A 44,874-nucleotide genomic window follows, 5' to 3' on the forward strand; every position below is an offset into this window, starting at 1 on the left:
AGTATGCCCATCCAAAATTGGGGGTTCATTCTCCATCAATTCTTAACTATCTTTGAAAACAGATGCCGGCTTTAAATGCAGTTACTTAAATCCGTTTACACAATCTATTTTATACTCTCCGAAAATTGTAATTTTATCAGCTCTTTTAGTTTTATATTGACTAAACAATATGAATAACATTGATTTTCTTTTTTAGTTTTAATAAACTCACTCATCTTCGTTATATCGTCTAATTCCCATGAATAATGCACTCATTTCAACTGTTGTTTCATTCGTGCAAGTTTATTTTTTAATGGCCTCATGGAACGCCCTGATGTACATTCCCCTGTGTGAAAAAAACATTTTGCATGGACGTTTCATTCGTACAAGTTTATTTTTTCAATGGTCTCATGGAACCTCGCTATGTACATTCCCCTGTGTGAGAAAAATTATCATGCTCGGTTTCATTAATCAGCTTCAGTTTTGAAACTCAAAAACACTAAAGGATATTCCGTCATTCATCAATGGCTTGCTTCTAAAAACATGCAGGCTTTCCGTTTCCAGGAAGAAACCTGGCAGCATATCATCAACCATAAAAGCGGTTTGGTAAATGCACCAACCGGATGCGGCAAAACCTTTTCTGTATTTCTTGGCAGCCTCATTCAATTCATCAATAACCATCCTGATACGTATCAGAAAGAGAAAAACAATGGACTGCAATTGTTATGGATAACACCCTTGCGGGCGCTGGCAAAAGATATTGGCCGCGCCATGCAGGAAGTGGTACAGGAACTTGGCATGCAATGGCAGGTTGGCATACGCAACGGCGATACGGATGTGAACGAACGGCAAAAACAAACCCGCAGCATGCCCGAAGTTTTAATTATCACGCCGGAAAGCTTAATGCTGCTGCTGGCGCAAAAAAACTATCCCGATTTCTTTAAATCCCTGCGCATCATAGCCGTTGATGAATGGCATGAACTGCTTGGCAGCAAGCGCGGCGTGCAGGTGGAGCTGGCGGTAAGCCGCATTTTAGCTGTAAGCGGGGAAGCCAATCCTGCAAAGGAAAATGCAAACCTTATAAGCAAAGATGTAAATCCTATAAATGAAGATGTACATCTTATAAAGAAAGATGTAAATCCTTCAAAGAAAGATACCAATCTTATATGGAAAAATGTCAATCCTTTAAATGAAGATGTACATCTTATAAAAGAAGATGCCAATCTTATAAGCAAAGAATCAAATCCTGCAATGGAAGAAAAGAAAGCTATAAGCTATAAACTGCGGGCTGCGGGCAAGAACCCAGGGCCTGCAGCTCATAGCACTCAGCCCACGGTCTCTCTCTGGGGCATCAGCGCTACCATTGGCAATCTTGATGAAGCGCGTGAAGTATTATTATCAGCGCTGTTCTCAAAAGTCAATGTTGTTGCAGGCCCCTCTCCTTTGGAGAACTTGTCCCGACCATTCGGGAGGGGTTGGGGTGAGGTGGTTAAAGCCCGCATGGATAAACGCATCGAAGTAATCTCCGTGCTGCCAGATGAAATTGAAAAATATCCCTGGGCCGGGCATCTGGGCATTAAGCTGGCGGAGAAAGTTGTGCCCATTATAGAACAAAGCAATACCACGCTCATCTTCATCAATACAAGAAGCATGAGTGAGCTCTGGTATCAAACCTTATTAACCATTGCGCCGCAGTTTGCAGGCGTTATTGCTTTGCATCATGGCAGTATTGAACATGAGTTAAGGGTTTGGGTGGAAGAAGCCCTGCATGCACAAAAATTAAAAGCAGTTGTATGTACCGCCAGCCTTGACCTGGGCGTTGATTTTCGCCCTGTTGATACCGTGATACAGGTTGGATCGCCCAAAGGCGTGGCCCGCTTTTTACAGCGCGCCGGCAGAAGCGGCCATGCGCCGGGCGACCTTAGCAAAATGTATTTTCTGCCCACCCATTCGCTCGAGCTGGTGGAAGCGGCCGCATTAAAATCTGCTATTGGCGAACAGGTGATTGAAAGCCGCCAGCCGATGTTGTTATGCTTTGATGTGCTGATGCAATACTTATGCACGCTGGCCATTGGCGAAGGTTTTGAGCAGGAAGAAATTTTTGAAGAGATAAAAAGCACGTATTGTTTTCGCGATATTTCCACGGATGAATGGAACGAGGTATTGCAGCAAATAACCGGCGGCGGCAGGGCTTTGGAAAACTACGATGAATACAAAAAAGCAGAGAAAGATGAAAAAGGCGTTTACCGCATAAGAAACCGCCGCATAGCCATGCGGCATCGCATGCAAATCGGTACGATTGTAAGCGATGCGATGATGAAGGTGCGCATGATGAACGGCAGCTATATCGGCATGATCGAGGAATGGTTTTTAAGCCGCCTTGAGCCTGGCGATGCATTTACGTTTGCAGGCCGCAACCTGGAACTGGTGATGATTAAAGAAATGACAGCGCATGTAAAAATATCCCCCAAAAAGAAATCCATCATTCCAAGCTGGATGGGCGGCCGCATGAGCTTAACGGCTAACCTCGGCATGATACTGCGGCGCACTTTTAATAAAGCATTAAAGCCCGATACAATTGAGCTGAAAGCCCTGCAGCCCTTATTTAACCTGCAAAAAGAATTATCGCATATTCCGCAAAGCAATGAATTACTGATAGAGCAGATTGAGAGCAAAGAAGGCTTTCATTTATTGGTTTATCCTTTTGAAGGCAGGCAGATACACGAAGCCATGAGCTCCATTCTTGCTTACAGGATAAGCCGGGAAACGCCTATCACTTTTTCTATTGCCATGAATGATTATGGCTTTGAACTGCTAAGCGACCAGCCGGTGCCGGTTGACGATGCGAATGTGCGCGGGCTGTTTACAACAGATAATTTAATTGCAGACATTCAGCGCAGTGTAAATTCAGTTGAAATGGCCGCGAGGAAATTTCGCGATATTGCCGTTATTGGTGGGTTGATATTTACAGGCTATCCGGGCGAGCCTAAGAAAGCAAAGCACCTGCAGGCTTCTGCCTCATTATTGTTTAAAGTGTTCAGCGAATATGATCCCAACAATATTTTATTGAGGCAGGCTTACAACGAAGTATTTGAACAGCAAATGGAGGAAGTACGTTTACGCACGGCATTGGAACGCATACAGCAGAACGAGATCATTTTAAAATTTCCTCAACGTTTTACGCCGCTCTCCTTCCCTATTATTGTGGATGGGTTGAGCCGCTACAATCTTTCATCAGAAAAGTTTGAAGACAGGATACGAAAGATGCAAAATCAATTGGAGGAATGAGTGGTGAATTGAAGTAGTCAAAACTTAATCGGACAATTATTAATTTTATAACAATGGGGGTCAGGGTAAGATGATAACAACACAAAAGTTAATTCATCCTAAGATGGGCCTGCTGCAGGCAGGTTTGAATAGCTCCGGATTTTATTCGGACGAAAATGAGGCGCCGGTTTCACCGGCGGCTATTTATATTAAAGCCACTTCGGGCTTATACAGAACCCACGTTTATTTATTTATTTCCAACGTTGCATTAATCAAAACAACCTGTTTGGAACAAGGCTGGAGACTTGGCGCATAGCAACTACGAAGTCCGGAGACTATAGCTGTTCGAAACCATTTTCTTAAAGCCTCATAGAGGCTTAAGGTGTGTACAATGCTGCCCGTAATGCTTCTTTACCGTTCCATTGGAACGGAACGTTTACACGTACCACACCTACGGCGTGGAAATCCCCCTGGCACAATTATTTCTACACACGTGGGCGATCATACGGATCGCGGATCGCTAATGCAGGTTTCGAACACTTCAGGTCTGGAGACTTCGCAGCGCACAAAAATGCAGCACACGTTGCTTTCATTCTCCTTTCGATAAGGAAAACGGAAAACTTTCTTTTTTCGTTCCTCTCTGTTTATCCGGCTCAGCCTGCATACTGAAATTAATGGTCGCACCCTTCATTAAAACAGCATGGTCAAACCAGTTATAGTTATACAATTTTCCGTTTAAGCTAACACGGTTTACATAAATGTTTTTATCGCTGTTGGCAGGGGCACTAATAACAATATCTTTGCCATTTTCAAGGTGCAAGGTTGCTTTCTTAAACAAGGGTGCACCAATAACATACTGCGCACTGGCCGGGCAGACGGGATAAAGGCCCAATGCTGAAAAGATATACCAGGCTGAAGTTTGCCCATTGTCTTCATCACCACAATAACCATCGGGCGTTGCCTTATATAATTTATTCATTGTTTCGCGAACCCAATATTGCGTTTTCCACGGTTCGCCGGCATAATTGTATAAGTAGATCATGTGCTGGATTGGCTGGTTGCCATGTGCATACTGGCCCATGCCTGCAATCTGCATCTCCCGGATTTCATGTATCACACCGCCATAATAACTATCATCAAATACCGGCGGCATTATAAAAACAGAATCGAGCATGGTTATAAAATTTTTTGCGCCGCCCATTAAATTTATCAAACCCTCTACATCATGAAAAACGCCCCACGAGTAATGCCAGCTGTTGCCTTCGGTAAAAGCATCGCCCCATTTAAAAGGATTGAATGGTGACTGAAAATTTCCATCTTTATTTTTGCCGCGCATTAACCTGGTTGAAGCATCGAATAAATTTTTATAGTTCATGCTTCTTTGTTTGTAGAGGTTCACAACAGAATCAGGTTTGTTCAATGCCTTTGCCAAACGGTAAATTGAATAATCATCATACGCATACTCCAGTGTTCTGGCTGCATTCTCATTAATACCAACATCGTAAGGCACATAACCTAAGGTGTTGTAATATTCAACGCCTTTTCTGCCCGTAGCTTTAGGGCCTTCTGCATTGGCGCCATGCACCAGCGCTTCAAACAAGGTTTCAATATCATAACCACGCAGGCCTTTTAAATAAGCTTCCGCCACAACCGATGCAGAGTTATTGCCCACCATTACCGCCGCATAGCCGGGGCTGCTCCATTCAGGCAGCCAGCCGCCTTCTTTATAATCATTAATTAACCCTTCCTGCATTTCTTTTGAAATGGAGGGGAACATTAAATTGAGAAAAGGATATAAAGCACGAAACGTATCCCAAAAGCCGGTGCCCGCAAACATATAGCCATCAAGTGTTTCACCATTGTAAGGACTCCAGTGAACGATCTTGTTGTCTTTATTTATTTCGTATAATTTATTCGGAAAGAAAAGCATGCGGTACAAACAGGAATAGAATGTTCTTGTCTGGTCAACAGTGCCGCCGCTTACCTGTATGCGGCCCAATGTTTTGTTCCAAGTATCTTTTGCTTTTGCTTCAAGCGCATTAAAATCATCATTGCCCTGTTCGCGCTGCAGGTTCAGTTCAGCCTGTTCAAGGCTTATGAATGATGAAGCCTCTTTTAAATGTACCACTTCACCTTTTGCTGTTTTAAAGCCAATCACGCCCAAAGCGTGTTCTGTGGCTGTTTCAAAGCCATTGTTTAAAACACTGTCGTTATACGTTTGGGCAATAGTGATGGGCTTATCAACATAAATAACAAAATAATTTTTAAAGTTTTTCAGCGGGCCTCCTGCATACCATGTGGAATACCCGATAATCTTTTTTTCTTCAGGAATTATTTTGATATAAGAACCTTTATCAAAAGCATCTATTACAATGGTTGAACTGTCATTTGATGGAAATGTAAACCGGAACTGCGCACTGCGCTCTGTTGGCACAATTTCGGCGGTAACATCCGCATCAGCCAGATATACCTTATAATAATAAGGCTTTGTAATCTCTGTTTTATGCGAGAACCAGCTTGCCCGTTTATCCTGGCTGGCTTTTATACTGCCCGTTACAGGCATAATACTGAACATGCCGTAATCATTCATCCAGGGCGAAGGCTGGTGTGTTTGCTTAAAGCCTCTTATCTGGGTAGCTGTATAAGTGTATTGCCAGCCGTCGCCGTTCCTGCCGGTTTGCGGCGTCCAGAAATTCATCCCCCACGGTAATGCCACAGCAGGATACGTATTGCCGTTAGATACGCCATAATCTGATTGCGTGCCCATTAACGGATTCACATAATCAACGGGGCTTGCGGCATTATCAATTGTTTGTGCTGTTATGGCTTTACATGCCAGCAGCACAAAGCCTGTAAAAATTTTCTTCATTGAAATAATTGAGCGTATATAAAATTTTATGAGTTACATGATAGTATGTTTTAATACAGGTTACTCGTAATAAGAAGCCCTAACAACTAATGTTTTGTCACAAAGCCACTAAGGCACGAAAAAAATTAAGTTTTAAAATCAAGGCCTTGTGCCCAATGTCATTGACTTAAGAAAACACTCAATATTCAATACGCAATAATCCCCGCCTGACGGACGGGCAGGAATGTTCAATTGTAATCGCTCCGCAAAATGAATATTGAGCATTGATTATTGAATATTTCAAAGAATCTAAACCTTACATCAACGACATTGGCTTTGTGCCTTTAATCCTTCGTGACATATCTGCTAAACCGGCCTTTTTAGGCAGTCTAAAAAACATGACGCCCTGCAATAAATATCTTTCCTTTCAATAAGATTCATCTAAGTTCCTGAATAGCCGGATTTGCAGCATATTCCAACCATAATTCATCCACTGATTTCCCGGTTGTTTTTTTCCAGAAAGCGTCGTCATACGTATTATCGCGCATGGCTGCATCAAGTTTTTTCACAAAGCCCTTATCATATTTATTTACGATCCACACAAAAAAACGCGCTGTAATACGATAGGAGTTTGTATAAGACTGCCCGGCATTAAACGGCGTTAACGACCAGTTTGCAGCGGCATTATTCACACCCAATGTATAACGCACAAAATCAGCGATGCCTTCCGTAACCCACGATGGATCGTAATGATTCCTGTATGCCTGAACAAGATGCATCACTTCGTGCGTAACCACGTCTATATCATTTGGATTTTGTTCGTACCATTTCGGATTGAAACGCGTGAGGCTGTCTGCGGAAGCTGCAACACCGGTATATTCCGGATCAATCACAAATGTTACCTGCTTCGGCGCAAGGGGATTGTATATGGCTGCTTCTTCAGGATACACTGTAAAGAACGCATCAATCATTTTTGCCTTCGTGCTGTCCGGAAAGGTTTGATATTTATTGATGAATATCAGTGTATATCCATTTTTATGAATTGTGTCGTTTGAAACAACTCCTTCTTTACCTATATATGACCAGTTATTTACAAAGCCCGGCAGTGTGGTTTGTATAGCTGGTGCCGGCACATGCGTATCATTTATCCGCTTTATATACTGCGCTACAAACGGATCTGCGAACATAGAATCTTTCAAATCGAAATACCCGTCAGGAATACTGATATTCTCTTTAATAAGTTCGCGGGCAATATTCCCAGCAATTGCCAAATCGGTTGTTACACCTCGTTGCCAGCCCAAAGAATCATACAGATATTTTATAAATACAGGGATCATGATATAGCTCATTGAAATGTCCCTGTATTTATTCAGTATCTCATCAACTTCTTTTTGATGATCATTAATAAAACTTTTTCGCAGCGTATCATTATTTCTTTCTTCGTAAATGGTTTTTAACAGCGAGGCCTGCCGTTCATTAACTTCTTCCCACTTATGATGTAAAGCATGATAAACCGATGCAACAGACTCAATTGTACCGCCTGTACGGTTTAAGGAATCCTGAAGTTGTTTATTATGCGAAAGAGGCGCGAACAATTGATTCAGGTTATCATCTAAAGCTAAAGCATTTATATAACGCGGATATGCCTGCGCTATGGCAGCCGTTTCGCCGTCTTGTGCCCCTCGTAAAAAATCAAAATAAGAGGCAGGCAATCCGACGGGCTTAAATTGCTCATCGGCCTGTTTCATATAAATATTATAACTAAGCAGGTATTGGTATGTGGCATATTTGATGTCCAGTTTATGCATCTGGTAAATTCCCGGGCTAATCGTTTTTGCAGCATAAACAGAATCAAGCACTGCATCCGCTTTTCTTTGCCCAGCCAGTAAATATTCTTTATACTGTTCGGGCGATAACCCTTTAATATTCTCTAAATGCTCTGCCGGATCAGACAGGTACACCTGATTTGTTTTTCTAAGAAATTCATCTTCTCTTGCCAATGGCGCGCCGTCGCCCGCAAAAGCAATTTCATGATTGGGTTTTATGATAGTGAAAAGATGGCTGCCTGGTATTACATAAGGGAATACCGGCTGAACAGGCGTAAATGCCAGTAAGACTGTTGGGTTTGCCTGCGGTATTGCAACAGAAAAATAGCCATTCGGCTGAATGGTAACCAGATAAAGTTTCTGTTGGCTTTCAAACAACTGGTCTGAAGCAACCATAAAGTTTTTTTCATCGCCGTTATAATCGGCAATCAACCCGGAGAAGTATATAACGCCTTCTTTGAAAACCGGTGCAGTAAATTCCGGTAAATCATGCGTAATATGGCAACCGGATAATTTATTGGCACAAGCAGTTAACCTGCCATCAGCAGGGCCAATAGAAATCGCTGATTTTTTTATTTCAACTTTCAGCATAATCTTTTGCCCGCTATCATTAGAAATCTCAATAAGCGCTTGCTTACCTTTCTTTTTAACGGCATCGTATTTCCAAACCTGTTCATGGCACACAACAGCTTTGCTGTAAAACCCGTATAGCAAATCTCCGTTTTTCTTATTGTACCATTCGCCATACAGCTCAGCAGGGATTGTATCTTTCGACAGGCTTTGACCAAAGGTTTGCACAGCAATAAAAAATAAAACAGTAAACAAAATCTTCCTTGTCATAGCTTGCTTTTAAATTTTTCGTCACCACTTCAGCAGAACTTTTATTCCATCGGGATCGTTGGCAAAACTAAGGAACAAGGTTTTGGAACTTTCATCCCACGAAGATTGAACGTTGCTTACAGCCTTGCCTGTATTATCCGTAACAATAATTTGCTTTGCTTCCTTCGGCAATAAAATACGCATGGCATTAACCGTGTTTACCGGGCTTTTAGCAACAAATGAATAACTGTTGGCTGTGATTAATTCATCATAATTTCTTGATGCGGATGCCAGCACCTGAGGCTTGTTTTTATCAGCAACACGATTAATATCAAATAATAAAGATTGTTCGCCGGGCTGCACATCCTTTGATGCAAGCACCGGTAATTGCGGGTTGAACAAATCTATTACCGGGCCTTTTATGGTGTAAGGTTTTGCATCTTCATTTTCATCCATCACAGAAATAATGTCATAAGGGCCACGCTCTACATAAAAATTATTTTTTGTGGTGAACTTTCCTGCTTTTGCATCCGTTTGATATGCCTGCTTAACTATGTTTATATAGGCTGCATCATTGTTTGGCTGCAATACAAATTCTTTGGGGTTTTCTTTTATTACATACACTGTTCCTTTGCCAACCGTAAATTTTTCTTTGCCTGATGACGGATCTATATTCAATAGTTTAAACAAATGCTGCGATGGCGCTGTGTATTTATTTCCATTGGTATTCCACCATTCCATTACGGATTGGTAAGGGTCGTCGTCTGCGCCTGCATAAATTAATACGCCGCCTTTTTTTACCCAGTCTGCAATATACGCATGTTCTTTCGGCGCATCCGGCTTCATGTTGGAATAGCTCATTACCAGCACTTTTATATGGCTTAATGTTGCGGGGTAAGCAAGGTTTTCTATATGCACCGTTTGCACCGGAATGCCATGCTTTACAAGCGGCAGGGTTTGCCCGTAAAAATTGGAGAACTGCGGGTCTTCATAACCATTATGTGTTGGAAAGCGCTGGAACATTAATGAATTGCTCATCAGTACGCCAATGCCGTTAATGCCGTTTACTTTGTTTGATGACAGCGGCATCTTATTCAGCACATTTATCATCACCTGTATCTGGGTTGAATAATATTTTGGGATGAGTGTTTCGCTGTCGCTATTGGCAACCCTATATCTGCCGGTATAAATCCTTTCGGGCCAGGGCATCACTTCATAATTATCAACAGTGGGGTATAAAATTTCCGCGGTAAAAGTAGCTTCGTAATTTTTTTTGTAATCAGACCAGTCTCTGTGGTTATCCTCAATAGGGTCGGTTAAAAAAAAGAGTTTTCTTTTGGTTGGTTCAGTCATGGAGAGCATGGATCCATATTCCAAAAAAGCATTTTCAAAAACACGCTCTTTTATTTTGCCGTTAAAATAAGTAGGTTCACGGGATGTTCCTGTCCATACCTGCGCTATATAACCGTCAATGCCGGGCAGGGAAGCCAGGCTTGCTTCGGGGCTTACTATCTGCCACGAAGAATAATTGACCAATGAATGGGTGGCGATATACACTTTAATGTTCAAACCTTTGCTTTTGCCATATTGTTTCGCATAATCAGAAACCTGTTTAATGGCTTCGTAATACAAATGATATTTTAGTTTGTTAGACAGATATGTATTTTCAGGTGAAGCATCCTGCGGCCGCCAGGGAAAGCCGTAATACTTTTTCCATTCTTCTTTAAAGGCGCTGCCATATCCTGCTCTTGCCCAAAATTCAGGCTCCTCCAGGTAAATCGTATTTATTCCCGCATCAATCACCCTTTTGATATGCGCTTCCTTAATATACTTTAAATAATTATCTGTAGGAACAATATAAGGAACCATATACCCGTGCCATATCGTATCGCCATTTCCCTGCACCTGGCCTTCATCAAGATGCGTTTTCCCGTCCCATTTCCCGGTAAAATAATCCTGGTATTGCCCCCAGGCTATCCCTGTCATAAAGGCCGCCTGGTAGCCATGTTCACGCCATGATTCTACCCTTTGCTCAAAGCTTATGTTTGAGCCTTTATCAGAAGGGTTTCCTTCAACGCCATATACAATAGCAGCATCTGAGCGCACATCTATTTCAGGTATCCATACATGTGCGGTTTGAAAAGTGGTTTTTTGCCTGGGGCTTTCCTTTTCGGGATCATACGACTGCGCCATTAATGATGAAACTGCAACGATACAACCTGCTAATATGTTTATTCTTTTCATACTAAACCTGTTTTATCCATACATCTTTAACAAAAGGGAAGGGTTGATGTATTGACTGCTTATTAAGTATGAATCAGGGATAACGACGTTTTAAAAGGCTGCCATCCCTGATCCATCCCTCCTATTCAACTGCTACAGCAATTGGCTCATTATAATTATACCTGTTTACGCCATTCACAGCATAATCAATACGCGCCCCGGCACGCAGATAATAAGTGGCAGGCGCATAAGGCAATGCGGGTGTTGTTACGGTGAGGGTATCTCCTATTACATCATTGGGATCACTAACCGCAACCGTGTACCGGGAATCGTAATTATTGCTTCCCACATTGTAGCTGGATGCGTTAACAAACAAGTAAATATCAGTACAATCCTGCTGAAAATCTGCATCCGTTGTACCTCTTTCCACTTTAAACTGAACGGTTATGGTGCTGTCATCATTTACTACCGGATCGCCTATCCAGGAGACAACAAGAAATGGAACAACAGTGAAATTTTGTGTAACGGTGCCCTTAATGTCAATTGTAATACTCGCATCTTTCGTGGTATCGCCATCATCATCCACAATCACAAAGGGCACAAAAGGCCCGAGCGGCGTTACATTATAGGTTCCCGCCGGCACCAGGGAATTTTTATATGCCCCGTCCTGCGTACAGGTAAAATACCAGGCTGTAGGGCTGCCTGAATAACTATAATCCATCATTTTAAACTGAACGCCATTATCCCCAACCTCGGTTTGCAGCCCTTCGCCGGTAACGGAATCGGTAAGGGTTCCCTCGAACGTCATGGAAGGCTGTGTATAATTGTCATATTTTGTACAGGCAGTAAATAACAGTGCGGTTATTAAGCCATATATTACAGATCGGATTTTCATCTTTTTAATAATTTGAATTTTCAAAAAATTAATACCCTGAGTTTTGAACTACCTTGGAGCTTGTTGTAATTGCTGCATCTGGTATTTGCTGGTAATACCATCTCGTATCGAATGTGTAGGTATTGCCTGTTTCATCATACCTGGCATCAAAAAACCATTTACCGGCATAATCTGCATAAAACGGGTCTAATGTTCTCCACCGGGTATTGGATTGCTCTGAAGCTATTATTCTCCAGCGTTTCAAATCCCACCAGGTTTTATTTTCAAAGGCAAGTTCCTTGCGGCGTTCTTTACGAACAGCCTCGATGAAATTGCTGACGGAAGACGTTTCGGTTGTGGTAAGCAACGTTGCGCCGGCCCTTAGCCTTATTTTATCTATACAGGTATATGCGTCATCCAGATAATCGCTATTGCCAAGATCGGCAAGCTCTGCTTCTGCTTCCGCACGTGTTAACAACACTTCTGCATAGCGCATTTCTATCCATGGCTGGTCTTCGTTGTTTTCAAGCACTTCTGCGGTGGTTAAACTTTCATCTAACCATTTTCTTACAGAAAAGCCTGACATGGCGCAGGTATTATCGCCATAAAAGATACCGCTCTGCCCGGCCGGGTTCATTTCTACACCGGTATGTAGAGTGTAAGCAGTCTGGCTGCCGCTTGAGGAGGTAACAAGGTTGCCTGCACTGCTTGAACTTTCATATTTCACCGTACTGCCTGCAGCAATGAGGCGGCTGATGGAGGAAGTGGCAGTGCCGGTATAAATACCCCTCCATATCTCACAGCTTTCCCCTTTAAAATAGTCTCCCGGTAAAATAACGGTAGCCCTTAACCGCGGTTCCGCATCTTTAAACAGTTCCATGGTGCTATCGTATAATTTATAAGTGCCGTCGCTGTTATATACATCTATGTGCCCATCAGCATCTTTATCAATCCCATCAAACATTTCAACAAAATCCAAGGTTGGATTGGTTTCGGCAGAATAGCCGTTGGCGCCTTTATACTGGGCCGGCACATTGTATGCATCATATCCATGAACGGATTCCGGGTAACCGTATTCTTTAACGAAAATGGCTTCTGAACTGGATACATTTGAAAAAAGGTCCACATAATTTTTATACTGTGCGTCCAGGTCGCCGGAAGCCCATTCATCCATGTACAAGGAATAACCTCCATCCTCCACAGCTTTTGCAGCCTCATAAGCCTGGGTATAGAAACCGGTAGCAAGGTCAGTGCTCATACCGCACAGGCGAACACCGCCATTATAATAGGAAACGGTATTGTATTTAGCTATTGAGCCTGCATACAGCATGGCCCTTGCCTTAAAGGCGTAAGCTGCATATTTATTGGCACGGCCCACCTGGTTGCTTTCGGGCAATAAGGATATGGCACTGTCAAAATCGCTTGATACCAGGTTCCAGGTATCTTCTTCAGATGAGCGGGCAATATCCACTTCGTCACTTGATTCTTCAGGGTAATTGAGCACCCGGGTTACCAGGGGAACGCCGCCATAGCGTTTGGCCAATGCAAAGTAAGTAAAGGCCCGGATGAAGTGGCATTCGCCTTTATACATGTTTACATCATCATCTGAATATTTACTGGCATAATCGTCAATTGTTTCCAGAAAATAATTACATTCCCTGATGAGGGTATAAAAATCGCTCCAGGTATCGCCGTAATCGGAAGAGGTTGCCTCTGTCATGGAACCACTTACTTCCCGGCACAGGGCTTCGCCCGTCATAGAGCCGGGAACCTTTAACACATAGAAATGATTAAAGAGGTATTGGGGGCCATAGCGAAAATCTTCTATGGGCATTTCGCTGTATATCCTGGCCATATAAGATTCAATGCCCGACTCTGAGCCGAATATTTCTTCATCAGATATAATATTGGTGGGCGAAATGTCCAGCTTGGTACAGGCAGCAGCGAGGCAAATGGCAGATAATAATACTATATATTTAAAAAATTTCATGTCTGTAAGTTTAAAATTCTACATTAAAACCCAAGTTGTATGTTCTGTTGAGCGGATAAACATTACCGTAACTATCATTGGGATGTTCCGGATCAATGTATTTCATTTTAGACCAGGTGTATGCATTATATACATTTGCATAAACCCTCACCCCCTGTATGCCAACCCTTTTTATTAAAGTTGCCGGCAGCGTATAGCCAATTTCAACGGATTTAAGCCGTAAATAGCTGGCATTGTAATAAGCAAAGGTGGAATTAGATGCGGCAACCGTGCCTGTATAGGCATACTTTCCTTTCACCCATTTGGTGTTTGGGTCATAAGGATCGGCAGTGGGGTCAACGGGGTGCCACCTGTCCATAAACATTTCAAGGGCATTGGAATAATTGGAACCCCATATCGGTTCAGCCAGTATTTCTACATAATTTACCCACACTTTGGCAGCGCCCTGGAACAACAGGTTCACATCAAACCCTTTCCACGAAAGGTTTGCTGTTAAGCCATAGGTGATCATCGGCCTGCCGCTATAGCTCATAGGCACCAGGTCTTTGTCTGATATAATGCCATCGCCGTTCACATCTTTATACTTATAGTCGCCAGGCAGTGTGCCGGTACCATACTTTACGGTGCTGTTGGCAATTTCTTCGTACGACTGAAACTGCCCGATGCCTTTATATCCCCATACTATATCTGAATAACGGCCGTTGGTATTGCTTAACCATTCAGCATAGCTGCTGCCATAAGTGCCCACCTCCTGGTGCGTGTATTTTGTGCGGGTGTATCCAAATGTTCCTCTTAATGAATAGGATACTTCGCCAATATGATAGCGATGATTTACTTCAAAGTCTATGCCCCTTGAGAGGTCGCCATTCAGGTTTTCCTGGGGCAAATCTGCCCCCACTACAGAAGGCAGGCTTACACTGCGGGTGGTCAACAGCCCGCTGCGGTTACGCTGAAACAGGTCAACCGTTACTCCAAGCAACCCGTTTTTTGCATTTACATCCAAACCCACGTCGAAGGTTTTGGCTGTGTACCAGGTAATATTTTTGTTGGCAATGCCTGTGCTGACAGAACTGTTAACAAAAGAGCCATCAAAAAAAGACCCTCCGGGCAAATTGTTGTATTCACCATCTGCAGGGTAGGTATAACCATTCAGGTACTGGTAAGTGGAAGCATTGTCATCGCCCAAAACACCATAGGAAGCCCTGAGCTTTGCATCGTTTATAAAGTTGAAATTTAGAGCTTTCCAGAAATTTTCATCGGTAAAACGCCAGCCAACAGAGCCTGATGGAAAGAAGCCCCAGCGATGAGAAGATGCAAACCTGGAAGAACCATCATACCTGAAGCTGAACTCCGCTATATACTTCGATTTAAAATTATAGTTAACCCTGCCCACGTATCCAATATTGGCATAATCATATAAATCGCTTGAGCTGGTTGACATGCTGCCCACCTGGTCGTCGCTGTTTCCCGCAGAAAGCTGGTCGAGCGGAAGGGCTAATTCCCTTTGTGCATAAAAATTATCGCCTTTGCGGCTTTGCCCTTCATACAACAATAAGGCGCTTACATTATGCACACCGTAAAAAGTGCGGTTATAGTTTAATGAAAGCTGGGTTAATACAGACTGTTTTGTATAATATTCGCGCAATAAAGTGCTTGGGCTTTGATTGGTTACGGCATCGTAACTGTCGGAAGCATCATCATAATCATACAGGTCGTAGGTTTTTTTATACGTTTTATTGTCTATAACCTGGTAGTCGTAACCAAATAATCCTTTTGCTTTAAGGCCTGTTAAGAACGGAACATCATATTCAAGGCTTACAGATGACTGGAACCATTTGTTGTCATAATGGTTATACCCGCTTTTTCCTGCATCGGCCATTGCCACGGCATTAGAACCGTCAACCCAGCCGTCCTGCAGGTACGCTTTATTATTATTGGCATAGATAGGCTGAATGGGAGAAGACCTCTCCATGGAGCGGATAATCCAGTCTGTGCTTTCGTAATTTTTGTCTGATTTATCAGCAATGCCGTTCATCTGCACTTCCATTTTCAGCCTGTCTGAAATTTGCCCGCTCACATTTGAGCGCAGGTTGTACCGGTTATAATTATTGCTGTTGCTGCGCAGGAAAGATTCCTGGTACATATAGCCTAATGAGGCGTAATACTGCACTTTATCAGATCCGCCGCTTGTGGTGAGCGTGTGCTCCATCTGGGGCGCTGATTTGCTTATGATTGCATTATACCAGTCAGTGCCCTGTTCAGTGCCGTTCCTGTATGCTTCAATCTCATCTTCTGAATAACGCAGGGTGCCGCCGCTCTGGTTATGCATGGATTTTTCGTTTGCCAGCACCATCCAGTCTGCAGCGCTGGTGCTTTTGGGCGAACCAATAGGCGTTTGAAGACCAAAATTGGCGCTGTAACCTATTTGCGTAGGGCCGTTCTTTCCTCTTTTGGTGGTAATTAAAACAACACCATTCGCCGCACGCACCCCATACACCGATGCGGATGCATCCTTCAGCACAGAAATACTTTCAATATCGTCAGCATTCAATCTGGCCATATTGTCCCGCGGTATCCCGTCAATCACCACCAGGGCATCCCCCAGGCCTCTGATATCAAATGTATTATTGAATGTTCCCGGCTCAGATGATTTTTGCACAACACGCACACCGGGAAGCTTACCGGTAAGCATGTTCATTACGTTTTCATTTTTTGTAGCCACGATGTCCGAGCTCTTAACGGAAGAAACGGCGCCGGTAAGGGTAATTTTCTTTTGGGTGCCATAACCTACCACCACCACGTCATTCAAATTGGAAGACCCGGGAAGCATTGTTATATTAATAACCGCAGCATCGCCTACAGTAACCATGCTATCCTGGTATCCAACATAGCTGAAAATAAGCACGGCGCCTTTTTTTGCATTAATTGAATAGTGGCCGTTTTGATCTGACATGGTGCCCACCGGCCCTGCGTTTACTTTAACGCTCACATCGGGCAAAGGCGCGCCTTTTTCATTGTGCACAGTGCCCTGAACGGTTTGGGTTTGGGCAAATATGGTTTTACAATGACAAAACAAGGCAAGGCAAACAGCAAATACATACAGTTGGGCTTTCCGGGAAACTTTAAAGCAGCTTCCCCTTGTTGCAATTAACTTTTTGTTCATAAAAAGCGTTTAGAAAAATGGTTTCGTTAGTTTAAGCAATCTTAAAGATTGGTCTTATAGAATCGTTACAATCGGGGCAATGATAAAGAATAATATATTAAACCGAGGGTTAAATACAGGGTTAAATCGGTAAAAAACTCATTAACCTTGCCGATAAGGAATTTCGACAGGCCTGATATGCAATTCTTTATGCCTGAACCTGCCTTAAAATGCTTTTACAAAAAGAGCAGCGTGGATGTACCGGCTTCTTATGTATGGAATGCGAGTAGGAGTATGTTATTGTTTATTGCAATATTTTTATAAATATTCTTGTTCATGTTAGCAGCCACGCTCACAGGCTTTTTTTAAAAAATTATAGTATAAAATGGCTTTAACAAAAGGATGATGTGTTAACTGCTTATGAGTATAGTTTAAGGGAGGGCAACTTTTTAAAGGTTGCCCTCCCTGATTTACAACAAATTTGTACTATTAATAATATTGAAGCAACCTCCATTCCTCCAACTGAAATAACGTTGCACCATAATTTTCAATTATATACAACCTGTAATAGGAGTATGCTTTATCATCAGACTGATTAAATTCGAAGGTTACGGTTTGGAGCCTGTCGCTAAATGTATAAGCAGTCCGTTCATCCAAAACGGTCCAGTTCGTTCCGTCATTAGAAGCCTGTAATTGCCAGGTATAAGGATCCCTGCTTTGCTCATCATTCCCTGAGGTAAGCGTATATGCATTTAAAACATAAGAAGAATCAAATTTTAATTGCATCCAGGAATCAGCCACCCAGGTATATAAAAACTTGGTAGTATAATCATCATCCGTCAGCCGCACAGAACCTTCGGTAGCGTCTGATCCGTCGGAATTTTCGTTACTTACTGTAAGCGTTCCTGAAGACGTTATATCGCGTGAACGTATGTAAAGGGAATCTATCATAAAATAAGCAACGCTCAGGGTTGTGTCTAATATGCCTTTTGAGATGCTTGTGATCTTTATCGGAAGACAATAATCCTTTGTTCCATCCAGCCCGGAAGCTGATATACTTAAAGACAAGGGATCTGAATCCGAGGCGCCTTTTTTTATTGTGGAAGTTAAACCAGAAACAGTATAAGCGTCTGCAGGTAATGCAACAAAATCATAGTTGAGATAAGCATAATCTGCATTGAACTGGGTTATTAAGGAGGTATCCACTTCAAAGTTTACCGTAACATCCTGTGTTGCACCATTGAAACCGGCTATTGATGCGCCAAAATATACTATTTGCAGGGAGTCAATTTTATAAATTGTCAATTCAGACCGTTCGCCATACGCCTGAGACATATAAACGCTTCCTTCATTTTCGGAGGTCAGCGCAGCCCACTTGACACATCCTGACATTAAAACTGCTATCGAACTGATACAAAGACAGAAGCTTATTGTATGAGCGAGATGAACTCTCTTTTTTGAAAAACATTTCATCATTAATATTTTTTAAATATTTATTATTACCAACCGGGATTTTGTGTCAATTTGGAATCTTTTCTTACTTCTGAGCTTGGAATCGCCCACAAATAACACCGCTGGGTAAAAGATATATTCTTGGTTAATGTTTTCTGGTAAAAATCAGTACCGTCTCCATATATATTCATTCCATATATCGGGGTGCTTAGCGTAACAGCCGCCTGCATCCATCTCCTTAAATCGAAATACCTTACCTGTTCCATAAACAATTCTACCTGCCTTTCCTGGTGGATGGCATGTCTCATATCGCTCTGGGAAGTAGGAGCCGGTATCATCCCTGTTCCGCTCCCATATTGCGGTATGCCTGCTCTTGCCCTAACTAAATTCACATACTTTAATATATCCGAATTACCGGGGTCATATTCATTAAGGGCTTCCGCATAATCCAAATATATCTGGGCAAGGCGCAAATAACACCAGCCTCTGCTATCTGTGCCTTTTGTTATATTCTTGCGAACAAGGTACCCTGTTGATGAGTAATCGTGGTCACTTTGAATTTTTCCACTGGAACCGCTATATTCCATATCCACAATTACTTCCGTGGCGCTGCTTCCCTGGTTTAACCAATAGCTGTTGTTATAGGTAACGTCCGCATAAAACCGGGGCTCACGGTTTATCCATTGATTATATGTGGACCGTTCTTCGACATCGAATGGGGCTTTAAATGCTGTAAATCCTGATTGCTGATAACCGGAGTTAGCATTACCAATGGGATACCCATTCTGCATGAAAAAAGAGTCCACCATTGACTGATTAACAGCCATAAAGCTTCCACCTGTGGTTACATTTGAATATCCTACCAGTTTAGGATAGGCATTATACGTGTAAGTTCCAATACTGCTGCTCATAGATTTACCGAAAATCCATTCATCATTCCAATCGGTTGATATTACATCCCGGCAGGCATCGTAAGCTGCCATGAAATCGGAGGTGTCTGTTTCTGTAAACAGATCGTATGTACCGGGCACAAATTCATCAATAAAGTCTTTTGCGGCAGTAGCGGCTTCCTCCCATTTTGTTTCATCATAACTTTGTGAAAACAGGGCTGTACCATCCGGATTCGTAACAGAAGTATATGCAGAATTACCATTGAACAAAGGGCTTGCTGCCAGCATGAGAACCTGTTCTTTATAAGCTTTGCACACACCGGAGGTAACTCTGCCATATTCTCCATCCAGCGGCTCATTAACCGGCTGGCTGGTAGTTGAAATAGCTTCCAGCTCATCATAAGCGCTGTCTAATTGCGTAACAATATAATTAACGCACGAGTCGAAAGGAGTCCGTTGAAGTTCTGTTTCATCAGTGGACGCAGATACAGATATAGGCGACTCAAGAATAACCACCGGGCCATACAAGCGCAACAGCCAAAAATAAAAGATAGCGCGCATCGCCCTGGCTTCTGCTTTAAAATGCGCTTTTAAATAGTCGGTTACTTCTGTAGAATTGGCGCCATCAATTCTGCTGATAAAATCACTAGCAGTGCGTACTGGCTTATACCACTCAGGCCACAGGTATTCAAATCCGTCATAAGAGGCAGAAAGCGTGTTATATAAAAATTCTTCTCCACCTAAATCGGGTTCTCCCAGCCAGTTTGCCTCATCGCAAATGAGACTATAATATCCGTCGTGGCCATTCCACCCGGTTCTGGCTGCATAGGGATCGGGAATATTGGCATATACCTGGGCTAAATATTCCTTTACGTTTGCCAGGCTGGCAAAAATGGAATCGTCAGATAAAGTGACGCTTGGAGTTTGGTCCAGAAATTTTTTGCAGGAGGAAAGAGATAATATCGAGGTTATAGCCAAAATTAAAATGACTGCGCCAAAAATTTTATATTTCATAACAAGAATAATTTATAAGATAGAATTCGGTTATTATTCAAAAATGTATTTGCAGGCCGATCGAAAAATTACGTGTGTTGGGATAAGTATTACCATCGCCTGTATCTAACTCAGGGTCCCATAGCTTAAAAGGGCTCCAATACAACAGGTTTACGCAGTCAACATAAATTCGGGCATCGCGGGCTGCAATGTGTTTATACATGCTTTTTGGAAGATTATAACCTAAATCCAGTGTTTTAAAACGTATAAAAGAAATATCCTTCACCCACCAGGAGCTGGCTACATCATTATTGGCATTGGCGCTTGATCCATAAGCGAGGCGCGGATAAAAAGGATGCTTTGCCTGGTTATCCTCCGTCCACCGGTCTGTGACATTAGCGAAAACATTAGCGTCTTCAGAACCGGAAAAAGGACTTCTGGCAACACTGCTAATCATTCTGTCCGCACCTTCTATTCCTTCAAAAAAGGCACTCAGATAAAATGGGCCATATTGTAAATTGAAACCCAGGCCAAATGTTAAAGACGGTACATCTCCATGGCCCAAATAAGTTTCATCGTATGTATCAACCACGCCATCACCGTTCAGGTCTTTATACTTAATATCCCCCACTCTGGCGCTGCCGCCCACCCCCGACTGGTCGGCATGGTTATCAATCTCTGCCTGGCTCTGAAACAGGCCTTCAGCAACATAACCGTAATCATCACTGGCTAAAATATTCTGGCCCCGCGGGTCCATATAAGATTCTTCATAAGGAGCGGCTCCATTTTCCAGTAATTTATCTTTATTATAGGTAAAAGTTCCCCTGAAAGCGACAGAAAGTTTGTTCGTGATCGGGATGGGAAACAACTCAAGCGTACCATCAAATCCCCTGTTTTGAGTAATGCCATAGTTACCGTCCGGATTGTATTGAAGGCCTGCAAAACCCGGGAAATTAGCCCTCGTTAGGAAGATGCCCGTTCTATATTTATTAAACCAGTCTAAAACAACAGAAAGTTTATTATTCAATACTTTAAATTCCAACCCAACATCCTGATCGTGTGATGTTGCCCATTTTACATTGGCTCCGTAATGGGAAATATTGATACCGCTGTACGAGGTACTACTGCTGGGCGTACCAAAGGTAATTCCCAAAGCACTGGTTGTAATGGTAGTAATATAATCAAAGCGTGTACCGCCCACAGCACCTGAATAACCGTTCGAGTAGCGCAGTTTAAAGAACTGGAATATATTGGACAATGGTTTCCAGAAATTTTCACTGGACAACACCCAGCCTACACCCAAAGAAGGAAAAAACCCATACCGGTTTTCAGGAGAAAACACTTGCGACCCTGTATAACCGGCATCAAATTCAGCAAGATATTTGTTCTGATAGTTGTAAGTAACCCTTGCAGCATAATTTTGGGTGCGCTCAGGAATAGCATCGGACTCGCTGGTAGCAGTGGGATTAGGAATACTTAACTGGCTATACACCAGCATTGCATTTACATTATGGTCGCCAAAGCTTCGCTGCCATTGAACCTGCCCCTGTAAAGAAAACTGCCGGGTTTGAGAATAGCTGTAACCATAACTTAAAACATCTGATCCGGAAATGGTTTGGTACAGGTTTAAAGAGCCATCACTGTTATAGGGCGAGGATTGATTTAAGTAATACGTGCTTCGCTGGCGTGTATGAGATTGTGTATTAGTACTGTATGTATCGAAAGAGAACTGCCCGTTGGCGGATAATCCTTTTAACAGAAAACTCAAATCCTGATCCAGGCGGGTTGTAGCAGAAATTTCAGACCCAAAAGTTTGCTGATAGCCTTTTTGTGTTATATCGGCATAAGGATTAGCGGAAGGATTGCTGCCTTCGGCAATACCCGCTACCAAATTACCCGGATACATAGCCGGATAACGCACCGGATTTACTTCCATGGCTTCGGTGAATGCAGTGCTTGATCCGCTACCGGGTTGATTAAGTTGTGTAATATATCCTGTAATACCTAAAGAAAACTTGGTTGTTTTGGTCCATTTCATGTCTATATTGGAAACATAATTATAACGCTGATAACGGGTTTCGGCGTTATAACTCTGTGAGGCATCTACATTCAGCAGAGACGATTCTTCATAATATGCCACAGAAGTATAAAACTGTACATTTTCTGTTCCTCCGGTTGCACTAAAATTCAGTCTCCTGTTGGAAGAAAGATTCCTGAACAGCAGCTTCATCCAGTTTACATTGGGATAAACATAGTGGTTAGCGGTGGGAGAAAGCGTACTGTCTATCTTAGTTTGAGAATAGTCTGCAACATTACCGGAAGCAATCTCTGCTTCATTTCTCAGGTTCATATAGGTTCCTGCATCTGCCATTTTCGGAAGTTTGGTAAAAGCGGTTATGCCTTCCAGATAATTGGCCATTAAACTTACTTTTTGAGTTTTGCCGTGTTTCGTATTTATTATTATAACGCCATTGGCGCCCAGGGCTCCATATACTGCTGTTGCTGAGGCATCTTTCAATATTGTAAAACTTTCTATGTCTTCCGGGTCAAAATCATCAATGCTGCGCCCCTGTACACCATCAATAACAACCAAAGGAGTCGTTCCGTTATTATCGCCAAAAGTAGATATACCGCGTATCCATATATCCGAAGTGTTACTGCCCGGCAAACCCGTTCTTTGCACGCCCACTATTCCCGAAATGCGGCCTGCAAGCATAGTGCTCAGGTTAGCCACAGGCGCCTGAATCTCCTGAGCGTTTATCGTTGATTGTGCACCAACAACGGTAATTTTTTTCTGCTGACCATATCCAACTACAGCTACATCATTCAAACTGCCTGTTGCTGCAGTTAGAGCGATGTCAAAATTTAACTGGTCGCTAAATACCCATTTGTAATCAAGATAACCTACATAAGATGCTTTCAGTGAATCACCTTTTGTGGCTTCGATGGAAAATGCTCCATTTGTATTGGTAACCGCAATCTTACCCGTGTTGAGATTAATAATAGTTACACCATTTAAAACAGCATTTACATTATCACGAACAGTACCGGTAATGGTAACCTTCTGTTTAATTTCCTGGGCATGATTTTTTGAATGGAGAAACAAAATAAAACAGAATAAGAGCAGCAGTTTGCACCTTCTTTTTTGCAAGTACAATTTCATTAGGCAATTGTTTTTTTCAGATGATTTAATTTTAATATGCCGGCATGGTCTTCCGGCGATGGTTTAAAAATTGCAATTAAGTGTTCTGGCTTTTTGGTTTAATAAAGCAAGCACTGTTTCAACGGTGTAATTTTATTCCGGATGGTGTTAAAAAAAGGGTTAAAAGCAGGGTTAGCAATGAAATAATTTTAGTTAACCTTAACATTTTAAGGCGTTTTTGTTAAAAAATTCTAAGCGATTGCTTAATAAAATTTCGGGTTAGAGAGTGTGCCGGAAACATTCTGATATTAAAAAAGAAATGGAAGCAATAAGGGATGAGTGTAATCTGAGGCTCAAAAAGCACTGCCTCCTGACAGGTTTAAATTCCATATTACTTATCCGACAGCAACCAATTTCTTATATCTGAAAAATGGAAACAGCAAACAGCAATACAACGATAGTTGATGGTTATTTGCAATTGAATAGAACAAACTGTTCCCTGCCCTTCTCAATCATCTTTGTTGCAGATGTCTTCAAAAACTCAATGCTCAAAACAAAAAAAAGGTCTAAACCTTTTTGAAAAATCTATCCAGTTTATTGGGGGCTAAGACAATAAATTTTAAATTTCAATTGCATCCGGGTTATAACTATATCAATATATTGTCAAACCTTACAGGGCAGTCGTCACCCAACGAACGCTTATATTCATCCGCATATTGATCAAAAACTTTCCGGGCATACCTGGCGCCTTTTAATTTTTTCAGGGCGGCTATTTCATATTTGATGGCTTCTTCATTAAACGGCTCAATCTTTAATATATGCCTTGAAATTTCAAGGGCCTGTTTCAGGTCATTTGCTTCGTAAGCCTGCTTAACCTGCGTGGTTAAAAGATTAATTAACCGCTGTTCATACCGGTATTTATATTTTTCCAGCCAGACATCCTGCATTTCCGGCAAAAGGCCGCCACGTAAAACAACCGCCAGGTTTTCTGCCGAAAGATGATTACTGTTCAAAGATTTTAAAACATCAGCATAATCGCAGAAAACATTGTCCTCCAGTTTAAAAAAATAATTATCACCTGAAAAAAGCAATTCCAGGCCGTGAATATTGCTGATGGCATTGCGCAAATGATTGAACGTTACGCCGCGTATGTTTTTGGTTTTTGAAAGTTCTTTATCCGGCCATAGGATGGCGGAAATCTTTTTTGAGCTGATGCCTTCCCCATTAATGCTGTTCAGCAAGATCAGCACAAAAAGCTGCTTTATTTTCGGGCTGAACAAGTGGCTTATGTCCAATGCCTTTGCATCATACACCAAAAAATCACCCAATAAATAAACAGCATTTTGCGTTTTTTCGCTAATTACGGGTACCGCTTCCTCAGGTTCATTCCCCGTTGCCTCAGCTTCGGCTTCTGCAATTGCCGGCATTTTCAATGGTTCAACAGCTTCCTCAACCCCGGCCCCGCTTTTCTTTCTTCTTACAAATACAATTGCGGTAAAAGCGGCAACCACAGCAATTATAAGCCCACCTGCAATTATATATGCAGCATAATTTTTTGAAGGCTTTTCCGGGTTAAGCGATTGCTGGTAAAGCGCCCTGCTTAATGGCGGCCCTTCCAGCGAGAATAATTTTATAGTGGAGCTGTTCCTGTCGGCAAATTCCTGCTCCGTACAAAAAAATTCGTTTGTATGGCTGTCATAAAACAGGTTCATGTCTGACTCTATCCGTTCTGATGTAACTGGTATGGGGGCGCTTACAATTTCATACGTTCCGTCTTCAATTGAAAATTTGTACAGCGATAGTTCTGTTTTGGCCACCTCATGCGGGTAGCAAAGCGCATAAAAAAACTTTTTATCGGGCGACAGTACCAAATTGTTGGCCGGCACAAACATGCCGCTGTCAGGTTTAGTTTCCCAGCATTTTTTTATATGGTGGTTTTGCAGGTTGATCCTGTAGAGGTCATAATATTGCCTTCCGCCCACAACCTGGTTGCCCGATTCATTGCCATAACCTCCAAATAAGAATATTTCGCCGGGCCTGTCTGAAGGGCCGGTGGCGGCAAAAAACCGCGGCGTTATTTTATCGCCTGTAAAAATTTGCGGCAGCCATTTGTCTGACCGCCTGTCGTAAAATAAAAAGCTGTTGTGGTATTTAAAAGCCCCGTAACCGCCAAATAAATAAATTGTATCGCCTGCGGCATCGTAAAACACATTATGGTGATGCAATTGATTGCTCCAGGTGGCTTTGCCTACGGTTTTCCATTCAAGGTTATTCAGATTAAGATCGAGCGATGCTATGGAAGGCTGGCCGGCCTGTACATCAAACAATTCGTATATGTATGCCTTATTTTCTTTTATATTGATAATGTTTTTGCCCAATACCATATTTACGGGCATGGCATTTTTGTATGGCCTTGTTACCAAATCTTTATTTTTTGCATTATATGTTATAAGAGAGTCTTTTGAAAAAACAGAAAGGTTTTGGTCAGGCGGGTTGAAATTTAAACCTGCCACCTGTTTGAATGAACGTGTGAAAACGGGTTTCCAGAAATACGATTCGTTAGCAAGCCAGAAAGGGTTTTCCACATATCCTATAACATTGCCATCTTTATCGTGCACATTATTTCCATTCCATTCATTCAGCGGAAAAAAATATTTTTTTGAATAGTCGCCCACCGAAAGGTTTTTAACCGCTATATGCGGCACTTCGGTGTATAAAGGGTTTTTTCCAAAAGTAAGCCGCGCCTGTATGCTGCCATGCAGGCCCAGCTTGTCAGCCTGGTAATTTTTATTATTCACGGTAATATATATGGCGTCTTTATCCAGGTCAAATTTCATTACCACCTTCATCCATTTCTTCCTTGCTAAAAACGATGATGGCAGGGGGATTTTAATTTTATTGCTCCTGGCATCAATATTAAAATTCAGGTAACCGGCGCCATTATCAAAAAGATAGCTGAGGCTGTAAGAATTTTCTTTATCCGCTACATTAATTATATAACCCAGGTTAGATTTATCCCATATAGAAAGATCAAAACTGATCAAAAGATAGTGGCTGAATATTGTATTATCTGAATTAAAAACATTATACGAAGTACGTTTTATAAGCAGGCTGTCGTTTGCATTGAACTGCAGGCCCTGGGATTTCACCCAGGCAGGCAACAGCAGTAACAACAATACATATTTGGCGAACGCAGCATTTCCTCTAACCAAACCCATTTTTAAATTAAGTTATAATGTAACAAGCAGTTTAAAACGCGCCAAAGGTATAGCTAAATTGCCGGCGATTGAACAGGCAATAAGCAACAGAAAAGTAAAACCGGATAATTTTTAATAACGTGAGTTCGGGATAAGATTAGATTGTTATTTCGACCTCATCCCAACCCTTTTATTTCGTGCATATATATTTTTTAATTGCCTCAATGAATGCTTTGCATTTCCAAAGGAGAAGGGCAGGAAAAAACATGATTTTTTGCATGTTTTATGAGTTTTAGGGCGTCGGAAGTCCTCTCCTTTGGAGAACCTGTCCCGGCCATTCGGGAGGATTTAGGTGAGGTCTATCTGCAAGCTTTAAACATATCGCTTATCCCGAACTCACGTTAAGCGGAAAAAAGTCAGTTGCGGATAGAAGCCTGTTGTGCCTGCAAGGCGCCTAAACAAACAAATAATAAAAAATGTTTGAGGCTTTCGTTTTATTTTAAGAATCTGTTTAAAAACCGGAGACTTAGCAGAGCGGTAATGAGGTAATAATAAAGACAGGGAACGCAGGATATATTTGTTTTATAACCCAGCCGGCCTTTACAGCATGTATCATCCTGCCCAGCCTTCCCTGTCCAGGCTTCTGTATTGAATGGCTTCGGCCAGGTGCTCCACCTTTATGCCGGTGCTGCCGGCCAGATCGGCAACAGTGCGGCTTACTTTTAATATCCGGTCGTAAGCACGGGCAGATAAATTGAGCTTTTCCATAGCACGTTTCAATAAATTTTCACCGGCTGCATTTATTGCGCAAATTTCCCGCAGTTGCCTACTGCTCATTTGGGCGTTGGCATACATGCCCGGAACATCTTTGTACCTTTCCGTTTGAATTTCCCTTGCTTTAATTACCCGCTCACGAATGGCGGAAGAAGGCTCACCTTTCACCTGCATATTGCTTAATTCACTGAAAGCAACGGGCGTTACTTCCACATGCAGGTCAATCCTGTCAAGCAATGGCCCGGAGATTTTATTCAGGTATTTCTGCACAGCGCCGGGCGGGCAGGTACATTCCCGTTCGGGATGATTATAAAAACCACACGGGCAGGGATTCATAGAAGCGATCAGCATAAAACTTGCCGGAAAATCAACTGCCACTTTCGCTCTCGATATGCTTACTTTTCTTTCTTCCATCGGCTGGCGCATTACTTCTAAAACAGTGCGCTTAAATTCGGGCAGTTCATCCAAAAACAAAACACCGTTATGCGCCAGGGAAATTTCACCCGGCTGCGGAATGCCGCCGCCACCCACCAATGCCACATCGCTTATGGTATGATGCGGCGAACGGAACGGCCGCCTGCTGATTAAAGAACTGTTCTCGGGCAGTTTGCCGGCAACGCTGTGAATCTTCGTTGTTTCCAGTGCTTCATATAAACTCAATGGCGGCAATATGGTTGGCAGCCTGCGCGCCAGCATGGTTTTGCCTGCGCCGGGCGGGCCAATCAATATGGCATTATGGCCACCGGCCGCTGCAATCTCCAATGCCCGCTTTATATTTTCCTGTCCTTTTACATCATTAAAATCCACATCAAACTGTTGCTGCGCATCAAAAAATTCTTCGCGGGTGTTTACTTCAACAGGCCTTAAAGAAGTTTCATCTTTAAAAAATTCCACCACTTCTTTTATATGTGTTACGCCATATACCTTCAGGTTATTTACCATGCCTGCTTCACGTGCATTAGCCTGCGGAACAATCAATCCTTTAAAGCCTTCTTTTCTTGCCTGTATAGCAATGGGCAAAGCGCCCTTTATAGGCTGCACTGTGCCATCTAAGCTCAATTCTCCCATTATAACATATTCGGCCAGGCGTTTGGGTTCTTTTATTTGCTCGCTGGCTCCCAGCACGCCAATGGCAATTGGCAGGTCAAACGCAGAACCGCTTTTCTTTATATCTGCCGGTGCAAGGTTTACAACAATTTTGATACGTGGCATATACCAGTCGTTCGTTTTGATAGCGCTCTCCATACGCTGCAGGCTTTCTTTTACGGCATTATCGGGCAGGCCAACAATGGTATAATGCTGGCCGGCGCTAACATTCACCTCAATGGTAATGGTGATGGCTTCAACGCCGTAAACAGCGCTTCCAAACGTTTTCACAAGCATGGCAGAAAAGGTTTAGTGCATGATGAACCTTGTTTCATATAAATAAATACAACAAGTTAAAGTAAAGAAAAACCTTACAATAATATTCCACAAATTCAAAGTAGTTGATTTTTACAGTTACGCACTTAGCTGCATAAGCGAGCTTTTATTACACCTGGATATGGCTGCAAATAAAAAATTAATGCCTGCGCCCATAGGCCGGTACATTGATCCCTTAACCGATTTTGGCTTCTTATGTAAAGCTATCAATAATGTAAAGTATAAGTCTTAATGATTGTTGCCCTAACCATAGATAAATATGGCTTAATGAAGTTTGAAGGCAAAAGCCTTTATGATATTACTTCAATATTAGATTTAAAGAGAGCTATTATTTTAATTGAAAATGGCATGGCGGATTACTATTACCAAAAGCAATCTAAAGTAAATTACCACCTGGATGCCAAGCTTTACAAGGACTCTTATGTCAATAAAGGCGAAATGGATAAAACTTATTTCGCTAAAAAGCCAGAGAGAGTGCTGCTACGCAAAAAAGAATATGATGATTTACTGTACACTTTTATTTCACATGAGGAAGAAAAGCTATTTTTTAATTCTATTGAAAATGACGTAAAAAAGCGGCATGATACGATTTCCTCAAACTTTAATAAAGCGCTTAACGTAATGGCAGCCCGGTTAAAAGCCGGGCTTTCATTATGAAAAACAACACTGGTTTTATAATTTCATTTTATTAATGTTGCCAATAATGGTTAGTTAATTGGTTGGTTATCAATTTACTTTCAGGCAATTTGTTGTGGTCTCGCCAGACTTTAACCTTAAAGGACTATCACATGCATGGCGCACATAAAAAAACCTGCAAATCATTGAATTTGCAGGTTTTACACGCCTTTTAAAATACTTTAAAGACTTTGAGAATCCTTATTCTGCGGATACGAGGTGGAGCTGAGGGGACTCGAACCCCTGTCCAAACATCTTTGCCATAAGCTTTCTACATGCTTAGTTTATTATTAATTGTCAGCAAATAAACGGGAACAAACCAACCAATTATTTGCTTAGCTGAATAATCTTTTGCAAACAGTCACAGCATTCTGTTGCAGCATTCTGTATTTATTTTTGAGTCGGCGGCGGAGCGTGGTAACAGAACAACCCTGCTCTCCCGAAAAAGATCGGGATTCTTGCGGAAACGCGGCCCTAATGACTAACTAATCACTGATTAGGCAGCCATAGCGAAGTTAGATTCGCCATTTATAGTTTGAACCTTCAGATTATCGTGCTAATGGTACAACGCACGGCATGCTTACACTTACCACAAACGGATGCTGTCAAAACCAATACAGCCCCAATCGGGAAAGCGGTGAGCTGCGAGCTTCACGTTTTTCAAAGAGCGAACAGCAAATTTACAAATGTTTTTTACAAAAAATATTTAAAACGCATTGCTTTATTTAATGCAGCAGGCAGTTGAACAAGATCAAAATCGTTTTCGTATATCAGATATTTATTCAGCCACTGTGATGCATATTTTTCTTTAAAGGAACGAAGCCCATGATAATGCTGAAAACGCTTAATTTTTTCGTAAGCAAATTTCATAAGCTTTTCAATGGCCGTATCTGCATCCTGCAGGCCCGACATAGGCGCCAGGCCAAGGTTTAAATACTTTTTTCCATTTTCCCCGGCATATTTAATCAGTTCAATTATCAATGCATCCATGCAACCACCAGGAGCATCTTCCGTTTTCCGGATAAGGTCATACGTGCATTCGCCCGGCGCATAATCGGGTATGATGCTTAAAAAAGCAACCGGTTTACTTTCGTTATTAACCGTTGCAACCACATCCTGCTGCTGCAATAGGTCTTCATCAAAACCTCCCTGCGAAAAAACCATTTCTTTCCGTTTATGTACACGCAGCCATTCATCCGATATTTTTTTTAATGATTGTATAAATTCTCCTGAATGCGGGGCTTTGAAAACCCTGGTTACATATCCTTTTTTCTGCAGGCTGTTCAGCCCGTTGCGCAATGATTTCTTATCCCTTCCCGCCAGGTCAAATATTGTTACATCCGCAATTGCCTCCTGCCCTATCAGCAATCTTTTTTTACCAGCCAGGGCCTTGTATGCCAGCGCGCGCTCATCAACCCTGTAATAAGCAGGCTTTAAACCCGCTTTATTGCAATGCGCTTCAAATTCTTCCAATACATCATCCATCCTTTCACTTGCACAAACCGGCAGTTCCAGCACAATAGCAAAGCCGCTTTCAATCCTGTATGCCGTAAAAGCTTCATACTTTTTTGAGAAGAAGAAAAGCTTATCCTCCATCAGTTTAAAATAATCAACAGCAGACCGCCCATACTTTTCTACAATACCTTCGGCTTTTTGCTGCCCGCGGTTAAGTATGGAAGTACTGATATATGGCTTCGCCAGTGCATATAATAAAAAAGCCCATGCCCCTACAGCAAATACATACATTGAAACCAAAAACTCTTTGCCAAAAATGGTAACAGGCCGCAGGCTTGTTTTTTGCAGAAAAAAAACCAGCAGTGTATTTTGCAAAGATTGATAACGATTAAAATCAATGCCAAAATGCCTTTTTTCCAGGAAATAAAACCCTATATATCCATATATAATCAGCACAAGAAAAATGTAAAAGGCTGTTTTTGTAGCCCTTCCCACAAGCTTGGGATTTATACGCGCTGTATATTGCTTTTTTGTAAGTAATAACGAAAGCAAAACCAGTAAAGCAAGCGAAGCTTCTTCCCAGTCGAGCCCCTTTAATAAATGGCCCGCCAGAGAAATAAAAGCGCCTGTAAAAGCAATCCACCATGCACTGCGCAATCCACGCACCAGGTAAGCAGCGGTAACAATTAAAGTAACGCCAGTATATATAACCAGCGTATTGGTGGCATAAATAGTATCGCCGGGAATAAACGAACGAAGCATTTCTATTCTTTCAGTAATTGGCGGCGTTAAAACGGAAAGGATATTTACAATGCCAAGCAGGAAAATAAAAAAAGCAGGATATAACCTGAGAAACAAGCCCTTTGCCTTTATTAAAAAAGAAAACAGGCCCATAAGCAAAGGCAGCCAGAATTCAAATGAACGATATACCAGCGTAATGGCCAGCGCGCTGACCGCTGAATAACCATAGTTTCCCAGAATATATGCAACAGATAATTCTACCGCGCCCACGCCTTTCAGGAATGGCGATACTACAGCCAGCAATACAGAAATAATATAAGCCAGGCCCGCTGCCTGCAAAGACGGGAGCGCATTAACCGCACGCATGGAAATATACAAATGTGCAATGCCGCAAACCTCAACCCCTAACGAACATAAAACCGTAAGTATATAAGCCCCGGTCTTTACATCAGCACCTATAATTTCTTTTATCCTTATAGCAGTTTCCGGATATTTACTGCGTACCCATCTGAAAACCCGTTTCTCCTTTTTTACCGCATAAATGAAGTAAACCAGTAAACAAACAAACACAGACAGTACAATAATCCCTGCCGTGGTTTCATCAGCATCTTTATTTATCCTGATGGTTGATAAGAGCACAACAATACAGATGATAAATGTGGACAATACACCTGCAAATCCAAACAAAGCAGAAGCCTGGTGTATGCAGGTTTTATTACTGATGGCCTTTTTGGCATTTTTAGGCACATAAGCCAAAGCGCTTACGCCACCACCCGGAAGGAATACTGAAAGAAAGCTGCGTTTAAGGAATAATTCTATGCATAACCGCAACGGAAGACTTTGCCCTATTGCTATAAAGCTAAATGCATACATGGCCGATTGAAACAGCACATAGATAATTGTAACAAGCGCAGCCAGCAATAACCATCCTTTATTGGCAGCATGCAATACAGGCAATATATTTTTCACCTCATGCCGCTGCTGGTGTAAAAAATAAATGCCTATCATCAGCAGCAACACTGCCAGTATTTCCCGCCAGTAAAAACGCTCAGGCACGTTTATTTTCCGCTTTAAAATTGTCAGGTACATGTTTGTTATTATAACTTAATGCTGTTTCAAATATTCTGTTTTGTTGTTAAGGTTAACCAACCGGGCATACAAGATAACGATCCACCGGCTGGGAAGCCCCTCACGCTGCAAATGATTTTGGTGAAATAACCAGGCTATTACAGGCTACCAAATGCATAAGCTGTTAAAACCGCCCGCTCTACCCTTTTACTGCACGGTGTATAAAATAAATGTTTAGCGCTGCATACAATACCAGTAATACCTGCGCTGCAATTATATCAAGCTTATTGGGATTTAAGGTGCTTTTATTTTGTTTCAGAAGCTGCAGCGACCATGCATTAGCTGCCACTATACAAAGTATAAAGAACAGGGTAATACCGTGCAGTGTATCAACCAAAGTAAACGTAAGGCTTTCGGGCAATGAAGCATCTACAACATATTTATTGCCTATTACCGCAAACAAGGCGCCCACACTTAAGCCAAAGCGGGAATCAATGCTGTCTGCATGAATATAAAAGCACACATAAGCAATAAGGAATGCTACATACATGCCGATAAACAGCTTCCAGAACAAACCGGCAGCGTCGCGCTCAATGCTTACCCGCACCCTGAAAGAACTATATTCTGCATGTGGCGCGGCAAGGCTCTCATCGCCAAATGTTGTTTCATACACTTTGGTTGCCACCGATACGCGAAATGTATCAATCGTCCAGTTGGGCAATGTGAACCGAGGGTCAAAATGTTTGCCCAAGGTATCCGGCGCAAAAACCAGTTCCCTGGAGTCGTATTGCGAATTTTCTATCGAAAGCCTCAATGTTTGCTTATCAAAAGGAAAATTGGTTATCTGCCAGGAATCTTTCATCACACATTGCAGCTTCATCAGTATGGAAATCCCGCCGTTGCCTGTATCAATTGTTTCAAAGTATTTGTCCACTGTTTTTGCCAGTGGTATTTCAAGGTTATGCGAGAAATCAAAATCAGGATTCTTGTACTTCAGCCATAGCCAGAAATCAATGGTATATTCCTGCTGTTTAAAATCAACATCATGAATACTCGTAACATATATGCCTGTTTTTACCGTATCGGGTTTGGTTTGCGCAGATACCTTATACGCATATAAACCAAATAACAAGACCAGCAGCAGGAACGCAGAAAACTTTTTGCTCAATGTATAACGCTTTAAGAACGGAAAGATAAAGCAGATTTTTAATGCACCCTTTTACGATATGGCGTTTGTGCTGAATGTTGTATCTATGCAAGCAATAACAACAAATAAACGGTTTATGAAGAATATAGTTTCAGCAATGCTGGCAGCACTGCTTTTTGCAGCCTGTTCATCCAAAAGAAAGGTTGACCTTATTGTGTATAACGGGCAGGTTTATACGGTTGACAGTGCATTCAGCACTATAGCTGCTTTTGCAGTACAGGATGGTAAAATTGTAGCGACAGGCACCAATGATGATATCACAGAACACTATACTGCGCCTGATACCGTAAATGCCGGCAGGCAGGCTGTGTATCCCGGTTTTAATGATGCGCATTCACACTTCATCAGCTATGGCGAATCTTTATATTCAGTGGACCTGTTTGATTGCACAAGTATGGATGAAGTAATAAGCCGTGTACAAAACTTCGTGCAGGCGCATGCCGGCGAGGCATGGATACGCGGGCGCGGCTGGGACCAGAACAAATTTCCCGGTAAAGCTTACCCCACCAATGAGCAATTAAATAAATTATTTCCCAATACACCTGTGTTGCTGGAGCGTGTAGATGGGCATGCAGCCTTAGCCAATGCAAAGGCACTTGCGATAGCCGGCATAAAACCCGGGCAAACCATCGGCGGCGGTTCCATTGAAACAAAGAACGGCGCGCTTACAGGCATACTGATTGATAATGCAATGAACCCTGTTTTTGAAAAAATACCCTATCCTTCCAGAGAGCAGTTTCAAAGATGGCTGCAGGCCGCACAGCAAAACTGTTTCGCACAAGGCCTTACAACGGTAAGCGATTGCGGCATAAGTTATGTTGCCGCCAATATGATAGATACGCTGCAAAAAGAAGGCAGACTGAATATGCGTGTATATGTTTTACTGGGTGATGACAAACAAAACTATGATGCTTATTTAAGCAGAGGCCCGTATAAAACAGGCAAGCTGTTTATAAAAGGTTTTAAGCTGTATGCTGATGGCGCGCTGGGCAGCCGCGGCGCCTGTTTGTTACAGCCCTATAATGATAAACCCGGCTGGTATGGCTTCATGATGAACAGCCAGGCCCATTATGATTCTGTTGCTTCCATACTTGCCAAAACCGGTTTTCAGATGTGCACGCATGCCATTGGCGACAGCGGCAACCGCGAGATACTGAAGATATACAACAAGTACCTGCAGGGCAAAAATGATAAACGCTGGCGCATAGAACATGCACAGATCATTAACCCTGCCGATTTTGATTTGTTTGGCGCAACCTCTGTTATTCCATCCGTACAGCCAACGCATGCAACCAGCGATATGTACTGGGCAACGGACCGCATTGGCGCAGCACGTTTGAAAGGTGGTTATGCATTGAAGGCATTATTACAGCAAAACGGCTGGCTTCCATTGGGCACAGATTTCCCGGTGGAAGACATCAGCCCCTTCAAAACCTTTGCAGCAGCGGTTTTCAGGCAGGATGCAAAAGGCTTTCCTGCCGGTGGTTTTCAAATGGAAAACGCGCTGACACGTGAAGAAGCTATACGCGGCATGACCATCTGGGCGGCCAAAGCTGAGTTTTTGGAAAAAGAAACCGGCAGCCTTGAAACAGGTAAGAAAGCCGATTTTATCATACTGGATAAAGACCTGATGAAAGCTAATCTTAACGATGTGCTGAACACAAAAGTGGTATCAACATATATTGATGGAAAGAAAGTGTATGGTAAGAAATAATATTGAGCCTGCTGTCTTTGTTATCCTATGTGTTAGTTGTTTTTTGGACGGAAACCCTGTAATTGGTTACAGCAAACTGAAAGACAGCCTGCGCAAAGTTTTTGAATGAATTTACTTTAACAGGTCGGGCTTGTAATATCAATGCGTTACAAACAGTTTATGAAACCCTTCAGCATATTATTTCTTTATATGCGCCTTAAAAACACCATCGGGCTGTGTGGATGTAAAGCCGGTAACTTTGTTTCCATCCATTTCAAATACCACCTTGTAACCAGTGCGGTTTTTTACAGTGAAAATATTTTGTGCGACCGGCATTAACTCAGTATCATCTCTGCCGGGAACAATAGCCCATAACGCATTTTCTCTTACAACCAGGGTTACGGTAGCCATTACATTTTCAATTTCAAAGTCACCTGCATATTGCTGCAACTGTTGTTGCGTAAGCGCAAACACTTCCTTTCCTTCCAGTGCATTTAATTTTTGCTTTGTTTCAGCAACATCCTTCAGGGCAAGCGCTTTTTTATAATACACTATTGCATTCCCTGTATCTTTTTTTGCAGCCAGCATGTCACCGTAAGCATCATATACATTGTTGCTGTTTGGATAATTGGCCATATTCATTTCAAACAATGCGGCTGCTTTTGCATAGTATTTCTGCTCAAGGGAAAAGTACCCTAATTCATTAACAGGAGATTCAGGCGGCAACACGTTAATCCCCATTTCTTCAGATACCATCGCATAATGCTTTTTAAATTTTGTTACCACGCCTGCAGAAGAATCAAAAAAATCTTTTGAGGTTAATGCCAGCCGGTAATAATCAAAAATAAACCGCAGGCCATCGTATTCACTTATAAGCGGCACAGAGCCATGATCATCATTATCATAATATTTGCTGGCGTATTTTAAGCCATTCTGTGAATTGGCTTTTATACATTTATCCAGTGCAAAAATGGAACGGATATGCCTTGTTTCTTCGCTTGTATCTTTCTTCACTTTATCCAAAGTCATTCCTTCAGGCATTGTATTGGCAATGCCTATAAACAATTTGATGCCGCCATATTTTTTATCAGCCAGTTTTTTTTCCGTAGCAGCAAGAAAACGTTCTTTATCGTACCACATGCTTGGGTCTATTGCAATATAGGCATTGAATAAGGCTGTATGATTGGCAAGTATATTCATTACGGTTAATCCACCGAAAGAATGGCCAATAAGCACTTTGTATGGCAGAACAGGGCAGGTAGAATCTATATGCGGCATCAGCTCTTTTTCTATGAATGCTGCAAAATTTTCACCGCCGCCGGATGTTTTTGAAAAATTACTGTCCATTACCGGAAGGTCGCTAACCACATGGGTAGGCGTAAGATCCCTTGTACGGTCAGTATTGGGAATAGCAACAATAATCATTTCAGGATAAATAGTATTTCCGTTCACCTGGCTTAACTGCTGTATAAGGCCCGTTACAGATGCAAAATGCGCATCGCCATCCAGCAGATACACAACCGGATAATGTTTGGAAGAATCATAAGCGCCTCCGGTCATATCCGGTGTATATATCCAAATTTTTCTTTGCTCTTTTAGTATGTTGGAATAAATGCTGTCAATTTTTCCTATTACTATTTTGTTATCGCTTTGGGCCTGTGCGCCAAATGATATTGCAAGTAATACAATAAGCATTGGTGTTTTTCTCATAATGGAGTTTGTTCAAATATATTAAAAAGATCAGGTCTTGTATTAATATCAATCAGCCACATATTCCAGTATATCGGCGGGCTGGCAATCAAGCGCCTCGCATATAGCATCCAGCGTACTAAAACGTATAGCCTTGGCCTTGCCCGTTTTAAGTATGGACAGATTGGCCAGCGTTAACCCTACTTTTTCCGACAGTTCGTTGAGCGACATTTTTCGCTTCGCCATCATTACATCAAGATTTACAACTATTGCCATAGCTTATACAGTTAGTTCGTTTTCTGATTGAATTTCCAGGCCACGTTTAAATACCTGCATAATAACAAACACCAGTCCGGCCATAAAAAGAAAATTACCTGCAGCTAAAACATTCATCAATTCGTTTCCTGTTTTATGCTCCAGGTATTTTGCAAGTATGTTATACAGCAATCCAATTACCCAAATGGCAATTAAAGCATCACTAATCCGCTTCAGGAATTTTATAATGTCAGGGCTAAACGGATTATCAAATTTTAAATGGGATAGCATAGTCATAACATTCATCCAGACATTTGATTTTAACCCGGCTATAAAAGCAAGAAATACCACAGCCACATAATATACCCAATTACCATAAGCTTTTAATTCATGCAGGTCTAATCCTTTATAAAGATTTTTGGCCGTATCTGGATTGCGGAAGCTTACAATAAAAGAAATAATAATTGCACCGGTTTCAATAGCAAATCCAACAAAAGCAATAAACGCCAGCCAGCGTAATATTTGCAGAATGACAGTTGTCTTAATTTTCATTGTTCAAAGTTTTATTAAGCAAATATCAATATATTTTTATTGTTTTTCAATAAAAATATATTTTTTATTGAAAAATTTTATTATCATGCTGATTTGCAGTTTACAATGCATTGTGTTTAATTTGCGATATGAGCATCTGGCACAATAAAGAAATTACTATAAATGATTTCCAGGGATGGAGCAGGAATACACTTGCAGAGCATCTCGGCATACAATTCACTGAGCTTGGCGATGATTACCTGAAAGCAACCATGCCGGTTGATCACCGCACACATCAGCCTTATGGCTTATTGCACGGCGGCGCTTCGGCTGCACTGGCCGAAACATTAGGCAGCGTATGTTCAGCACTGGTAATAAACAGAGAGAAGTTTATAGGTGTAGGCATAGAGATAAATGCCAATCACATCCGCGGCGTTAAATCGGGTATAGTTACCGGCGCCTGCACGGCTATACATATTGGCGGCAGTACGCATGTTTGGGATATACGCATACACGATGAGCATAAGAGGCTTATCTGCATCAGCCGGCTCACAGTTGCCATTTTAAAGAAGCTGCAAAAACAATAAAAGCTATTAAACAGTTACTAAGAAGCTGTTTAAAAAATTAAATCCTTTACAGGGTTTTAGCAATTTTTTGCACAGAGCAAAGGAGTACACAGAGTAATACAACATCTCCGTTGGTTCTGCGTTCTCCGCGCGAAAAATTCAAACAGCTTCTAAAATTTAGATGGCTTTTCAAAGACGCAATCCACCCTTAAGGTTACGCCATATACCGCCGGGTCGCCAAGATGCGCAGCGCCAAAATCATACGCATAATCTACGTAGCGCTTATCGAAAATATTCCGGCCCCACACATAAAAACCAAGTTTGGAAATATTAATGCCAGCCTGCACATTTACAAGATTGTAACCACTTTGTTTTAACTGGTTGGCAAGGTCGAAATATTGTTTGCCTATATACATCCACTCCATTCTTACAGTTGCAGTAACTGTTTTGCTAAATGCATAGCTATACTGCGCGGCGAGCGCAGATGTTATATCAGGCGTATATACCTGCTTATTGCCATCAAGCTTCACCGCTTCTCCATTGGAAGCAATATTTAAAGAGGTGTAATGTGCATCCGTATAGCCAAAGCTGTAATTTATATTCAGGCCTTTTACAGGCTTGGCACGCAGTTCTGCTTCCACACCTTTTGTAATAAGCTTGCCTGCATTTTTTGTTACGGTTATGGCATCCGGCAGAATAAGCGTTGGCACCTGCGCATCTGTTATATTGGTATAAAAAGCGGCAATATTTAATTGAAGTTTTTTATCAAGCAGGTCATTTTTCAAACCTATTTCATAATTATTGCTATGCTCAGGTTTATAAATAAATAACGGTGGCTGAGATGGGTCTGATGAAAGCTGGCTTATGCCACCGGGCCTGAAACCTTTGCTGAAAGTGGCATACACCAACTGCTGCTCATTCAGTTGGTAAGATGCACTAACCCTTGGCGAGAATGCGCTGAAATGCGCCGTTGCAACTGTATCGGGTTGTGTTATTACAGCATCTGTCCCATCTGCCTGGAAAGCGCCTTCCACGTTTTGCTTTTTATGTTCATAATCATAACGGGCGCCCAATGTTAGCTGCAGTTTATTGGTTACAGCATAGCTTACCTGTATATATGCTGCTATTCCATAGCCTTTCAATACATTGGTATTAATACTTGAAAAATCTGTAAGCGGCGACCCGACAGCAGCAGCGTCTTCGCCAAAATGCGTTGCCTGTTTTACAGGGCTGCTTTGAATAAAGCCATACAGGCCGCCAAGCCATGTAAGCTTATGATTACCGGAAGGAGAGCTGAAGCGAAATTCCTGTGTGCCCACTTTTACATTGTTCCACTTATGGCCATAATTGTTGATGATGGAAACAGCATCAAGCGATGAAAAATCTCCATCCAAGGGATCAGTATAATACCGGTAATTATTCTGATATGCCGTTTGCGATGTAAAGTTCAATGCGCGCCCTGTATAATTTGCGCTTAAAGACGCATTGAAGGTTTTATCGCGCATAACAGAAGTTGCATTCTGATTAACCACAAAAGGATCCTGCAGGGCTTCATCCAATCCTGAAACCAATTGAAAAGGCCCATTGTTATCTACATCAAGATGTTTGGCATTCAGCGTAAAGCTAAGTTTATCGCTGGCAAGAAATTTTACAAAATAATTTCCCATCCAGCTATGCTGCTTATCAAATTTTGAATTGTTATAAGCATTGCTGTAAAATCCATTCCGGCCTTCATACATACCACTGGCGCCAATAAATAATTTGTTATTGATAACCGGTAAGGAAAAACCGGCATTGTACTGCTGCAAACCAAACTTACCTGCATTTATTTCAGCAAATGCCCTTGCTGTGTTGGTTGGTTTTCTTGTAATGATATTGATGATGCCGCCCGTTGAATTACGGCCATACAAACTGCCCTGCGGCCCGCGCAATACTTCCATGCGCTCCACATCGAGCAGGCGGGCAATATAGGTATCAAGGCCAAACTGGTTAACGCCATCAATATACGTGGCAACAGCAGGATCGTAAGAGGTAGTGGTAATGCCGCGGATGGAAGTAAGATTCCTGTTATCGCCGGGGTTTGATACATACATACCGGGCACAATGGCGGTTAATTGTTTTGTATTCCACAATTTATAATCCGCAACATCTGCTGCGCTTAAAGCCGTTATGCTTAGTGGTACTTTTTGTACATCCTGCTCTGTTTTTTCCGTTGATACAACAACGTCATCCAGTTTTTTAACAGATGGAGAAAGCCTTACATTAATAACCGTATCGTTTAAAAAAGAAATGTTTTGTATAATGGTGGCATAGCCTGTATGCGAAACCTGTAATGAATATTTGCCTTTATTCAGGGAAAAAACGGTATTGCCCGACGCTCCGGTAACAACATTCATATTGGAATTAAGCACGTAAATACTGCTACCCGGGAGCAGTTGGCTTTGTTCATTGTAAACATTTACAGTTACCTGTTGTGCTTTTAATAAACATGGCAAAAAAATAAGTGCAAGGCAATTGAGCAAATTGTATTTCATTAACCGGGATTCTTATCAGTCTATTAAATAAATTATAATGCGTGTAAAAATACAAGCATGTTTAGTATATGCGCCTTATTGATAATTACTTTTACAGAAACCCAGGCAAAAAAATTTTGCAACCGGTTTCCGTTATAATTAAACGAAGAATACAATGTATAATGGCGCCGTTGCAATTCAGTGTAAAAGTTGTAAGCATTCTTTGTTGGAGTGGTATTCTTCAAAGGTGCGCACAGAGCAATGTTACAGGACTGATTTTACCGCTCTGTTACTACAAAAGTTATTCTTTGCCGCTGGTAAAATTTCACAGGCATTTCATCGCACAGGCCGGTCTTCCAGGCCGGCGACTGGCTCATTAATTTTCTTACTTCAGCAGCCGTGCCGTAACCGGGGTCTTCAAGAACAGTAAGGTTAGCTATAGAGCCATCGGTATTTACGGTAAACATTATATCAACATAATAAATTCCTGCAGGCGAGCTGTTGTCTGCAGGCGCCTGCGGGTTTAATTTTTGCATCAGGAACCTGTTCCATTCAGCGCTTGAAGTATCTCCGTTAATGGCCGGCGGCACTAAGTTTTTGCAAAACATGGTATCGCCTTTCTCATTTGTTACAAATGCAGCGCCGTCTTTTTTCTGCGCATAAACAGGAAAATGTTTTTTATGCAGTGTTACCAGCACAAGACCATTCTTTGCCTCATTTTTATCCACAAACTCCAGCGCTGCTTTTTTAGAATACACTTCTACCTTTAATATACCTGTATCAGCAATTTTTAAAAGATCAGTATAGGTAGCTGGCTTGTTGTTTATTTTTATTAATGCAGTTTGTAACGATACTTTACTGGAAAGCCGCAGGTTTAAAAATGATGGAGGCTGTGCAGATGACCGGGTACCTGCAGAGATCGCTGTAAGTAACAGGAGGGCGCTTAGCAGTTTCATTTTATTTTTCCTTCATCGCAAACGTACGATATAAATATTATTGATGAATAAGGCACCGAAGCTTCGGGCAGACCCATTAAAATTAGGATAATCCACAGTAGTGGAAATAATACCGCCATTGTAAGAAGCAGCCTTATCCGTGAAATTCTGAAAGCGCTGAGCCGGGAGCCTGGAAAAGTTATGCTGAAGGCTGGCAACAGGTAAACAATTACCCTGCTGATTTTTACGACGCCTTCCTTATGCGCCGGGAATAATGTATTTGCCGGGGAAGGGCATATTCACATCTGGTAAGCAATGCATTCATTTTCGAAACTTAGCTAAGTTTTTGCCTTCACCCTTTGGAGAGGGCTTTATGGTAAGGTACATTTGCGCCATGAACAAAAAAGTAAGGGTGCGTTTTGCGCCTTCACCAACAGGTGGCCTGCATATTGGTGGTATGCGTACCGTATTATTCAATTATTTGTTTGCAAAACATCATAACGGCGATTTTATTGTGCGTATTGAAGATACAGACCAGAACCGTTTTGTGCCCGGTGCGGAAGCATACATTTTTGAATGTTTGAAATGGTGCGGCTTAGAACCCGGTGAAAGCGTTATGCATGGCGGTGAATTTGCGCCTTATCGCCAAAGCGAAAGGAAAGAAATGTACAGGCAGTATGCAGAACAACTGGTGAAGGAAGGCAAAGCCTATTATGCATTTGATACGCCTGTTGAGCTGGAAGAAAAAAGAAAAACCGTTCCCAACTTTCAGTACAGCCAGGCAACACGCAGCGGGATGAAAAATTCATTAACATTAAGTCAGGATGCAGTAAATAAATTACTGGCTCAAAACATTCCGCATGTAATACGCATAAAAATGCCGCATGATGAAACGGTAGGTTTTGTGGATATGATACGCGGCGCTGTAAATTTTAATACTTCCCAGACAGATGATAAAGTTTTGCTGAAAGCTGATGGCATGCCAACGTATCATTTGGCGGTTGTTGTAGATGATTACTTAATGAAGATAACGCATGCATTTCGCGGTGAAGAGTGGCTGCCCTCCTCTCCTGTTCATATTTTATTATGGCAATATTTGTTTGGCTTGGATAATATGCCGGAATGGGCGCATCTGCCGTTGATATTAAAGCCTGATGGAAAAGGCAAATTAAGCAAACGCGATGGCGACCGTTTGGGCTTTCCGGTGTTTGCCATGAACTGGACTGATCCTAAAACCGGAGAGCTTACAGCGGGTTTTCGTGAACGGGGCTTTTTGCCGGAAGCCTTCATCAATTTTCTGGCATTGCTGGGCTGGAATGACGGAACGGAACAGGAAATTTTTTCTTTACGTGAACTGGTAGAAAAATTTTCAATGGAACGGGTGCATAAAGCCGGCGCAAAGTTCGATTATGAAAAAGCAAAATGGTTCAACCATGAGTGGATTAAGAAGTCCACTGTCCACGGCCTACAGTCCACAGTAAAACCTTTACTCATAAATGCAGGCATTGAAATTAATGACGATGAAAAATTTAAAACCGTTATTGAACTGGTTAAAGACCGTTGTACATTATTGCCTGATTTTGTACAGCAATCTTCCTTCTTTTTTCAGTCGCCTGAAGCAATTGATATTAATGCTATCAAACCAAAATGGAATGAACATAAGGAGCAATTTTTTGCTGAGCTAATCCGCATGTATCAGCTTGCAGATACATGGCAGCATGAGGCATTGGAAAATTCATTTAAAGAATTGGCAGCCGCCAGCCAGATAAAGCCCGGCGATGTTTTATTGCCTTTGCGCATCATGCTGGTGGGCGGCAAGTTTGGGCCTCATGTATTCAACATTGCAGAAGTACTGGGCAAAGAAGAAACCATCAATCGTGTAAAGCATACATTGTCATTATTAGAGCAGTGAGCTGTAAGCTGCAAGCCAGACAGATAGGTCTGCAGTTGATGCTTTGAAAACTGTGAACTGTCATCGGTCAACTGTCATCCATCAACCAATTACACATTCATGATCTTCTTCCGGTATTGCAATGGGCTTAACTGCATTTTTGATTTAAACGTTTTATGAAAATGCGACACATCGTTAAACCCGCTGTCAAAACAGATGGATGCAATGCTGGCATCTGTTTGTGCGAGCTGCTGCGTGGCAAAGTTTATCCTGTAATCTGTTACGGTTTCCATAAATGTTTTGCGGGTTATTTGTTTGAAGTATTTGCAGAAGGCATTGGGTGTCATATTGGCTTTTGCAGCGGCTTTATCAAGTGAAATATTTTTCCGGTAATGTTCTACAATATAAGCAAAAACTTCATGCAGCCTTGGATGATTAAATTCTGTCTGCACATTTGAATGCGCGTCATCATTCAGTAAATAAATATCCTTTGAAAGGCTCAGCATTTGAAGCAGCTCAATTAAAAGAACCAGTTTTTGAAAGCCGTTTTTTCTTCAAACAGTTTTAATATTAATAAAGATGCTTTTGCCGATACTGGTTTTGAAAAACAAATACCGCTGCTGCTTTTTTTGAGTAATCTCATTATACCTGCAAATTCATTCAGCCCGAAAAAGCCTTTGAGTAATTTTTCATTCTCAAATTGTATTACAAAAGCGCCGGCTTTCTTGTTTTTATACTCCTCGCTGGATAAAAATGTGCAATCATTGATTTGCCAAAGTACAAATCTATTCTTATTGCCAGCCTTACTTAATGTAAG

At 41.9% G+C, this 44,874-nt stretch carries 26 protein-coding genes and 1 other RNA gene; 6 read left to right on the forward strand and 21 right to left on the reverse strand.

Annotated elements, in window-relative coordinates; genetic code table 11:
- Window positions 1–462: 462 nt before the first annotated feature.
- Window positions 463–3,267 carry a ligase-associated DNA damage response DEXH box helicase gene (locus tag QM629_RS14340; RefSeq protein WP_415160574.1) on the forward strand — a complete coding sequence of 935 codons (2,805 nt, stop codon included), beginning with the start codon at window positions 463–465 and terminating at the stop codon, window positions 3,265–3,267.
- Window positions 3,268–3,337: 70 nt separating this feature from the next.
- Window positions 3,338–3,562 carry a hypothetical protein gene (locus QM629_RS14345; RefSeq protein ID WP_415160575.1) on the forward strand — a complete coding sequence of 75 codons (225 nt, stop codon included), beginning with the start codon at window positions 3,338–3,340 and terminating at the stop codon, window positions 3,560–3,562.
- A 273-nt stretch (window positions 3,563–3,835) separates the two neighbouring features.
- Here the strand turns inward: QM629_RS14345 and QM629_RS14350 are convergent, their stop codons facing one another.
- The 11 genes from QM629_RS14350 to QM629_RS14400 form a co-directional block, all read right to left on the reverse strand.
- Window positions 3,836–6,115: a GH92 family glycosyl hydrolase gene (locus QM629_RS14350; protein WP_415160576.1), complete on the reverse strand. Its 2,280-nt coding sequence runs from the start codon at window positions 6,113–6,115 to the stop codon at window positions 3,836–3,838.
- 416 nt (window positions 6,116–6,531) lie between these two features.
- Window positions 6,532–8,760 (reverse strand): basic secretory protein-like protein, encoded by a 2,229-nt coding sequence (locus tag QM629_RS14355; protein WP_415160577.1) that lies wholly within the window; start codon window positions 8,758–8,760, stop codon window positions 6,532–6,534.
- Between the two features lie 21 nt (window positions 8,761–8,781).
- A complete protein-coding gene (locus tag QM629_RS14360) occupies window positions 8,782–10,983 on the reverse strand; it encodes a hypothetical protein (protein ID WP_415160578.1) in 2,202 nt (733 codons plus the stop codon).
- A 121-nt stretch (window positions 10,984–11,104) separates the two neighbouring features.
- Entirely contained in the window at window positions 11,105–11,857 is a 753-nt protein-coding gene (locus QM629_RS14365; RefSeq protein ID WP_415160579.1) for a DUF3823 domain-containing protein, read from the reverse strand.
- A gap of 28 nt (window positions 11,858–11,885) precedes the next feature.
- On the reverse strand, window positions 11,886–13,826 hold the full coding sequence (locus QM629_RS14370; protein WP_415160580.1) for a RagB/SusD family nutrient uptake outer membrane protein: 1,941 nt from the start codon (window positions 13,824–13,826) through the stop codon (window positions 11,886–11,888).
- Window positions 13,827–13,836: 10 nt separating this feature from the next.
- Window positions 13,837–16,989 carry a SusC/RagA family TonB-linked outer membrane protein gene (locus tag QM629_RS14375; protein ID WP_415160581.1) on the reverse strand — a complete coding sequence of 1,051 codons (3,153 nt, stop codon included), beginning with the start codon at window positions 16,987–16,989 and terminating at the stop codon, window positions 13,837–13,839.
- A gap of 468 nt (window positions 16,990–17,457) precedes the next feature.
- Window positions 17,458–18,444, reverse strand: a complete 987-nt coding sequence (locus QM629_RS14380; protein WP_415160582.1) for a BT_3987 domain-containing protein — start codon at window positions 18,442–18,444, stop codon at window positions 17,458–17,460.
- Between the two features lie 23 nt (window positions 18,445–18,467).
- The gene (locus QM629_RS14385) at window positions 18,468–20,324 is read right to left on the reverse strand and encodes a RagB/SusD family nutrient uptake outer membrane protein (protein ID WP_415160583.1); all 1,857 of its coding nucleotides are present in this window, start codon (window positions 20,322–20,324) and stop codon (window positions 18,468–18,470) included.
- A gap of 37 nt (window positions 20,325–20,361) precedes the next feature.
- A complete protein-coding gene (locus QM629_RS14390; protein ID WP_415160584.1) occupies window positions 20,362–23,466 on the reverse strand; it encodes a SusC/RagA family TonB-linked outer membrane protein in 3,105 nt (1,034 codons plus the stop codon).
- A 626-nt stretch (window positions 23,467–24,092) separates the two neighbouring features.
- Complete coding sequence (locus tag QM629_RS14395) at window positions 24,093–26,663, reverse strand: hypothetical protein (RefSeq protein ID WP_415160585.1); 2,571 nt, start codon at window positions 26,661–26,663, stop codon at window positions 24,093–24,095.
- 591 nt (window positions 26,664–27,254) lie between these two features.
- Complete coding sequence (locus QM629_RS14400) at window positions 27,255–28,799, reverse strand: YifB family Mg chelatase-like AAA ATPase (protein ID WP_415160586.1); 1,545 nt, start codon at window positions 28,797–28,799, stop codon at window positions 27,255–27,257.
- A gap of 306 nt (window positions 28,800–29,105) precedes the next feature.
- Here QM629_RS14400 and QM629_RS14405 point away from each other — a divergent pair, with 306 nt between their 5' ends.
- Window positions 29,106–29,495: a hypothetical protein gene (locus QM629_RS14405; protein ID WP_415160587.1), complete on the forward strand. Its 390-nt coding sequence runs from the start codon at window positions 29,106–29,108 to the stop codon at window positions 29,493–29,495.
- A gap of 235 nt (window positions 29,496–29,730) precedes the next feature.
- Here the strand turns inward: QM629_RS14405 and ssrA are convergent.
- From ssrA to QM629_RS14420, 3 genes are all read right to left on the reverse strand, one after another.
- Window positions 29,731–30,137, reverse strand: a transfer-messenger RNA (tmRNA) gene (ssrA, locus tag QM629_RS14410).
- Between the two features lie 69 nt (window positions 30,138–30,206).
- Window positions 30,207–32,798 (reverse strand): phosphatidylglycerol lysyltransferase domain-containing protein, encoded by a 2,592-nt coding sequence (locus tag QM629_RS14415; protein ID WP_415160588.1) that lies wholly within the window; start codon window positions 32,796–32,798, stop codon window positions 30,207–30,209.
- A gap of 178 nt (window positions 32,799–32,976) precedes the next feature.
- Window positions 32,977–33,945: a hypothetical protein gene (locus tag QM629_RS14420; protein ID WP_415160589.1), complete on the reverse strand. Its 969-nt coding sequence runs from the start codon at window positions 33,943–33,945 to the stop codon at window positions 32,977–32,979.
- Window positions 33,946–34,060: 115 nt separating this feature from the next.
- On the opposite strand from QM629_RS14420, the gene QM629_RS14425 reads away from it, so the two are divergent.
- Window positions 34,061–35,698 (forward strand): amidohydrolase, encoded by a 1,638-nt coding sequence (locus QM629_RS14425; RefSeq protein WP_415160590.1) that lies wholly within the window; start codon window positions 34,061–34,063, stop codon window positions 35,696–35,698.
- 177 nt (window positions 35,699–35,875) lie between these two features.
- Here QM629_RS14425 and QM629_RS14430 read toward each other — a convergent pair whose 3' ends face one another.
- The 3 genes from QM629_RS14430 to QM629_RS14440 are packed head-to-tail and all read right to left on the reverse strand — an operon-like array spanning window position 35,876 to window position 38,173.
- The gene (locus QM629_RS14430; RefSeq protein ID WP_415160591.1) at window positions 35,876–37,387 is read right to left on the reverse strand and encodes an alpha/beta hydrolase-fold protein; all 1,512 of its coding nucleotides are present in this window, start codon (window positions 37,385–37,387) and stop codon (window positions 35,876–35,878) included.
- Between the two features lie 48 nt (window positions 37,388–37,435).
- Window positions 37,436–37,642 (reverse strand): helix-turn-helix domain-containing protein, encoded by a 207-nt coding sequence (locus tag QM629_RS14435; protein WP_415160592.1) that lies wholly within the window; start codon window positions 37,640–37,642, stop codon window positions 37,436–37,438.
- Window positions 37,643–37,645: 3 nt separating this feature from the next.
- Complete coding sequence (locus QM629_RS14440) at window positions 37,646–38,173, reverse strand: DUF2975 domain-containing protein (protein ID WP_415160593.1); 528 nt, start codon at window positions 38,171–38,173, stop codon at window positions 37,646–37,648.
- A gap of 128 nt (window positions 38,174–38,301) precedes the next feature.
- Here QM629_RS14440 and QM629_RS14445 point away from each other — a divergent pair, with 128 nt between their 5' ends.
- Window positions 38,302–38,739, forward strand: a complete 438-nt coding sequence (locus QM629_RS14445) for a hotdog fold thioesterase (RefSeq protein WP_415160594.1) — start codon at window positions 38,302–38,304, stop codon at window positions 38,737–38,739.
- Between the two features lie 149 nt (window positions 38,740–38,888).
- Here QM629_RS14445 and QM629_RS14450 read toward each other — a convergent pair whose 3' ends face one another.
- Together QM629_RS14450 and QM629_RS14455 are read right to left on the reverse strand one after the other, a co-directional pair.
- Window positions 38,889–41,252: a TonB-dependent receptor gene (locus QM629_RS14450; protein WP_415160595.1), complete on the reverse strand. Its 2,364-nt coding sequence runs from the start codon at window positions 41,250–41,252 to the stop codon at window positions 38,889–38,891.
- Window positions 41,253–41,509: 257 nt separating this feature from the next.
- Complete coding sequence (locus tag QM629_RS14455; protein ID WP_415160596.1) at window positions 41,510–42,187, reverse strand: energy transducer TonB; 678 nt, start codon at window positions 42,185–42,187, stop codon at window positions 41,510–41,512.
- A gap of 373 nt (window positions 42,188–42,560) precedes the next feature.
- Here QM629_RS14455 and gltX point away from each other — a divergent pair, with 373 nt between their 5' ends.
- Window positions 42,561–44,078: a glutamate--tRNA ligase gene (gltX, locus tag QM629_RS14460; protein WP_415160597.1), complete on the forward strand. Its 1,518-nt coding sequence runs from the start codon at window positions 42,561–42,563 to the stop codon at window positions 44,076–44,078.
- 89 nt (window positions 44,079–44,167) lie between these two features.
- On the opposite strand, the gene QM629_RS14465 is transcribed toward gltX, so the two are convergent.
- Window positions 44,168–44,563, reverse strand: coding sequence for a helix-turn-helix domain-containing protein (locus QM629_RS14465; protein WP_415160598.1), 396 nt, complete (start codon window positions 44,561–44,563; stop codon window positions 44,168–44,170).
- A gap of 14 nt (window positions 44,564–44,577) precedes the next feature.
- A partial coding sequence (locus QM629_RS14470; protein WP_415160599.1) for a hypothetical protein occupies window positions 44,578–44,874 on the reverse strand: 297 nt, incomplete at its 5' end.

The sequence above is a fragment of the Parafilimonas sp. genome (assembly GCF_047606085.1).
Classification (GTDB): domain Bacteria; phylum Bacteroidota; class Bacteroidia; order Chitinophagales; family Chitinophagaceae; genus Parafilimonas.

What these genes read in the sequence shown, in the direction of transcription:
- QM629_RS14360 (WP_415160578.1), bottom strand. Translation starts at nt 10,983, where the DNA reads ATGAAAAGAATAAACATATTAGCAGGTTGTATCGTTGCAGTTTCATCA.
- QM629_RS14380 (WP_415160582.1), bottom strand. Translation starts at nt 18,444, where the DNA reads ATGATGAAATGTTTTTCAAAAAAGAGAGTTCATCTCGCTCATACAATA.
- QM629_RS14450 (WP_415160595.1), bottom strand. Translation starts at nt 41,252, where the DNA reads ATGAAATACAATTTGCTCAATTGCCTTGCACTTATTTTTTTGCCATGT.
- QM629_RS14385 (WP_415160583.1), bottom strand. Translation starts at nt 20,324, where the DNA reads ATGAAATATAAAATTTTTGGCGCAGTCATTTTAATTTTGGCTATAACC.
- QM629_RS14355 (WP_415160577.1), bottom strand. Translation starts at nt 8,760, where the DNA reads ATGACAAGGAAGATTTTGTTTACTGTTTTATTTTTTATTGCTGTGCAA.
- QM629_RS14370 (WP_415160580.1), bottom strand. Translation starts at nt 13,826, where the DNA reads ATGAAATTTTTTAAATATATAGTATTATTATCTGCCATTTGCCTCGCT.
- QM629_RS14455 (WP_415160596.1), bottom strand. Translation starts at nt 42,187, where the DNA reads ATGAAACTGCTAAGCGCCCTCCTGTTACTTACAGCGATCTCTGCAGGT.
- QM629_RS14425 (WP_415160590.1), top strand. Translation starts at nt 34,061, where the DNA reads ATGAAGAATATAGTTTCAGCAATGCTGGCAGCACTGCTTTTTGCAGCC.
- QM629_RS14435 (WP_415160592.1), bottom strand. Translation starts at nt 37,642, where the DNA reads ATGGCAATAGTTGTAAATCTTGATGTAATGATGGCGAAGCGAAAAATG.
- QM629_RS14440 (WP_415160593.1), bottom strand. Translation starts at nt 38,173, where the DNA reads ATGAAAATTAAGACAACTGTCATTCTGCAAATATTACGCTGGCTGGCG.
- QM629_RS14375 (WP_415160581.1), bottom strand. Translation starts at nt 16,989, where the DNA reads ATGAACAAAAAGTTAATTGCAACAAGGGGAAGCTGCTTTAAAGTTTCC.
- QM629_RS14405 (WP_415160587.1), top strand. Translation starts at nt 29,106, where the DNA reads ATGAAGTTTGAAGGCAAAAGCCTTTATGATATTACTTCAATATTAGAT.
- QM629_RS14400 (WP_415160586.1), bottom strand. Translation starts at nt 28,799, where the DNA reads ATGCTTGTGAAAACGTTTGGAAGCGCTGTTTACGGCGTTGAAGCCATC.
- QM629_RS14350 (WP_415160576.1), bottom strand. Translation starts at nt 6,115, where the DNA reads ATGAAGAAAATTTTTACAGGCTTTGTGCTGCTGGCATGTAAAGCCATA.
- QM629_RS14445 (WP_415160594.1), top strand. Translation starts at nt 38,302, where the DNA reads ATGAGCATCTGGCACAATAAAGAAATTACTATAAATGATTTCCAGGGA.
- QM629_RS14395 (WP_415160585.1), bottom strand. Translation starts at nt 26,663, where the DNA reads ATGGGTTTGGTTAGAGGAAATGCTGCGTTCGCCAAATATGTATTGTTG.
- QM629_RS14430 (WP_415160591.1), bottom strand. Translation starts at nt 37,387, where the DNA reads ATGAGAAAAACACCAATGCTTATTGTATTACTTGCAATATCATTTGGC.
- QM629_RS14345 (WP_415160575.1), top strand. Translation starts at nt 3,338, where the DNA reads ATGATAACAACACAAAAGTTAATTCATCCTAAGATGGGCCTGCTGCAG.
- gltX (WP_415160597.1), top strand. Translation starts at nt 42,561, where the DNA reads ATGAACAAAAAAGTAAGGGTGCGTTTTGCGCCTTCACCAACAGGTGGC.
- QM629_RS14365 (WP_415160579.1), bottom strand. Translation starts at nt 11,857, where the DNA reads ATGAAAATCCGATCTGTAATATATGGCTTAATAACCGCACTGTTATTT.
- QM629_RS14390 (WP_415160584.1), bottom strand. Translation starts at nt 23,466, where the DNA reads ATGAAATTGTACTTGCAAAAAAGAAGGTGCAAACTGCTGCTCTTATTC.
- QM629_RS14415 (WP_415160588.1), bottom strand. Translation starts at nt 32,798, where the DNA reads ATGTACCTGACAATTTTAAAGCGGAAAATAAACGTGCCTGAGCGTTTT.
- QM629_RS14465 (WP_415160598.1), bottom strand. Translation starts at nt 44,563, where the DNA reads ATGCTGAGCCTTTCAAAGGATATTTATTTACTGAATGATGACGCGCAT.